This is a genomic window from Paraburkholderia guartelaensis, from assembly GCF_004353905.1.
Classification (GTDB): Bacteria; Pseudomonadota; Gammaproteobacteria; order Burkholderiales; family Burkholderiaceae; genus Paraburkholderia; species Paraburkholderia guartelaensis.
The window spans coordinates 1-56453 of the sequence record NZ_SMOD01000040.1 but is presented as its reverse complement, the minus strand read 5'-3'; the positions used below and the strand labels follow the sequence as shown (position 1 = coordinate 56453).

Genomic DNA, 56453 nt, shown 5'->3' with positions numbered 1-56453 from the left:
AAGAGGCCGATCTCCTTGAGATTGACGCCCTCCGAGCGCAGCCACGCCTGCACGAGATAGACGAGCGTGAAGAGCGGCAGCCCGGAGGTAAAGCCGAGGAACACGCAGATCAGCATGTGCGTATTCAGATACGCACGCCAGCCGGGGTGGGATTCGTGAGCGGTAAGAGCGGGTGCCTCGTGGGGCGGATTCTGCATGTCGTCGTTAGCGGCGGCGGTGTTGGGTGCGGTTTTGGGTGAACCGGTCGGGCAGAAAAACACGCGACGCCGCGCACGGCGTCATTTTTTTCTCACGCGATAGACCGCAAGACTACCACGCCAGTTCACACCCCAACGAACGGTCTGACCCCCATGGAGCACGGCGCGGTCGAGAATTTCGACGCCCACTTCGGGCGCGAGCGCCTCGAAGTCCTTCACCGTGAGAACACGCACGTTCGGCGTGTTATGCCACTGGTAGGGCAGCGACTTCGAAACCGGCATGCGTCCGCGCAGTACCGAAAGGCGGTGCGGCCAGTAGCCGAAGTTCGGAAACGAGACGATGCACTCCTTGCCCACGCGCGCGGTCTCGCGCAGGATGGCGGCCGTCTGGTGAATGGTCTGCAGCGTTTGCGAGAGGATCGCGAAGTCGAAGCTCGCGTCCTCGAACAGGCGCAGGCCGTCTTCCAGATTCTGCTGGATCACGTTGATGCCGTTCTTCACCGAAGCGAGCACGCCCGCGTCGTTGATCTCGATGCCGTAGCCCGTGCACTCCAGCTCTTCGGTGAGCAGCGAGAGCAGCGAGCCGTCGCCGCAGCCGAGGTCGAGCACCTTCGCGCGCGGTTCGATCCAGCGCGCGATGGTGCGAAAGTCGGGACGGGCGGAAAGACTGTCGAAAGCGCTCTGGTTCATGCGCCCACCTCAGCAGCAATACGTTCGTAGTAAGCTCGCACCACATTGTGATAGCGCGCGTCGTCGAGCAGGAAGGCGTCATGGCCGTGCGGCGCATCGATTTCCGCGTAGGTCACCTGGCGCTTGTGATCGAGCAGCGCCTTCACGAGTTCGCGCGAGCGCGCGGGCGCGAAACGCCAGTCGGTCGCGAAGCTCGCCACAAGGTATTTCGCCTTCGTGTGTGCGAGTGCCCGAGTGAGGTCGCCGTCATACGCCTTGGCGGGGTCGAAGTAATCGAGCGCGCGCGTGATCAGCAGGTAGGTGTTGGCGTCGAAGTAGTCGGCGAACTTGTCGCCCTGATAGCGCAGGTACGACTCCACTTCGAATTCCACGTCGAAGTTGAAGTTGTATGCGTTTTCGGCGCCTTCCGCACGGCGCAGCGCCCGGCCGAATTTCTCGGCCATGTCGTCGTCGGACAGATAGGTGATGTGGCCGATCATGCGCGCCACGCGCAGGCCGCGGCGCGGCTTCACGTTGTGGGCGTAGTAGTCGCCGCCATGGAAGTCGGGGTCCGAGAGAATGGCCGAGCGCGCGACTTCGTTGAACGCGATGTTTTGCGCCGAGAGCTTCGGCGTGGAGGCGACCACGATGCAGTGGCCGAGGCGATCCGGATAGCGCAGGCTCCATGCAAGCGCTTGCATGCCGCCGAGGCTGCCGCCCATCACCGCGGCGAACTTCTCGATGCCGAAGCGATCGGCCACGCGCGCCTGTGCGTCCACCCAGTCCTCGACGGTCACGACCGGAAACTTCGCGCCATAGGGCTGGCCGGTGGCCGGGTCGATGCTCATTGGGCCGGTCGAGCCGAAGCACGAGCCGAGATTGTTCACGCCGATCACGAAGAAGCGGTTGGTGTCGAGCGGCTTGCCCGGGCCGACCATGTTGTCCCACCAGCCCACATTTTTGGGGTCGTCTTCGTAGACGCCCGCCACGTGGTGCGACGCATTAAGCGCGTGACAGACGAGCACCGCGTTGCTGCGCGCGGCGTTGAGCGTGCCGTAGGTTTCGACCACGAGGTCGTACCCGGCCAGCGCCGTGCCGTTCTGCAGTTGCAGAGGCTCGTCGAAATGCAGTGTTTGAGGAGCGACGATGCCGATCGATTCCATTCGTTCCGCCTTGGTTTTTCGGGCGGCTAAACGGTGTCGGCGGGCGCGGAGTGCGAAAGGGTTGGCGCAGCTGACGACCTCTTTAGCCGCATTTATATCGAACTCCCGGGCCCAAGCCTTGAGAGTTCACGCGCCCGCAATCGAGTCAGCAAATCGGCGCGTGGGTATTGCAAAAGGAACGCAGAGTATATCGGAAAAAGTGCAAAGCGACGCGGCACACGGGAAGAGCGGCCGGGGCGGCGCGATGCCGCCCCGGCGCTTTTGCACCGTCCCTTCACGTGCCCGCGCACCGCGCGAGGCCGCGAAGCGTTATCACTTAACGGGTGCCGAAGGATGCGCGTTGCGCCAGCGCCGCAGCTGCAAGGCCGCGATGATCATCAGGAGGCCGTAGAGGACCGCATAGGCGGCGATCACCCAGATCAGCGAGAGCGCGCCCGCGCCGGGGAACATCGCGAAGAAAAAGCCCACCGTGGCCGAGAGCAGCCCCGAAATCCCGACCGCCCACGGATGCGCGATGGCGTGCCGGTACTGGATCGCATAGACGATCTCGAAGATGCCCGTGAAGAACGCCCATACGCCGATGATCATCACGAGGACGATGGCGGTCTCGCCGGGCCAGAAGAACGCCACGAGGCCGGCGATCACGCCGATCAGACCGATGATGACGTAGGTCCAGCGCCGCCTGCCGCCGCCGCGGGCGCCGTAGATGAGCGCGAACGCGCCGTCGACGATGGCGTAGGCACCCCAGACGATGGCGAGTGTGAGCACGGTGAGGCCGGGCAGCGAGAAGGCGAGCACGCCGAAGATGATGGCGGCGATGCCTCGCGCGATGAGCCAGCCCCAATGAGCGGAGAGGCCCGTCAGGATGGGCGGCAGGCCGAGCGGAGGAACGGGACGGTTCATGTGACGGTTCTCCTTGTAGCGACGCGGGCAGCCGCCACGGAAAGTCGCCCCGCGGCCGCGCTATTGAAGAATGATGCGGATCTGCTCGTCGGCGTGCTCGCTCGGTGAGCGAGTGAAACCGCTTTGCGCATAGCGATGCCAGCAACCGATCACATAGCGCACGACCAGATTCGCACGGACCGTTGGATCGTATCCCTTGGCGGCAGGCTTCGCGCTGACATGGTCAGACCCCGAAATTGCCTTCCGCTCGGCCTCCTGAGCGAGGTCGACGCGCAGGCACTGGCGCAGCGACGCCTCGACGCGATCGAGCATCTGGTTCACGCGCTCGGCGAGGCGTTCGTGCTCGCCCACAAGGGCTTCGCACGTCAGGACGCGGGTCATGCCGGCGTTGCGCGTGGAAAAGTTCACGAGCATCAGGGCGATTGCACGCGCCTGCAGGACGCCGCTCGGCTCTTTTTCGACGATCTGGTTGATGAGTCCGAAAAGCGTCTGCTCGATGAAATCGATCAGGCCCTCGTACATCTGGGCCTTGCTCGCGAAATGGCGGTACAGCGCGGCCTCGGAAACCCCAAGGCGCGCGGCCAGCGCCGCCGTGGTGATTTTTTCGCCGCGCGGCGCCTCCAGCATGCTGGCGAGCGTCTGGAGAATGTGGATACGGCGTTCGCCCGGTTTCGGGCGGGGGGCGCGGCGGGCCGCGCCCGGCGAATCTGCTGCTTCGACTGCTTCTCGCGTTTCTGTCGGCTGCATGGATATCGTCCCTGGCGTTGGCCTCTGGGTGTGCGCTCCCCCGTTTTACTTCGAGCGTCCCGACTGCAGGCCTAGTTTCAGGGATTTTAGCGAACGAATGCGACGATCAACATAGTGTGGCCTGCCAGTCGCCGGCAGATGCGCTGGCAAATGCCCGGTGATCCATACAGTGCGGATGCCGAGGCGCCGGTAGCGCTTGAGGTGGCTGCGCGTGTCTTCGATCAGGATCGCATCGGCGAGCGCCACGCCCGCCCGGCGCAGCGTGCCGCGCAGCATCGCGCGGTCCGGCTTGGCGCGCCAGTGGGTGCGCGAGCGCATGCCTTCGATGGCGATCACGCGTTCGAAGAGCCGCTCGATGCCGAGCGCCGCGAGCACCGCGTGCGCGTAGTCCTCGGGCCCGTTGGTGAGCACGATCTTGCGCCCGGGCAGGGCGGCGAGCGTGCGGGCGAGGCCGCGCTCGGCGTGCAGCATGCCGTGCAGGTCGTCGAAGGTGTGCACGACCTTGAGGAAGTCGTGCGGGTCGATCGGATGATGGCGCGTGAGACCGAGCAGCGTCGCGCCGTAGCGGTGCGTGTAGCTCGTGCGCAGGTGATTGGCTTCGTCGCGGCTCACGCCGAGCGCGTCGATGATGTACTGCGTCATGCCGGCATTTATGGCCGGGAAGATCGCGCGCGACGCGTTGTGCAGCGTGTTGTCGAGATCGAAAAGCCAGACGGGGGCGCCATAGCTCGGGCCGCGTGAGGTGGGGCCGCCCGCTATGTGGGCGACGCGGCGCGGCCGGCGCCGGGCACGCCTGGCATGAAGGCTGGAGTCGGTCATCGCGGACGTGAGACGCGGCGGCGGCATGGCGCCACCGCCGGGAGGCAGGGGCTTAGTGCGAGCGGATCATCGTGCCGAACGGCTGTTCGGTCAGGATTTCCAGCAGCACCGAATGCTCGATGCGGCCGTCGATGATGTGCACCGAGCGCACGCCGCTCTTGGCTGCGTCGAGCGCCGACGAGATCTTCGGCAGCATGCCGCCCGAGATCGTGCCGTCTTCGAAGAGGGCGTCGATCTCGCGAGCCGAGAGGTCGGTGAGCAGATTGCCCGCCTTGTCCATCACGCCGGGGATGTTCGTCATCATCACGAGCTTTTCGGCGTTGAGCACCACGGCGAGCTTGCCCGCCACGAGGTCGGCGTTGATGTTGTACGAGAGGCCGTCTTCGCCGAAGCCGATCGGCGAGATCACCGGAATGAACGCGTCGTCCTGGAGCGCCTTCACGACCGCCGGGTTGATCGCCTCGACTTCGCCCACCTGGCCGATGTCGATGTACTGACCCGGGTTGTCACGGTCCGGCATCATCAGCTTGCGGGCGTGGATCAGGCCGCCGTCCTTGCCGGTCAGGCCGACCGCGTGGCCGCCGAAGTGGTTGATGAGCGTGACGATGTCCTGCTGCACCTCGCCGCCGAGCACCCACTCGACGACTTCCATGGTTTCTTCATCCGTGACGCGCATGCCCTGGATGAACGTGCCTTGCTTGCCGATCTTCTTGAGCGCCGTATCGATCTGCGGGCCGCCGCCGTGCACGATGACCGGATTGATGCCCACGAGCTTGAGCAGGATGACGTCGCGCGCGAAGCCCTGCTTGAGCCGCTCTTCGGTCATGGCATTGCCGCCGTACTTGATGACGACGGTCTTGCCGTGGTACTGGCGAATGTAAGGCAGCGCTTCGGCCAGAATTTCGGCTTTCAGGGTGGGGGCAATCTGCGAAAGGTCGATGGGCTCGGACATGGCGGCGGAGACTGGACGAAAAACGGACGAAACTCGCGGACGAATATCCGCGGACGAAAAACGCGGCCGCAAAACGGTCGAAACAGGGCGGATTGTACAGGACTGGCGCGGTGCAGCAGGGAAAACGGCGGGGAAAACGACGCGCATCGGGCGCTTCGCGAGGCACACGCGCAACACGGGCGCGAGCGCATCGGCAGCGCTGCAAAACGGGGCGAAATCGGCAGAGGAAGGCGGGCGGGAAAAGCGAGGCGCAGGACGCGCGCGCGGGCTGTGGCATCATCTTCTTGTCGCCAACCCATGGCTTCGAGAGGAGTGCGCGCCATGACCGCCTCCGCCGTGCCCGCCACCGGCATGAAAAGCGCCCGCTGCCCGCGCTGCGGCAACAGCTTCGACTGCGGCAGGAACACCGAACCCTTCGATTGCTGGTGCAAGTCGCTGCCCGCCTTGCCGGCTAGCGAGCTGGACCCGCGCGGGCGCTGCCTTTGCCCCGAATGCCTCGCGGCAGCGGCGGCCCCGGCAGCGGGAGCCTCGCCGAAGGGCAGGAGCGCTATGCCCTGACTTGCCCGCTGAATTGCACTCCGTGCGCGAGCGCCGCGAGATCGGCGCTCACTTCGTCGAGCACGGGCTCCCACTGTTTGAACGTCTTTTGACGATACAGCCGGGTATTCGGATACCACGGGCTGTCCCGCCGATCCAGCAGCCAGACCCAATGCGGATTGACGTCCAGCAGCACCCACGCGGGCTTGCCGAGCGCACCTGCAAGATGTGCGCTCGACGTGCAAACGGAAATCACCAGATCGAGCGCGTCGACGAACGCGGCGGTGTCGTCGAAGGTCGTCCACTGCGCGCTGAAATCGGCCACCTCGAAGCCCGCTTCGCGCGCCGCGGCGATGTCCTGCTCCGCGCCGGGCTGCAGCGAGTAGAACGCCACGCCCTCGATGCCGCCGAAATGCCGGGCGTACCGCTCGAGCCCGACGCGACGAAACGGATTGCGCTTGTGCGTGAGGCTGCCCGTCCACACGAGCCCGACCTTCAGGCGCTGTTCGCCCGCAAGGCATTTGCGCCAGCGCGCCGCCGCCTCGGGATCGGGCTTGAGATAACCGATGGGGCCCGGGATCGTCGCTTCCTCAGTGCCGAAGATGAGCGGCAAGCTCAACAGCGAGACTTCGCAATCGTAGGGCGGCAGGTTTTCGATTGGGCCGCCCGCGCAGTACAGATCGCAATGGCTGCCCAGGCTGCGCGAGAGCAGGGCGCCCATCTGCGGAAACGCATTCCAGACGAGACGGCCGCCTTCGCGATGCACGCGCTCGGCGAGCATGGGCACGTAGCGGCAGAATTGCAGCACGTCGCCCATGCCCTGTTCGCCCCATACCAGCAATGTGCGGCCCGCGAGCGGCTCGCCTCGCCATTCGGGCTTCGGGAACACCGGGCGGCCCATGGCCAGCTCGCTCGACCCCTGCCAGCGCATCTCGTGTCCGGGCCAGCCCTCGGCATAGTTGCCCCGCAGAAGCTGCGTCATCGACAGGTTCAAGCGTAGCGATGCGTCGTTGGGCGCATACTGGCAGGCGGCGCGCGCCGCGCGTTCAACCTCGTCCCACTGCTGCGTTTCCTTGCAGGCCATCGCGTGGTTGTTCAGGGCGAGCGGACTTTGCGGCGCGAGTTCGAGTGCGCGACGGCTGGCGTGGAGTGGACGCGCCGCGTCGGTATCGGTTGGGAACACGCGGGCAAGGTTGATCCAGGCGTTGACGTTGTCAGGCTCTTCGGCGACCGTTTCTTCGAGCAGCGGCAGAATCTCGCGGTCTCCAAAATTGATCTGCATCAAAGCCGTAGCAAGATTGTTGCGCAGATTTGGAAACTTCCGCGCGATTGCCAGCGCATGGCGGTAAGGTTCTACCGCTTCGGCGTGACGGTTTGCAAACTGCAGCGCGAGGCCCGCTGCGAACCATGCGGCGGCCCGCTGTGGCGCGAGCCGGGCGATCGCTGCGCTCAGGCGCACGGGTTCTTGCGCCAGCGCGCTATCCTGTGCGCGAGCGGCGATGAGCATGAGCGCGTCGTCGTCGAGGCCGCTCAGCGCGGCGTGCGTGGCGGCCAGCAATTCGTGTGCGGACGCATCGGTCTTCCTGGCGGTCCCACCGGCCACCGCAGCGTCGACGAAATCGAGAAAGAGATTGCGCACGGTGTGGAATACGTCAGGGGGCGAGGTCTGCATTATTCCGTTTTGCTTGTCAGAAAGCGCCGAAGTAAAAGTGTTCGGCGAATGACATAGATTGAAGCAAACCCTTTCAAGATGATGAATCAGATAAGTCCTAACCGGTAAACTGACAGCATGCATCGCATAACCGTCAGTGCTCGCGTCAATCTCAGCCATCTGTTCTGGCTGCGCAGTCTCGCCATCATCGGCCAGCTCTGCACGATCGCGTTCGTGCAGCTCTTCATCGGCGTGCAGTTGCCGCTGCCCGCCATGCTGTTCGTGATCGCCATGGAAGTGGCGTTCAACGGCGTGACCTGGCTGCGCGTCACGCAGGATCGTCCCGAGTCGAATCTCGAATTGTTCGGCCAGCTCTGGGTCGATCTCGGCGCGCTTTCCGCGCTGCTCTTTCTTTCCGGCGGCACGACCAATCCGTTCGTCTCGCTCTATCTGCCCTCGCTCGCCATTGCAGCCGCCGTGCTGCCGTGGTATCTCACCGCCTGGCTCGCGGCCTTCGCGGTGGCCTGCTACGTGCTGCTCGGCTTCGACAACGTTCCGCTCAATCTCGACAATCCCGCCAACCTGTTCGACTACTATCGCGCGGGCATGTGGGTGAACTTCATGGTGAGCGTGTGCCTGATCGTGTGGTTCGTCGCGCGTATGTCGCGCGCGCTGCGCCAGCGCGACACCGCGCTCGGCGACGCGCAGCAGCGCCTGTTGCGCGACGAGCGCGCCGTGGCGCTGGGCGTGCAGGCCGCCACCGTGGCGCACGAGATCGGCACGCCGCTCTCGACCATCGCCATGCTCACCGAGGAATTGCGCGACGTCGCGCGTACGGACAAGGGCCTCTCGCCGTATGCCGCCGACCTCGAATTGCTCGACAAGCAGATCTCGCTTTGCACCTCGGCGCTCGCACGGCTGAGGAGCCGCGCTTCGTCCGCAGGCGCGCGTCAGCTTGTGAGTGAATGGCTCGGGCCTTTCGTCGAGCAATGGCGCTTGCGCCATCCGCACGTGAAGTTCGAACTCCTCGACAATGGACCGAACGACTTCGCCCTCGACGACACTGTCGCCGTTGGCCAGATCCTCACCATCCTGCTCGACAACGCCGCGCGTGCCAGCCGCGATTTCGTGACGCTGCGCGCCTATGCGGCCGCGCGAGCCGGGTACGTCGATTTCGAAGTTTGCGATGCGGGGCCCGGCATTCCCTCATCGCTGCGCGCCTCGCTGGGCGCCGCGCCCGTGGACAGCACCCAGGGCGGTCACGGCGTCGGGCTGTATCTGGCGTTTTCGTCGGCGGCGCGGCTTGGCGGTTCGATCGAGCTCAACGACGTCACGCCGCCCGGCAGCGCGTCGGGCGAAGTGAGCGGCGCGGATGACGAGACGTCGGCTGGCGCCGCAACCGGCAGCGGCACGCGCACGCGCCGTCCACGCGGCACCCGTGCGGTGCTGCGCTTGCCGGCGAAACAGGTCAAGGCGGGTCAGGCGAACCCCGCGGCGGCGCGCGAAGGCGCAGCGCCCGCGGGTTCGGAGATTGGATCAGGCGAGGGGCCGACCCGGTCCGACGCCGCGTAACAACACGGAGAATTAGGCATGAGCGATATGAGTTTTCTGGTCATCGACGACGACGAAGTGTTCTCCGACATCCTCACGCGCGGCCTCACGCGGCGCGGCTTCGAGGTGAAGCAGGCACACAATGCGGAAGAGGCGATTCGCTTCGCCAACCAGCAGAAGTTCTCGCAGATCACCGTGGACCTGCATCTCGGCAACGACTCAGGCCTGTCGCTCATCGCACCGCTGCGCGAACTGCAGCCGGACGCGCGCATGCTCGTGCTCACGGGCTACGCGAGCATCGCCACGGCGGTGCAGGCCGTGAAGGACGGCGCGGACAACTATCTGGCCAAGCCCGCCAACGTCGAGATGATTCTCTCGGCACTCCAAAGCGATGCGAGCGCCGTGCAGGCCGAAGAGGCCATCGAGCACCCGGCGCCGCTCTCGGTCGCGCGCCTCGAATGGGAGCACATCCAGCGCGTGCTGGCCGAGCACAACGGCAACATCTCTGCCACGGCTCGCGCGCTCAACATGCACCGGCGCACGCTGCAGCGCAAGCTCGCGAAGCGCCCGGTGCGCCAGTAAGCACAGCTACGGCGCGGCAAAAGAAAAGGGACCCCGCGGGGTCCCTTTTTCATGCGCCATGCGTTGCGTTTAGAGCACGTAACGCGACAGGTCTTCGTCCTGCGCCACTTCGCCGAGCGCGCGGTCGACATAGGCGGCGTCGATGGTCACGCTCTTGCCCGCATGATTGCCGGCGGCGAACGACACGTCTTCCAGCAGCTTTTCGATCACCGTGTAGAGACGGCGCGCTCCGATGTTCTCGGTCTTCTCGTTCACGGAGAAGGCGATTTCCGCGAGGCGGCGAATACCGTCTTCTGCGAAATCGAGCTGCACGTCTTCGGTGGCGAGCAGCGCCTGATACTGCTTCACGAGGCTCGCGTCGGTCGCGACCAGAATCGCTTCGAAGTCCTTCACGGAGAGCGAATCGAGTTCCACGCGAATCGGGAAGCGGCCCTGCAGTTCGGGAATCAGATCGCTCGGCTTTGAGAGATGGAACGCGCCGCTCGCGATGAACAGGACGTGATCGGTCTTCACCATCCCGTATTTCGTGTTGATGGTCGTGCCTTCCACGAGCGGCAGCAGATCGCGCTGCACGCCCTGACGCGAAACTTCGCCGCCGCTGCCTTCGTTGTTGCGCGAGGCGATCTTGTCGATTTCGTCGAGGAACACGATGCCGTTCTGCTCGACGTTCTGCACGGCCTTTTGCTTGACCTCTTCGTCGTTGAGCATCTTGCCGGCTTCTTCGTCGGTCAGCAGCTTGAGCGCTTCCTTGACCTTCACCTTGCGGCGCGTTTTCTTGCCACCGCCCAGATTGGCGAACATCGAGCGGATCTGCTCGGTCATGTCTTCCATGCCCGGGGGGCCCATGATGTCCATGCCCGCTTGCGGCTGCTCGACGTCCAGCTCGATTTCCTTGTCGTCGAGCTGGCCTTCGCGCAGGCGCTTGCGGAAGGTCTGACGCGTCGTGTTGTCGCCGCTTTCGGCGTGGCTCGCCGCATCGGACGAACCGAAGCCTACCGGGCGCGCCGTCGGCAGCAGGATGTCGAGGATGCGGTCTTCGGCCTGATCCGTGGCCTTGCTGCGCACCTTGCGCATTTCCGTTTCGCGCGTCTGCTTCACCGAGATTTCGATGAGGTCACGCACGATGCTGTCCACGTCGCGGCCCACGTAGCCCACTTCGGTGAACTTGGTCGCTTCGATCTTGATGAACGGCGCGTCTGCAAGCTTCGCGAGACGCCGCGCGATTTCGGTCTTGCCGACGCCCGTCGGCCCGATCATGAGGATGTTCTTCGGCGTGATTTCCTGGCGCAGCGGATCCGCGACCTGCTGGCGGCGCCAGCGGTTGCGCAGCGCGACGGCCACGGCCTTCTTCGCGTTCGCCTGGCCGATGATGTGCTTGTCGAGTTCCGAGACGATCTCGGCGGGGGTCATGGTGCTCATCCTGATTCCTTCTCGTCTGTACGGTCGGTTGGCGAGTTATTCGATGGTTTCGATCACGCGGTTGTGATTCGTGTAGATGCACATGTCGCCCGCGATCTCGAGCGACTTTTCGACGATCTCGCGCGGCGAGAGTTCGGTGTTCTCCATGAGCGCGCGGGCCGCGGCCTGCGCATACGCGCCGCCCGAACCGATCGCGCAGATGCCTTCTTCGGGGTCGAGCACGTCGCCGTTGCCGGTGATCACGAGCGTGGTGGTCGCGTCGGCGGCGATCAGCATGGCTTCGAGGCGGCGCAGCATGCGGTCGGTGCGCCAGTCCTTGGCGAGTTCGACGGCCGCGCGCGTGAGGTTGCCCTGATGTTTTTCGAGCTTGGCTTCGAAGCGGTCGAGCAGCGAGAACGCGTCGGCGGTGCCGCCGGCGAAGCCGACCATGACCTTGCCGCCGTAAATGCGCCGGACCTTCTTCGCGCCACCCTTCATGACGATGTTGCCGAGGGTGACCTGGCCGTCGCCGCCGAGCGCGACCTTGTCGCCGCGCCGCACGGATACGATCGTCGTGCCGTGAAATTGCTCCATGTGCGTTCCTTTTTACCGTTGATGCCGGGTTGGATGCGAAGGTGGTGTGCCTGCCGCTTTCGGGTGGGCGCCGCGGTGCTCGCGCGCCGTGCACGCTGCGGGCGCCGCCGCCCTGATTCCGGTTGCGTTGCGCGCGCCTTGGGGCGCGCCGCGAGCGCATATCCATTGGAGTTTAGGGCGGCGGTGGGCATATCAAGGGCCGCGGGCGCAGAAAACGGCGCGGCGGCACGGTGGCTAGACGCGCAACGGCGCGCGCAAAAGAAAAAAGCGCACGGTGCTCCGTGCGCTTCGACAGGGAAGGCAAGTCACTCGCCGCGCAAACAGGGCTTCGCGGCCAGAATAAAGCTCAGTCGCCGAACAGCTTCTGGCGCAGTTCGCGGCGCTCTTGCGCTTCGAGCGAGAGCGTGGCGGTCGGGCGCGCGAGCAGACGCGGGATGCCGATCGGCTCGCCCGTTTCTTCGCACCAGCCGTAGTCGCCGGAATCGATGCGCGCGAGCGATTGCTGCACCTTCTTGAGCAGCTTGCGTTCGCGGTCGCGCGTACGCAGCTCGAGCGCATGCTCTTCTTCGATCGTCGCGCGGTCGGCCGGATCGGGAACGATCACGGTTTCGCGCAGATTCTCGGTGGTCTGGCCCGCATTGCGGAGGATTTCCGCCTGCAGCTGTTCGAGCCGGTTCTTGAAGAAGGCGAGCTGATCCTCGTTCATGTAATCCTTGTCGCTCATCTTCAGGATTTCGGCTTCGGTCAAGAGTCGTTTCGTCGTCATCTGGCTTGCTTCTTCAATGAGTGAGGCAAAACTGGCACATCTTGCCTGCACTTTTGTGTTGCCCGCAGTGGCCGCGGTGGCCGTTACCAACCTTTACCACTTTGCCAGGCGCAGTTACCGCGCCGTTATATGCGCGCTGGCGGGCACGGACGATGAACTGTCGTGACGCCCGAAGCGCCGCTGCGGGGCCGAACTCCTCTGGAAACCGGTCATCAGATGCTCCTGAGGCATATATCGTACCGACTGCGCGCTGCGACGCGATGCGCTGCCGGCGGGGCGTCCCTCGGCTGAATTCCGGGGCACCTCTCTTCCAGTGGGGCCGTATTGTAACCGAACCGCAAACTCGCGCCGCAAGCGGGAAATCCCTGCTGTGGCCCGCCTGTCACCAGACCGTTTGCGCACCGGTCGATATCCAGAAAATATAACGCGCCAATCGTGAAAAAGCGATGGTCGGGTACGTTATTTGACGCACAGAACCGGAAGGAATTCTTTGCGCAGGCGGCAAACTTGGCGTCGCCGTGCGCAAACTCCAGACGAAAACGCCCGGCAGCGAGCCGGGCGTATCGGGAAAAGCGGGGAAGCCGGTCAGGCGAGGCAGGCGTCGAGCCCGTCGGTGATGAGGTCCTGCGGCAGCTCGATGCCGATGAACACCATCTTGCTGCCCTTCTTCTCGATCGGCAGCCACTTGGCGGCCAGGTCGCTGCCCATCATCTGGTGCACGCCCTGGAACACCACCTTGCGGTCCACGCCCTTCATGTAGAGCACGCCCTTGTAGCGCAGGAGGCGCTCGCCGTAGATCTGCAGGATGCCGCCGAGGAAGTCTTCGAGGCGGTTCGGATCGAACGGGCGGTCGCTGCGGTAGACGAACGATTTGATCTTGTCGTCGTGGTGCGCGTGATGGTGGTGGGCGTGATCGTGGCCTTCGTGGCTGCACTGGCCGTGATCGTGGTCGCAATCGGCGTGATCGTGGTCATGCGCGTGATCGCGATGCGCATGAGCGTGATCGTCTTCGGCGAGGAAGTCGGGGTCGATTTCGAGCTTGGCGTTCAGGTTGAAGCCGCGCAGGTCGAACACTTCCTTGATGTCGGCCTCGCCGAAATTCACCTGGCGGATCTGCGCCTTCGGGTTCATGTGCAGCACGCGATGACGCAGATCGGCGAGTTCCGTTTCGTCGACGAGGTCGGCCTTCGTGATGAAGAGGCGATCGGCGAAACCGACCTGGCGCTGCACGACTTCGTGCTCGTCGAGCTGATGGTTGCCGTGCTTGGCGTCCACGAGCGTGATGATCGCGTCGAGCAGGAATTCGTCGGCGATCTCGTTATCCATGAAGAACGTCTGCGCGACCGGGCCCGGATTGGCGAGGCCGGTGGTTTCGATCACCACGCGGTCGAAGTCCAGCTTGCCGTCGCGCTTTTGCTGCGCGAGGTCTCCGAGCACGCGCGCGAGGTCGCCGCGAATCGTGCAGCAGATGCAGCCGTTGCTCATCTGGATGATCTGCTCGGTGCTGTCCTGCACGAGGATTTCGTTGTCGATGTTCTCTTCGCCGAACTCGTTCTCGATCACGGCGATTTTCATGCCGTGCTTTTCGTTCAGGATGCGCTTGAGCAGCGTGGTTTTGCCGCTGCCGAGAAAGCCGGTCAGGATGGTGACGGGAATCATGCTGGTTGCCATGCTGTCTGCCTGGTAGGTGTTCGAGGGGTACGTTCAGGCGCGCCGCTTCGTGCTGTCGCTGCCTTCGAGTGTTACAACATAACTTCCTATTGAAACATATCTGCGCCGCGCCCGCATGCGGCGGCCGGGCGCGAGACCCAATCGGGGCGCGAACAGAGCGCCATCAAGGCGTTCCAGCGCGCCGCCGAAAAGTCTCAAGTAAGGCCGTCTCAGGCGATTTGCAACAGCAGGCCCTTCAGATATTCGCCTTCCGGGAATGCCGTGAGCAGCGGATGATCCACACCGGCGCCAAGGCGCTTGAGGATACGCGCGTCCACCTTCGCGTCGGCAGCGGCGCCCGCAACGATCTTCTGGAACAGCGCCGAATCGATCGCACCCGAGCACGAATACGTGAACAGCAGACCGCCCGGACGCAGCAGCTTGAAACCCGTGAGATTGATGTCCTTGTAGGCGCGCGCGGCGCGGTCCACGTGCTCGCGCGAGGCCGCGAACTTGGGCGGATCGAGCACCACGAGATCGAAGCGCTCGCCGTCGTCGTAGAGGCGGCGCAGCGTCTTGAAGGCGTCGGCGTCGAGCCAGGTCGCGAGCGCGGCGTCGAAGCCGTTCGCCTCGACGTTCTTCTGCGCCGTGGCGAGCGCTTCGCCGGAGGAATCGATCGACACCACGCGTTTCGCGCCGCCCTTCATGGCCGCGAGCGAGAAGCCGCCGGTGTAGCAGAAGCAGTTGAGCACCTCACGCTCGCGCGCGTACGTCTGCACGAGCGCGCGGTTGTCGCGTTGATCCACGTAGAAACCGGTCTTGTGGCCGTTGCGCACGTCCACGTGATAGCGCACGCCGTTCTCGCTCGTGATGATCGTGGCCGGCGGTTCGTCGCCGGCGAGCAGGCCCGTGATCTGTTCGAGCCCTTCCTTCTCGCGGATCGACACGTCCGAGCGCTCGTACACGTTCGGGCAGCCCGTGGCCGACGTGAGTGCGGCGACGATCGCCTCCTTCCACGCCTCGACGCCCGCCGCCATGAACTGGCACACGAGCTGGCCGCGGCCGCTTTGTGCAACATCCCCGCCATCTTCGATGTAGTAGTCGACGATCAGGCCAGGCAGCCCGTCGGCCTCGCCGAAGATGAGGCGCACCGCGCCCGTGCCGCTCACCATCGCGCGGCGGTCGGCCACGGCGCGCTGCACGCGCCGCTTGAAGAACGCGTGGTCGATCGGCTCGTTTTCGTCGAAGCTCCACACGCGCGCGCGGATCTGCGAATGCGGGCTGTAGGCGGCGCGCCCGAGAAAGCGGCCGTCGGCCGAGCGCACGATGACGGTGGCGCCCGGCGTGGGCTTGCCTTCCACGTGGTCGATCGCGTTCGCGTAGACCCACGGATGGCGGCGCAGCAGGGATTTTTCTTTGGACGGCTTGAGGGTGACGATATTCATGATGGCTTCAATGCTGGGTAACGGCACGGATATCGCGCAGCGTTGCGCGAGTGCCGCGGCGTATCAATCGCGCTTCTTGGCGCGTGGATGCGCAGTGTCGTAGACCTTCGCGAGATGCTGAAAGTCGAGCGACGTATAGACCTGGGTGGCCGAGATGCTCGCGTGGCCGAGCAGTTCCTGCACGGCGCGCAGGTCGCCGCTCGACTGCAGCAGATGGGTGGCGAACGAGTGCCGCAGCACGTGCGGGTGCACGTTCGCGGGAATCCCCGCCGCGATGGCGGCGCGCTTCACGCGCTCGCGCACCACGCCCGGCGCCATGCGGTTGCCGCGCACGGAGAGAAAGAGCGGGGCGTCGTCGTGCTTCACGAAGGCGCTGCGGGCGGCGAGCCAAGCGTCTAGCGCGTCGAGCGCCTTGCGCCCGACCGGCACCATGCGGTGACGATTGCCCTTGCCCAGTACCTCGACTTCGGCGGCTTCGCGCTTGAGCCAGCCCGCCGATTCGTAGCCGTCGCGCTTTACGTAACGCACGTCAAGTCCGACGAGTTCGGCGAGACGCAGCCCCGAGGAGTAGAACAGCTCGAGCATCGCGCGGTCGCGCAATGCCTCCGGGCCGCCTTCTTCCGAGCCGGCGACGGCAGGCGCTTCCATGAGATGCGTGGCGTCGTCGACGGAGAGTGCCTTTGGCAGTGTCTTGGCGCGCTTGGGCGCACGCACGGCGGCCACGGGATTCGCGTCCATTTCGATGCGCCCCGCGAGCCAGCGATAGAAGGCGCGCCAGGCCGACAGCCGGTGCGCGATCGAGCGCGCCGAGAGGCCGCCCGCATGCGCGCGCGCCACCGCGCCGCGCACTTGCGCGGCGGTGACCGTTTCGAGCGGCTTGCCGTTGGCGAGCTTCTTCAGCTCGTCGAGTTCATGCGTGTAGCCGCGCAGCGTGTGCTCCGAGAGCCGCCGCTCGTGTTCGAGCATCGCGAGATAGTCGGCGATCGGATCGGTTGGGTTCACGTTGGGCGGCTTCGGTGTGTTTCAGTGCGGCAGCAGGCGCGAGAGCGCCGCGCTCGCCAGTGCACCGATCTGCGTGAGAAAGTCGGTGGCCATGCCTTCGTGGAAGCGGCGCGGGTCGGGCGAGCCCATCACCAGCAGGCCGAAGGCTTCGCCCACAGGCGCGTCGTTCGAGGCCACGGCGGGAGCGCGCAGCGCGATGATCGCGACCGATTCGGCGGCGCCGTCGCTCGAGTCGAGCCACTGCGCGGCCTCGAAGCCGGTGTTCGCGCCGCAATACGGCGTGTCGAGACTATTCGCGAAGATACGCACTTCCTCGCCGGTATGGCGCGCGAAATCGGCCTGGCTGTAGGCTTCGGCCACGTCCCACACGCGCAGCGCCGCTTGCGGCATGTCGAACACGTCGCGCAGGTTCTGCGTGATCGAGCGCGGCAGCGCGTACGGATCGCGCTCGGCGATCATGCGCGTGGTCCAGCGATTGAACTTCGCGGCGATCGAATCGTTCTCGTGGCCGTAGCGCAGCAGCTCAGAAAGACGCCGCTCGAGATGCTTGTTCTTCTCGCGCAGCATTTCCATCTGGCGTTCCTGCAGCGAGACGGCAGCCTTGCCGTGCGGATTGCCTAGCTTGATCGTCGCGAGCAGTTCGGCGTGCTCAACGAAAAAATCGGGGTGGGCGAGCAGATAGTCGGCAACTTCGCGATCGTTCATGTTGTGGACGCGTTGTAGTTGTGAAGCGCGCACGTCGGCGCGCAGTCTGTCATGCGGTTGATTGCTTTTGAATATTCACGCGGCGCGACGTTCTCTCATTGCGCGCGCCGCCTGAGGCCGATAGTGCGCGCTAGTCGGCCAGCTCGATCTCGCCTTCGAACACCGTGGTGGCCGGGCCCGCCATGGTGAGCGCGGCGGATTCGTCGCGCGCGCCGTCCCAGGCGATGGTCAGCATGCCGCCATGGGTATGCACCTTCACGGGCGTGTCGAGCAGCCCGCGGCGAATGCCCGCCGCGACAGCCGCGCACGCGCCCGTGCCGCACGCGAGCGTTTCGCCCGCACCGCGCTCGAATACGCGCAGCTTCACTTCGTGGCGCGAGACGATCTGCATGAAACCCGCATTCACCTTGTTCGGGAAGCGTGCGTGCGTTTCGATGAGCGCGCCTTCGGCCTTCACCGGATACGCCTCGACGTCTTCCACGACCTGCACCGCATGCGGGTTGCCCATCGAGACGACCGACACCCAGCGCCGGGCGCCGTTCACGTCGAGCGGCCAAAGCGTGTCGTTGCCTTCGCGGCGGCCTTCCAGGCCGTTCGCGTTGAACGGCACGAGCGCCGGTTCGAACTCGGGGCGGTCCATGTCGACCACGACTTCACCGTTTTCCTGCACGACGAGCGTGATCGTGCCCTTCTGCACCTGCACGCGCACCCGGTTCGAATCGGTGAGCTTGCGGTCGCGCACGAATTTCACGAAGCAGCGCGCGCCGTTGCCACAGTGCTCGACCTCGCCGCCGTCGCAATTGAAGATGCGATAGCGGAAGTCGACGCCTTCCACGGTCGGCTTCTCGACCAGCAGCAGCTGGTCCGCGCCGATGCCGAAGTGGCGATCGGCGAGCGCGCGCACACGCTCGGGCGTGAGCGCGAGGTCCTGGCTGTAGCCGTCGAGCACGACGAAGTCGTTGCCCGCGCCGTGCATCTTGGTGAATTTGAGTTTCATGCCGTCATTGTAAGCGAGGCCCGGGCGAAAACCCGGGCCTCGATCGTGTGCGCAACGCTCAGTTATAGACGCTCGGCTCGCCAGGCGGCCGCGTCTTGAAGCGCTTGTGGACCCAGTAGTACTGCTCGGGAATGCGCGGAATCTGCTCTTCGAGGAAAGCGTTCATGCGGCGCGCGTCGAGATCATCGTCACCGGTTGGATAATTTTCCCAAGGTTTGAACACTTTCAGCCGATAACCCTTGTAATTGGGCAACACCTCGCCGATGAACGGTACCACCTGCGCATGACCCACCTTCGCCAGACGTCCCACCGCAGTGAGCGTGCATGCCGGCACGCCAAAGAAGGGCACGAACGTGGAATTGCGCATGCCGTAGTCCATGTCGGCGCCGAGCATCACGGGTTTCTTGTCGCGCAGCCAGCGCAGCACGGCGCGCGCGCTGTCCGCGCGGCTCACCATTTCCGCGCCGAAACGGCTGCGTCCCGCCTTGGCCGCGGCTTCGAATTCCGGGTTCGAGAACGGCTGGTAGAGCGAGCCACACGGCCGGTGCAGCGAGTAGTTCAGAAACATGGAGCCCGCCTCGATGCCCACGAAATGCAGGCCGAGGAAGAGCGTAGGCGGCAGGTTCGGATCGGTGAGATCGATCTCGCTGTCGAGCTCGACGATTTTCTCGAGCTTCTTCGCCGAGGCGAACCATTGCACGCTGCGCTCCATGTAGCTGCGAATGGCGTGACGGAAGTGCAGCCCCGCCACTTCCTCGCGCTTTTCGTCGCTCCACTCGGGGAAGCACAGGCGCAGATTCGTATGAACGACGCGTTTGCGCCGGCTCGGGATTTTGTAGAGCAGCCAGCCGAGGCCGTCGCCCAGACGCGCGACGAAGCCATAGGGCAGGATCGCGAACAGCTTGAGCAAGCCGATGGCGAAACGGGAGCCGAGTTTGCCTATCATGCGGCAACTCCGCGGCAGGGCTTGCGAACTGTGGAAGGGGCGATGAGCGGCACGCGGGGGAGACTCTGCGACAATTTAAGGAAGTCGCTATAATAAGGGCTTCGCCGAGTTAATAGACAACTTGCGGGGCGAAGCCGGTGGGCTGTGAACTACGCGTGATCGAACGCGAATCATGGCAGCCGGGCAGCAATTCCGCTAAAGCGTCGCCGCTTCAAAGCTCCCGAAGCTGGCTACGTGAACTCAACCGTCACCAGCTACAAGGAGCTAGACAAGTGGCAAACGACTATTTCTTCACCTCCGAATCCGTCTCCGAAGGCCATCCGGACAAGGTCGCCGACCAGATCTCGGACGCGATCCTCGACGCCATCCTCACGCAAGACAAGTACTCGCGCGTTGCAGCGGAAACGCTCTGCAACACGGGTCTCGTCGTGCTCGCCGGTGAAATCACCACGACGGCCAACGTCGACTACATCCAGGTCGCGCGCGACACCATCAAGCGCATCGGCTACGACAACACCGACTACGGCATCGACTACCGCGGCTGCGCGGTGCTCGTCGCTTACGACAAGCAGTCGCCGGACATCGCCCAGGGCGTGGACCGCGCGCACGACAACAACCTCGACCAGGGCGCCGGCGACCAGGGCCTGATGTTTGGTTACGCGTGCGACGAAACGCCCGAGCTGATGCCGCTGCCGATCCACCTTTCGCACCGCCTGGTCGAGCGCCAGTCGAACCTGCGCCGCGACGGCCGTCTGCCCTGGCTGCGTCCGGACGCGAAGTCGCAGGTCACGATCCGCTACGTCGACGGCAAGCCGCACGCGATCGACACCGTCGTGCTCTCGACGCAACACTCGCCGGACATCGACCTCGGCACGCTGCGCGAAGCCGTGATCGAAGAAGTCATCAAGCCGGTGCTGCCGACCGAGCTGATCAAGGGCGACATCAAGTTCCTCGTGAACCCGACCGGTCGCTTCGTGATCGGCGGCCCGCAGGGCGATTGCGGTCTCACGGGCCGCAAGATCATCGTCGATACGTACGGCGGCGCAGCCCCGCACGGCGGCGGTGCGTTCTCGGGCAAGGATCCGTCGAAGGTGGACCGCTCGGCCGCCTACGCCGGCCGTTATGTCGCGAAGAACATCGTGGCCGCCGGCCTCGCGTCGCGCTGCCTGATCCAGGTGTCGTACGCAATCGGCGTGGCTGAGCCGACCTCGGTCATGGTCAACACGTTCGGCACCGGCAAGGTTTCGGACGCGACCATCACGAAGCTCGTGCGCGAGCACTTCGACCTGCGTCCGAAGGGCATCATCCAGATGCTCGACCTGCTGCGCCCGATCTACGAAAAGACCGCCGCTTACGGCCACTTCGGCCGCGAAGAGCCGGAATTCTCGTGGGAAGCGACCGACAAGGCGCTCGTCTTGGCCGAAGCCGCTGGCACGGAGCCGGTGAGCGCAGCTGTCGCGTAAGCGTTCGCATAAGCCGGCCTCGCGCCGGCTTAAGTGAAGAAAGCGAAGAAAAACCCCGCAGGGCGAAAGCCCGTGCGGGGTTTTTTGTTTTCTGCGGATTGCGCGGTGTAGGCCGCGCGGGCCTTAACGCATCGCGAAGCCGAACCAGCCCGCGCTGCTCGTGGCCATACGGCGCGGCTTGCGCGTGCTGCGCGCCACATGAACCGTGGAGGGCGCGGCGAGCGTGCGCAGCGGCGCGTTCGGGCGATAGAGCAGCGTGCGCAGCGAGAAGTGGCGCACGCCCGAGCGCAAGCGCAGCACGGCGAAGAACGAATGGAACCAGGTGCGCATGCTGTCGACGGGCTTCGCTTCGCGCACTTGTTGCGAGAGCGCGCGGGTACGGGCGGCGTGGTGTCGCAGGGCGCGCACGAGGTGACGGCGGGCGGGTCGTGCCGCTTTCAGGGCTGTGTGGGCGGCGTGGGTCATGCGTTGCGTATTGAAAAGGGTATGCATGGCGGTTGAGCAATCGGTTCGAGGTGCGCCTTGCGCGACGCTTGGCGTCGAGCAGCAAACGTGCCTGTCTTCCAGGGCGTCACGATCTGGGTGGACGGGAGACGGGCCGCATGGCGCGGTGTAGGACGCGACGCGACGGATTCTTCTGTTGGAGCGCCTTGAGTGGCAAGGCGTTCACGGCGATCCGTCCGTGCGATGAGAATTCGGCGAAGTGATACAACATGCGCGACAGGCTACACGCGAATCATGACGGCAGAAAGTCCGTTAATACCCGGCCCTGCGCGTCTTTGATGCACACGATCCCGCCCTTTGTCTTCATCGCGGTGCGCGTGCGCCATTCGCGTGCGGTGCGATCTGCGGCGCGTATGGAGCCACCTCGTGTGACAGCGTGGTCCTTCCCGCCGTGCCGGCACGCTTTACAATCGATGAGTCGGCGCGCGCCGACGCCGCTGCCTTGTCGTTTAATGAAGCGACGAACGCAGGCTGCGGCCCTTGCTCGCATCGAGATCGCATAACGGAAGTCCCATGTCAGTCCAGTCAAAGAAAGAACAGGTCCAGGCGCTGCGCGAGCGCGGCTTCGTGGTCGTGCCGGGGCTCGTCTCGCCCGAGCGCTGCGAGGCGATCAAGCGGGTTGCGCAGGAGCAGTTGCAGGCGGCTGCCGCGCCGCTCGAATTCGAAGCCGATTTGCGCTACCCTGGCGCGCCCGATTCGAAGGACGCCCCTGGCGGCCACACGGTGCGGCGCCTGCTCGACGCCTACTCGCGCCACGCGCTGTATCGCGAATGGGCCACGTCGCCGGAAATCGCGGGATGGATGGAGCTGTATTTCGGCGAGGAGCCGGTCCTGTCGCGCGTGCATCACAACTGCATGATGACGAAGCACCCGCACTACGGCAGCCTCACGGGCTGGCACCGCGACGTGCGCTACTGGTCGTTTGAGCGCGACGACCTCGTTTCGGTCTGGCTCGCGCTCGGGCCGGAGAAGATGGAAAACGGCGGCCTGTGGTTCGTGCCGGGCTCGCACGACGCGCCGTTCACCTCGGATAAGTTTGACGCCGCAAAATTCTTCCGCGCCGACCTGCCCGAGAACAAGGTGTGGATCGACCGCGCCATCGCTCCGACGCTCGCCGCCGGCGATGTGGTCTTCTTCCACTGCAACACGCTGCATTCGGCGGGGCAGAACCAGAGCGATCAGGTGAAGTTTTCGCTCGTGTACACGTATCACGGCGCGAGCAACGTGCCGCTGCCGGGCACGCGCTCGGCGTCGAAGCCCGAGGTGAAGTTCTGAGCCGGCGCAGCAGTGCTGGCGCTTAGCGTCGGCGCCCCGACATCGCGAGCCCGGTGATGCCCGCGAGCGTCGCAGCGATGCCGCCCCCAATCAGGAGGATCGTGCGGTTGGTGGGCGCGCCGGTGAAGAGGCGCGACATGTCGTTCGCGAACGAATGGAGCGACTGGCCGCCGAAGTACAACAGGACGACGCCACAGGCGATGAGCGCGATCGAAATCGCTTTGGCCATGAACAACCTCTCGCAAAGGATGGACGCCGCAGTGTAGGCGAGTGGCCGCGGCGCGTCCAGGGTGCGGCTTTTCCACCGGCCCGACACGCGCTGCCACGCACGTTCTCATCGCCTTTCCCGCATAGTGGGCATCTGCACGGCTTGGGCGGATTGGCTAACATAGCTGCCTCACGCGAGCGGCGCGCTTAACGGCGCGTCGCGCCCATCCCTTCGCTCACTTCCCGTTTTCGCCGAGGATTCAGACCATGGCTTACGAAGCAGCCTCAGAACGCTATTCGGAGATGCAGTACCGCTTTTGCGGCAAGTCGGGGCTCAAGCTGCCCGCGCTGTCGCTCGGTCTGTGGCACAACTTCGGCGACACCACGCCGATCTCGACCCAACGCGACATCCTGCGCACCGCGTTCGATCTCGGCATCACGCACTTCGACCTCGCGAACAACTACGGCCCGCCGTACGGCAGCGCCGAAACGAACTTCGGCCGCATTTTCAAGGACGATTTCCGTCCGTACCGTGATGAACTGCTGATCTCCTCGAAGGCGGGTTGGGACATGTGGCCGGGCCCGTACGGCCAGGGCGGCGGCTCGCGCAAGTACGTGCTCGCGAGCCTCGACCAGAGCCTGCAGCGCATGGGCCTCGACTACGTCGACATCTTCTATTCGCACCGCTTCGACGTGGAAACGCCGCTCGAAGAAACGGCGGGCGCGCTGGCCACGGCCGTGCAGCAGGGCAAGGCGCTCTATGTCGGCATCTCGTCGTATTCGCCTGCGAAGACGCGCGAAATGGCGAAGCTCCTCGCCGAATACAAGGTGCCGCTGCTCATTCACCAGCCGTCGTACAACATGCTCAACCGCTGGGTCGAAGAAGAACTGCTCGACACGCTCGAGGACCTGGGCACGGGCAGCATTGCGTTCACGCCGCTCGCGCAGGGCGTGCTGACGAACAAGTACCTGAACGGCGTGCCCGAAGACGCGCGCGTGAACCGCCCTGGCGGCGGCTCGCTCAAGAGCGAGCACCTGAGCGCCCAGAACATCGAGCACGTGCGCAAGCTCAACGACCTCGCGCTGCGCCGCGGCCAGAGCCTCGCGCAGATGGCGATCGCCTGGACGCTGCGTGGCGGGCGCGTGACCTCGGCGCTGATCGGCGCGAGCCGCGCAGAGCAGGTGCGCGAGAACGTCGCCGCACTGAAGAATCTGGAGTTCTCGAAGGAAGAGCTCGCGGAGATCGACCGCTATGCGACCGAAGGCGGCGTGAACCTGTGGGAGAAGCCGTCGACCGATCAGCACATCTGAGCGGCATGCTTCTGCCTGCTTCCTGGCGCAAAAACCGCCTCCTCGCGAGGCGGTTTTTTTATGCGCGAACGATAGGGCTTACACAGGCCAAGACCGCACGGCGCGCCGTTCTTCGCTTTGTCATGTGGCCCTGCTAACGTCGCGGCAGCCTTTGCCGCGAGGAATCACCATGGAGTTCTTGAGCGCCGAAACTGAAGCGCTTTCCCCGTCCGCCACCCGCGCTGAACCCGCCAGGCGGCCAACCCTGCCACCCCAGCCCGCAACGGCGCCTCGCACCAACGCCGCGCTGATCGCATTCGCGTTCACGGCGCTCTGCTACGAACTCATCGGATTGCCGCTTTTGCTGGACGCGGCGGGCGGCCCGACGCTCGCCCTGCTGGCGACGCTCGCGCCCGTCGTGCTCGCCACGCCGATTCACTGGGGCCTCATTCACGAAGGCATACACGGACAACTGGCGCGCGACAGGCGCGTGAACGAATGGCTCGCCCGCGCGCTCTCGATCGGTCTGGCGATGCCGTTCGACGCCGTGCGTTTCGGACACCTGATGCATCACCGCTTCACGCGCGAGCCGTTCGACCGGCCCGATGTGCACGATACGCACGACGCGAGCGGCCCGCGCTGGCGTCGTCGCGTGGCGTACTACGGGCGGTTGATGGGTGGCCTCTACCTCGCCGAATTGCTGCTGCCGCTTCTGGCGTTTATGCCGACGCGGATCGCGCGCGCCATCATTGCGCGCGGCGTCGGCGCGCATGGCCACGAAGGTGTGCAGGTGCAGCGGCTCTTCGCAAACCACGCCACCGATCCCGTGAGGCGCCGCCGTGCTCGCCGCGACTGGCTTGCGTCGCTCGCACTCTATGCGGCTTCGTTCGTCCTGTACGGCAAGGCCTGGCCCGTGCTGCTCGCGGCGATGTACCTGCGCGGACTGTGGCTGTCGCTCGCCGATAACCTGCCGCACTACGGCGTCGCGCTCGACGAACCGGGCCGCGCGCGGGATTTTCGCGTGCCGCGCGCGCTGGGCGTGCTGCTGATGAATCACCATCTGCATCGCCAGCATCATCTGCATCCGACGCTGCCGTGGACGGCGCTGCCTGCGCTCGCGCACGCCGAAGAGGCCGCAGGCGCAACGGCGCGAACCGGCTATCTGGCCGCCGCGCTACGTCAGTTCAAAGGGTTGCAGCCGGGTGTCGATCCCGGCTGAGATGGTTGGGGCGAGCGAATGGCGCGCGTGCGCGCAAGCCGCGGCGTCTCGAGCCGCGAGGATGGTGCATCGTCGCTTCGTTACTTCGCGCACCGGCGCATATCGAGCCGCCGTGCGTACGAAGCGTGCGGCAAACGTCCGCTACATCAGCGCCGGTAGCGTCTCGACGAGTGCAACGGCCGCGAGCACGCCGATCAGCGCGCCGATCACGCGCAGCGTGTTGTGTCTGAATTCCGTCGCGCACGGCACCGCGCCAAGAAAGAGCGCGCCAGCGAGGGCCATCGGGATGATCATCACGAAATCGCCGATCGTGAAATAACCTTCCATGCTCGTCTCCTTATCGTATGGGCGACGATGGCTCGCAGTGGTTGTCATTCTCGTCGTCATGCGAATGGCATGACGCTGCGGCCCCGGGCCTGAAATCGAGTATAGGTGAGGGCGGCGAGCACGGCGGCACGCGTGTGCGCCGCCAGGCTCGCGGTGAAGCAGATGCCGCGCCGCAAAAGCCCGCCAGAGGCGGAGCTCCGCTGCGGTGCGATGCGTGTAGCCCGCAAATCGCGAGTTGTCTGAATATTACGGACGCCTTTCGATTGCGGTGGCGCACAGCACACAAGTGCGCTGCTGCGCACGTTGCATGCCGCGTGAGCGGCTTCGCGGGTTCAGGCCGCTCCGGCGCGCTCGCGCCCGCGCAACGTGAGCGCCAATGCGAGCCCCACGGCCAGCAGCACGATCACGAGGCCGGCCACGCCGCCCCAGCCTGCCCCGGCCCAGAAGTGGCCGCCGATCGAACCCATCACGCTCGACCCGAGGTAGTAGGCGAGCAGGTAAAGCGCAGCGGCCTGGCCCTTCGCTTCGCGCGCGAGGCGGCCAACCCAGCCGCTCGCCACCGCATGCCCAGCGAAGAAGCCGATGGTCAAGCAGGCGATGCCCGCCGCAATCGCCGTGAGCGGCGCGAACAGCGTGAGCACGACGCCCGTGAGCATCAACGCGAGACTGGCGATCAGCACGCGTCCGCGCCCGAACGTGTCGGCCATGCGGCCCGACCACGGCGAGGCGACTACGCCCGTCAGGTAGACGAGGAAGATCGCGCCGATGGCCGCCTGGCTCATGTGGTAGGGCGCCGCGATCAACCGGTAGCCGATGTAGTTGTAGAGCGTGACGAAGCTGCCCATCAGCACGAAGCCCATCGCGAACAGCATGGGCAGGCCGGGTCGCGCGAAATGGCGCAGCAGCGCAGCGCGGTGATGCTCGAAACCCAGGCCGCTCTTTGGCGCGAAGTGGCGCGAGGGCGGCAGCAGCGAGCGGAACGCGAACATCGAGGCGAGCCCGAGCACGCCGATCACGGCCACGGCCGCACGCCAGCCGAACAGATCGGTGGCGATGCCCGTGATCACGCGCCCCGCCATGCCGCCGATCGCCGTGCCGCCCACGTAGAGGCCCATCGAAAGGCCGAGGCCGTCCGGGTGCATTTCCTCGGCGAGCCAGGCCATGGCCACGGCGGGCACGCCGCCGAGCGCGATGCCGAGGAGCGTGCGCAGCACGAGCAGCTGATGCCAGTGCGGCACGAAGGCGGTGGCGAGCGTGAGCAGCGACGAGGCGCACAGCGACGCGGTCATCATGCCGCGCCGGCTCCAGCCTTCGGAGACGAAGCCTGCGATGAAGATTGCGATAGCGAGCGCGGCCGTGGTGAACGAGAGCGAGAGGCTGCTCTGCGCGGGGCTGACGCCGAACGTTTCGGAGAACGCGGGCAGGAGCGGCTGCACGCAGTAGAGAAGCGAAAAGGTGGCGTAGCCGGCGAACAGCAGCGCAAGGCTTGCGCGCCAGAATTCGGAGGTGCCGCGTTCGATGTACGGAACGGCGGAGGGCGCGGAAGTGCGCGGGGCGCCCGGTGATGCAGTCACGACAGGATCTCCAGCAATATGGCAAAGGCGCAACGATACGCCTGTTGGGCAAATGGCGTTGTCGAGCGCCGCAGGCCGGGTGCCTGGCGCGATCGCGTGGCTGCTTAGCCCGGAGCGCGCGAGGCGCCCGGTTGCACGCTGCGAGCGGCGCTCGGCGAAGCGCCTTGCGGCCCGCTGGCGGGCTGCGCTTTTTGCGCATCGTCCGGGTGGACCAGCGCCGCATCGCTCGGCAAGTCCCCCGCGTTCCAGCCGCCGCCGAGCGCCTTCACGAGCGCGACGCTCGCCGCCATGCGCCGGCGCGAGATGTCCACGGCCTGGCGCTCGTTGGAGAGCGCAGTGGTTTGCGCAACCACTACGTCGAGATAGGTGATCGCGCCGCTGAGATAGCGATTGTTGATGATGACGAGCGTGCGCTGCGCGGCATCCACCGCGCGGTCCTGGGCGGTTGCCTCCTGCTCCAGCACGCGCAGCGCCGCGAGGTTGTCCTCGACCTCGCCGAAGGCGTCGAGCACTGTCTGGCGATACTGCGCGACGTTCTCGTCGTACTGGGCGCGCGCTTCGTTGCGCACCGCCTCGCGGCCGCCGAAGTCGATCAGCGTGCCCGCGAGCGTCGGCCCGAGCGACCAGAAGCGCGCGGGCGCGACGAGCCACTGGCTGAAGTTGGTCGCTTCCAGCCCGGCCGTGACCGCGAGCATGAGGCTCGGGAAGAACGCCGCCGTCGCCACGCCAACCTGCGCGTTCGCGGCGGCCACGCGACGCTCGGCGGCCGCGATGTCGGGGCGCCGTTCGAGCAGCGTCGACGGCACGCCCGGCGGGCTCGCGATCGCGCGCACCACGTAGGCCTCCTTCGGCGCGGCAGCGAGCGTGAACGTGGAAGGCGACTGTCCGATCAGGATGGCGATGGCGTGCTCGAGCTGCGCGCGCTGCACGCCGAGATCGATCGCCTGCGCCTCGGTGGTCTGCAGTTGCGTTTGCGCCTGGCCCACATCGGCGTCGGTGGCGATGCCGCCCGCGTAACGGTTCTGCGTGAGTTCGAGCGATTCGCGGTAGACCTTGATCGTGTCGTCGAGCAGTTGGCGTTCGCGGTCGATGCCGCGCAGCTCGAAGTAGTCGGTCGCGAGTTCGGCCTGCATGGAGAGCAGCACGGCCTGCATGTCGGCGGCGCCCGCCTGCGCGCTCGCCTTGGCGGCCTCGACGTTGCGCGCGACGCGGCCCCAGATGTCGGGCTCCCATGTGGCGTCGATGCCCACGGAGTAGTCGTTGATCGTTTGACCGGCCTTCGACGTGTACAGGAGATTCTGCGAGGTGCGGTAGCGCGAAAAGTCGCCGCTCGCCGTCACGAGCGGGAAAAAGCTCGAGCGTTGCTGCGCGACGTTCGCGCGCGCCGCGCGAAAGTGCGCCTGCGCGGCCTGCACGTTCTGGTTCGCGCCTTCGACCTGGGCTTCGAGTGTGTCGAGCTTGGCGTCCTCGTAGATCGTCCACCACGCGCCGCGCGACGCGCTATCGTCGGGCTGCGCAATCGTCCAGCCCGTGCCTTCGAGTTCCTTGAACGTCGCGGCTACGGGCATGGTGGGGCGCACGTAGTCGGGGCCCACCTTGCAGCCGCCGAGCGCCGCAAGCACGGCTAGCGTGGCGCACGATAACAGTCGAATACGCGCGTGCTTCATCATTCGCCCTGCGCTTGTGCGTTGCTGCCCGCACCGCTCGCGCCATGCGCCGCACCGGCCTCGTGCTCGCCGTGCGGCTGCACGATGCGCACCGGCGTGCCGTCGACGATTGCGTCCTGCGGATTGACGATCACGCGCTCGTCGCCCGTGAGTCCCGACGCCACCGCGACGCGCGTGCCGAAGTCGGTGCCGAGCGTAACCTTCACGAGCTTCACGCGGTCTTGCGCATCGACGGTCGCCACCTTCACGCCGTCGGGGCGGAACAGGAAGGCGTTGCCGGGCAGCGTCATCGGCGTGCCCGAGCCGTCGAGCGCGAAGTGGACCTGAGCATAAGCGCCGGGCAGCAGTTCGCCGCTGCGGTTGTCCACATCGACTTCGACAAGCATGGTGCGCTGCTGCGCGTCGACCGCGCCCGCCGTGCGCGCGACGATGCCGGGAAAGTGCTTGCCCTGTTCTTCGTTGAGCGTGAGGTACGCATGCTGCTGCACGCGGATCTGCTGCGCGTAAGCCTGCGGCACGTTCGCGTACACGCGCAGACGGTCGGCCTGCGCAAGATGGAACAGCTCCTTTTGCGAGGTTCCGCCGTTGCCCGCGTCGATGAGCGCGCCCACGTCCACGTTGCGCGCCGTGACGATGCCGTCGAAGGGCGCCGTCACGCGTTCGTACGACTGCAGTTGCGAGAGCCGCGAGACGTTGAAGCGCGCGGAATCGAGCGTGGCCTTTTTCGCCAGCATGTCGCCGACTTTTTCGTCGGTGTCCTGTTTCGCCACCGAGCGCGTCTGCAGCATCTGTGTCCAGCGGTCGGCCGTGGTTTTGGCGAGCGCGTAGTTCGCTTCGGCGTTGGCGAGATCGGCGCGCGCGGCGCGCAACTGGTCGTCCACTTCGGGCGCGTCGATTTCGGCGAGCAGTTGACCCGCCTTTACGTGCGCGCCGATGTCGAAGTACCACTTGCGCAGATAACCGTTTGTGCGTGCGTAGATCGGCGTGTCGAGAAAGGCCTGCACGTTGCCGGGCAGCACGAGGTCGAGTGCGCGCGTCGAGCGCTGCGGCGTGACTACCTGCACGGAAAGTGTGCTCGCGCTTTTTGCCTCGCGTTCGAGCGCCGCGTGCGCGCTATGGCGCGACCAGATGCCCTGCGCCGCGAGGCCGAGCACGATGAGCGCGGCGAGCACGATGGGCCAGCGCCGCGATTTGTGAGGCGACGGCTCTTGCGGCGAAGGCGTTTGCGAATGATTCGTCATGACAGGATATTCATGATTTGGGCACCACGTTTTCACTGGCGCGCTGGCGGCGCTCGCCGAGCTTGCGGTAGATGAGCGAGAACACCACGGGTACGAAGATCAGCGTGGCGAGCGTACCCACCGCGAGGCCGCCGATCACGGCGCGCCCGAGCGGCGCATTCTGCTCGCCGCCTTCGCCAAGGCCAATGGCCATCGGCACCATGCCGATCACCATGGCGAGCGCGGTCATGAGCACCGGGCGAAAGCGCGTGTAGCCCGCTTCGATCGCGGCGCGCGCCGCGTCGCCATGCAGGCGCAACTGCTCGCGCGCGAAGCTGATGACGAGAATGGAGTTCGCCGTGGCGATGCCGATACACATGATCGCGCCCGTGAGCGCGGGAATGGAGAGCGTGGTGTGCGTGAGGAACAGCATCCAGACAATGCCCGCGAGCGCGCCCGGCAGCGCCGTGATGATGATGAACGGATCGAGCCACGACTGGAAGTTCACGACGATCAGCAGATACACGAGCACGATCGCGAAGATGAGGCCGCCGAACAGTCCGGAGAACGAATCGTTCATCGTCTGGACCTGGCCGCGCAGCTTGATGCTCGACGTCTTCGGCAATTCGCCGCGCGTCTGGTCGACGATTTTCGCGATGTCGTCGGAAACGGCGCCCAGATCGCGCCCGTCGGCGGTGCCGTAAATGTCGATGGTGGTCTGCGCGTTGTAGTGCGTGACCACCGCGTCGCCCGACACGCGCTGCATGCTCGCGAGCGAGCCGAGTATGTTGCTGCGCCCGTTCGCGGTGAGCGGAATGTTGGCGAGCGATTGCAGCGAATCGATCGTGTATTGCGGGGCTTCGGTCACGACGTTGTAGCTCACGCCGTTGATCGGATTGAGCCAGAACGTGGGCGTGGTCTGCTGGCTGCCCGAGAGCGTGATGAGCAGGTCGCTCGCCACGTCCTTCTGCGTGAAGCCCGCCTGCTGCGCGCGCGTGCGGTCCACGTCGATGAAGATGCGCGGCAGGTCCGCGGGCTGCTGGATGCGCGCGTCGACGAAACCGGGCACGCCGCGCAGCCGCGCGAGCAGCTTCGCCGCGAACGCGCGGTTGCCGGCCACGTCGCGGCCCACGATCTGCACGTCGATGGGGGAAGGCATGCCGAAGTTCAGCGTCTGGCTCACGATATCGGCGGGCAGGAAGGCGAACTGCACGCCCGGGAACTCGTCGTTGAGCGTGCGCCGCAGGAGGCGCACGTAGCCGGCAGTCGCGTGATGGTCCTCGTTCAGCGAGATCAGCACGTCGGCGTCGGACGTGCCGATGGTGCCCGTGTTGCTGTACGAGAGGTTGATGCCCGAGACCGGCAGGCCGATGTTGTCGATGATCGAATGCAGTTCGCCCGGCGGAATCAGCGTGCGCACGCGCTTGTCAATACGATCGACGAGCACGGCGGTTTCTTCCACACGCATGCCGGTTTTCGCGCGCACGTGCAGCGCGATAGTGCCCGCATCGACCTGCGGAAAGAAGTCGCGCCCAAGGAACGGCATGAGCAGCAACGACGCGCCACAGCAAGCGAGAAACGCCACGACGAACCACACCGGATGCTTCACGCGCGCTGCGAGAAACCCGCGATAGCGCTCGCGCAGCCCCTCGAAGCCGCGCTCGAACGCGAGGTGCACGCGCATGAACGGATTGCGCGTCGTGCCATGCGCGTGATGCAGGTCGGCGGGCTTGTGATGATGGCGCATCAGGTACTTCGCGAGCGTGGGCACGAGCGTACGCGAAAAGAAGTACGACGCCAGCATCGCGAACACCACGGCTTCCGCGAGCGGAATGAAGAGGTAATGCGCCACGCCCGTGAGGAGGAACATCGGCACGAACACGATGCAGATGGAGAGCGTGGAGACGAGCGTGGGAATCGCGATCTGATGCGCGCCGTCGAGAATCGCCTGTTCCAGCGTCTTGCCTTGCTCCAGTTGCTGGCTGATGTTCTCGATCGCGACCGTGGCGTCATCGACGAGAATACCGACCGCGAGTGCGAGCCCGCCCAGCGTCATGATGTTGATGGTCTCGCCGAGCGCTGCGAGCACGATGACCGAGGTGATCATCGAAAGCGGGATCGAGATTGCGATGATGAGCGTCGCGCGCCAGTTGCCGAGGAACAGCAGGATCATGAGCGCCGTGAGCGCCGCCGCGATCAGCGCTTCGCGTAGCACGCCCTGCACGGAGGCACGAACGAAGAGGGACTGGTCGGCGACCGGATCGATATTGAGCGACGGCGGCACGAGATTGCGCAGCGTCGGCATCATCTCCTTGATGCGATCGACGATCTCCAATGTGGAAGTGTTGCCGCTCTTGTTGATGGTGAGAAGCGAGGCGCGCTGGCCGTCCACGCGCACGATATTGGTTTGCGGCACGTAGCCGTCGCGCACGTGCGCCACGTCGCGAATGTAGATCGTGCCGCTGTCCGTGGTTTTCACGGGAATGTCGTTCAGGCCCGCTAAGCTATCGGGGCTTGCATTCATCGTCACCGAATATTCGGTTGCGCCGATTTTCGCCGTGCCCGAAGGCAGGATGAGGTTCTGCGCGCTGATCGCGTTCACCACGTCCATGGGCGATAGATTGTGCTGCTGCAGCGCGCGCTGGTTGATGTCGACCATGATCTGCCGCTGCTTGCCGCCATAGGGCAGCGGCGCGGAGGCGCCCGGCACGGTTGCGAGCTGCGTCTTCAGGAAGTTGTTGCCGTAGTCGAACAACTCCTGCTCGGTCAGCTGTGGCGAGGAAAGCGACAGGCGCAGGATCGGCACCGTCGAGGCGTTGTAGCGCAAGATGAACGGCGGCTGGATGCCGGGTGGCAGCGAGCGCAGCTGCGCCTGTGACAGCGCCGTGACTTCGGCGAGCGCTTCCTGGATATTGGCATGCGGCTGAAAGAAGATCTTCACGACCGCAATGCCGTTAAGCGACGTCGATTCGGTGTGCTCGATATCGTTCACCGCCACGGAAAGGCCGCGCTCGTAGTTGAGCACGATGCGCTTTTCCATCTCGTCGGCAGGCAGACCCGTGTAGGTCCAGATCACCGAGAGCACCGGAATGTCGATGTTCGGGAAGATGTCCGTGGGCGTGCGCAGGATCGTCAGCGGCCCGACAATCAAAAGCAGCAACGCGAGCACGACGAACGTGTACGGGCGCTTGAGCGCGAGTCGAACGATCCACATGGAACGGCGGGTTCCTTCGCTGGTGGCGGAGTGTGGCTCGCGCGGCTGGTCCGGCCGCGGTGGCGAGCGTTCAGGTTATCGGTATCGTGGCCGGCTATTCTGGCGCGCGTGAGGTCTTTGCCTGTGCCGCGCCGGGCCTTTGTGGTGCACGGTTTGGACAGGACTATAGCGCCAGTCACCATGCATCAGCGTACTTTTTCAGGGACAGCCCTAGCAAGGGCGCGAAGAATGGGGTTTACCATCTGTTACAGTCAGGTTTTCGTAAGTTGCGCTCGCGAAGCGGGGCAGGGCTATGGCGGCACGAGGCAGCGTTTGCGCGCCGCCGTTGATACACCCCCCTATTTTTTCGCTTTGCTCGGGCGCTCAAACAAGCAACAATGGGGATGCCAAGGGTCCGGCCGTGCTTAAGCGCGCGGCAAGAGCGGGTCGCCCGAGGCGGGTTTGGATGCGCGCGCAACCGATGGTGCGCATCGGTTTTTTTGTCAGCATGCCGACCGGACTTCCTTCGAGGGAGCTGGCGAAGGTAGCGAGGTAACGGGGAAACATCATGCAAATCGGTTCTATCGTCCGTACCGTTCATATCGCCGTGCCACAGGGCGCGCGCGGCATCGTGATGCGCATTCTCGGCGACATGGCGATGGTGACGTGGTATGCCGGGGAGCCTGGCTCGTCGGCGCAGCTCAACACTGAGCCCTTTTTTCTCGAAGATCTGATCGATACGGGCGAGCACGTCATGCCCGCCGGCGCGCAGATCCACTGAGCCTGGGCCTGTGACACGTTGACGAGGCGCGCTTGCGCCTTGTCGCAGGGTTGTGCGCGGCGTTTGTGTTCATCGTGTCTGCCGTGCCCGTCGTGAATACGGCGCGCTCGCCGACACTGCCCGCAAGAGGCACAATTGCGGGTATGAATTACGATCCTTCTCCTGTCCCGGGCGGCCCTTCCGGTCCCGGCGACCAGCAAGCCGCGCCCTATGCGCGCCTCACGCCTGAATGCGTGCTCGACGCTGTCGATGGCGTCCTGATGCCTGCCAACCTCCGCACGGATGGCCGCATGCTCGCGCTCAACAGTTACGAGAATCGCGTGTACCAGGTGGGCGTGGAAGACGGGCAGCCGCTCGTCGCCAAGTTCTATCGCCCCGGGCGCTGGAGTGACGAGGCGATACTCGAAGAGCACGCATTCGTCGCCGAACTCGCCGCGCGCGAGATTCCGGCCGTGCCTGCGCTCGCCTTCGAAGGGCGCACGCTGCACGAGTTCGACGGGTTTCGCTTCTCGTTGTTCGAGCGTCGCGGCGGCCGCGCGCCTGATCTGGACCGCAGCGACACGCTCGAATGGCTCGGCCGTTTTATCGGCCGCATTCACGCCGTAGGCGCGACGAGGCCATACGAGGCACGCCCCACGCTCGACATTCAGTCCTACGGCTACGAGCCGCGCACGTATCTGCTCGAACACGGCTTCGTGCCCGAGGACGTGCGCGAAGCGTGGCAGGCCGCAGTGACGCTTGCGCTCGAAGGCGTCGAGGCGGCCTTCGAGCGCGCGGGCGACGTGCGTTCGTTGCGCCTGCACGGTGACTGCCATCCGAGCAACGTGCTCTGGACCGACGCCGGCCCGCACTTCGTTGACTTCGACGACAGCCGCATGGGTCCCGCTATCCAGGATTTGTGGCTGCTTTTGCCCGGCGATCGCGCAGGCGCTTCGCGTGCGATGGCGGATCTGCTCGCCGGTTATGAGGACTTCTGCGAATTCGAGCCGCGCGAGTTGCATCTCGTCGAAGCGCTGCGCACGCTGCGTCTCATCCACTATTCGGCCTGGCTTGCGCGCCGCTGGCACGATCCCGCGTTTCCGGCCGCCTTCCCGTGGTTCAACACACAGCGCTACTGGGAAGAGCGCATTCTCGAACTGCGCGAGCAGATCGGCGCGATGCAGGAAGGACCGCTCTGGCCCGTTTGAGCCTCATGTGCCGGCTCACTGCGCTCTCGCCGGACTATCCGGCGCGGAGCCCTGCGCAGACGGCTTGACGATCAATTGCGCGCGCAGGTCGCGCGCCATCGTCTCGAACGCCGGGCGCATCTGCGCAAAATCGTCGGCGCTGCATACGTCGCTTGCGAAATGCGTTTGACCCGTCCGCGTGACGCGCAACACATTCGCCTGCGGATCGAGCGCGTACTGCGAACTGAAATCGATGAAACGGTTGTCGGCGTGCTGCGCCATGGGCACGTCGAGCACGCGCATGCCCGGCGGCAGCACGATGCGCGCGCGCTCGGTCATCACCACGTTGCGGCACACGAAGGGCTGCGTGCGCCGCGGTTCGCCGAGCCAGTAGCGCAGATTCGCGTCGAGCCCGCCCACGAAGCTCGTGAGCGTGGGCACGGGCGTGGTCATCTCAGGATCGACGAAGCCGTCGAAGGTGCCCGTGAGCGTGAGCACGAGCGGACCCGCCGTGGCTTCGAGCGGGCTGGACGCGAGCGTGGCGTTGCCGCGCAGGTTGGCGTTGCGCAGCTCCCATTGCAGGGACTCCTCGCGCTGCGCGGGCGTTTGCAGGCGCAGCACGCTGCGCGTCTGTTCGGCGGACCAGCCCTCCGCCTGCAAGCGGTAGATGAAGCGCGCCGAGCCGTCGGGCGCGACCGTGATGTCGAGATCGCTTTCGCGCGTGGTCGTGGCAGTCGGGGGCGTGCGGACCTGCGTGCCGTCGCCGGCGAGCACGGCCTCGCGGTCCATGTCCGTCGACGGTAAATAGCCGAACTCGATGTTGCTCGCCGTGGAATCCGCGAACATCTGCAGATCGGGCAGCCAGGTGATGACGTGATTGATCACGCCGAAGCCCGGCACGCTCGGCAGCGTGTAGACCGTGCCGCTGTTCACGAGCGCCGGCGTGCTGCGGATGCCCACGGCGCCGAGCAGCGCACCGTAGAGCGCGACGTGGTCCTTGCAGTCGCCGTAGCGGTTCGCGAGCACGTCGGTCACGCGGTGCGGCTCGATTTCGCCGCGTCCGATATTCATCGCCACGTAGCGGATGTTGCGGCGCACCCAGTCGTAGAGCGTTTGCGCCTTGGCGCGCGCGGTGTCGTCGTGCTGCGTGAGCGTCTGCGCAAGGCGCACGATGGCCGGGTCGCGCACGGTTGGATCCGCCGACGCCTCGCGATAGACCTTCGCGAAGGCCGCGTAGTCGGGGAAGGTGGACACCATCAGCCGGTCGCCGTAGCTCACGTAGGCGACCGAGCCATACTCGAGGCGCTGGAAGTTCGTCTTGTCGTAGCGGTACTCGTAGCGCGTGCGGCCGTTCAGCGTGGCGGGCGGCAGCACGATGAAGCCGCGTGCGTCGGCGTAGAGCGGCACTTTCGCGGGCAGGTCGTAGATCACGCGAAAGTTGTGCGTGGGCGCGAGGTCGGGCGGCGTGAAGTCGCTGAACCAGCCAGGCACGAGCGGCACGCGCTGGATCTTGCGCCACGTGAGATGCACGCGCGCGCCCGGCTCCACAGCCGGGAACACGATGACCTTGTCCTGCACGTCCTGGAACATCGGGGCGTCGAACGAGCGCACTTCCTGCACGTCGCGGATCTGCTCGGGGCGCACGTCGTGACGCCCGCCCTGGGCGTCCTCGGTCCACGCTTCGAGCACCTCCACGTGGGCCATCTCGCGGTTGAACCACACGTAATACTGGCCCGCGCGCGCAATGCCGGCCTCCGTGTTCACGCGCAGCGTGAGCGAATCGAGCTTGGTGTACGAGCCGTCCGCATTGACGGTGAAGGTCTGCGTTTCCGATTCGTTGGTGTAGGGCGCCTGCGCGGCGCTGCCGGCCGGATTCAGCGTGCCCGCCTCGAGGGGCACCGGTGTGAGCTGCGCCACGCCCGGGCGCAGGTCGGCGGCGAAGGTTCCCGTGGCGGGGCCGAGCACGGCTAGGCAAAGAGCGAGAGCGAGGCGCATGGGGGGCTCGGCAGGTGTCGGGTCGCGGATGAGCGCTACTTCTGCCACTTAAAAGTCATGCAAGGCGCTTGTCAAGCGGATGGCCCGCACACAGCCCGCTGGGAGCCCTGTATCGAGCATTGAGTCTAATGCTGGGCCGCGCAACGACATGCCCGCCTGCGGCGTTCCCCGTGGCGTCATACGGCGTCCGCGCCGATTTGCTGCGCACGCAACAATCGATGAAACGCGGCGGCGCGCGGGCCGTTGTATGGCATATGTATGTTTACCTCATATTGCCAAGGCGGCGCCTGGGGACTAAGGTTCGTGCAGCCGTCAAGCGGCAATTAAGTGTTCTATGCGTTTGCGCATACAAAGAGCACGAAAGACCACGCCTACCAACAGCCATTTTGGATGGGACCAGAGCGAGCGTTCACCCCACGCTCTCAACCTCTGGTCGATTCGGGAGATCCCATGAGCAGCGTTGCAGATTCGACGCGCGGTGCGCAAAGCGCACCTTTCTTTTCCAAAGAGGCGACCATCGCCCCGCCGGGCTTTTCGCGCTGGATGGTGCCGCCCGCGGCGCTGGCCGTGCATCTGTGTATCGGCCAGGCCTACGCGTTTTCCGTGTTCAACGCGCCGCTCACGAAGGTGATCGGCATTACGCAGTCCGCGCCCGATGACTGGTCGCTCACCACGCTCGGCTGGATTTTCTCGCTGGCCATCGTGTTTCTCGGGCTTTCCGCCGCGTTCGGCGGCAAGTGGCTCGAACGCGTCGGCCCGCGCCGCACGATGTTTACCGCTGCCTGCTGCTTCGGCGGCGGTTTCCTCGTTTCCGCGCTCGGCGTGTATCTGCACCAGATCGCGCTGCTCTATCTCGGCTATGGCGTGATCGGCGGTATCGGCCTCGGGCTCGGCTACGTCTCGCCGGTTTCGACGCTGATCCGCTGGTTCCCCGACCGCCGCGGCATGGCAACGGGCCTCGCGATCATGGGCTTCGGCGGCGGCGCAATGATCGCCGCACCGCTCTCTGTCATGCTGATGAAGCATTTCGCGAGCGACACGAGCGTGGGCGTCGCCCAGACCTTCGTGGTGCTCGGCGTGGCGTACTTCATCTCGATGACGATCGGCGCCATCACCATCCGCGTGCCCGCGCCGGACTGGAAGCCGGCGGGCTGGACGCCGCCGGTCGTGGCCAAGAAGCTCGTGTCGAACCAGCACGTGCACATTGACCAGGCACTCAAGACGCCGCAGTTCTACCTGATCTGGCTCGTGCTGTTCCTCAACGTGACGGCGGGCATCGGCATTCTGGGCCAGGCTTCGGTCATGATCCAGGAAAGCTTCAAGGACACCGTGAGCGCCGGCGCGGCGGCGGGCTTCGTCGGCCTGCTCTCGCTCTTCAACATGGGCGGACGTTTCGTGTGGGCTTCGGCCTCCGACTGGGTGGGCCGCAAGAACACCTACTTCATCTTCTTCGTGTTTGGCGCGGTGCTCTATTACGCCGTGCCGCAGTTCGCGCAGAGCGGCAACATCGTGTTCTTCGTGCTCGCGTTCTGCCTGATTCTCTCGATGTACGGCGGCGGCTTCTCGACCGTGCCCGCATATCTCGCGGACATGTTCGGCACGGCGTTCGTCGGCGGCATTCACGGCCGTCTGCTCACCGCGTGGGCCGCGGCAGGCGTGGCGGGCCCGGTGCTCGTGAACTACGTGCGTGCGTACCAGGTCGCGCACGGCGTGGCGAAGGCCGACGCGTACACGATGACCGTGCACATCATGGCTTCGCTGCTCGTGATCGGCTTCATCTGCAATCTGCTCGTGCGCCGCGTGGACGCGAAGCATCACATGAGCGAGACGCAACTCGCCGCCGGTAAATAAGGAGGAACGCGCAATGTCTATCCAAGCCGCCCCGAAATCGTCGAACAAGGCGCTGATGGCGATCTTCTGGCTCTACGTGCTGGTGCCGCTCGTGTGGGGCGTGACCAACACGCTCTCGCAGGCGATGAAGCTGTTCGGCTGATGCCGTGACGCTCGAGTGAAGCGAGGCGGCGCGAGCCGCCCGCCAGAAACCCCTTGCTGCGGGCCGCCGACGAAAGTCGCGGCCCGCAGTTTTTTGGGGGCGCGTAGTCCGGCGCTCGAAGCGGCATCGTCCGCGCACCTTCGCGGCGATCCCTCCCCGCACCGCAGTACGATGCGTTTTCCTATGCGGCTGCCGGAGACGGGCGATGGTGCGGCTCATGATGATCCTGCTGGGCGTGGAGTATCTGCGCGAGCGCTGGCGCGGCGTGATGGCGGCGGGCGTGGTGAGCGCGCTCGTGGGCGCGGCGCTCTTCGTCGACGCGCTGGACGGCGTGCTGTTCTTCCCGATCGCGCCGTTCGCGTGGCTGCTGCTGATCGAGGGACTGGCCACGCTCGCGGTGGCATGGACCGGCATGGGCGGCCAGCGCACGCTGCGCTACGTGAAGGGCTTCGGCTTTTGCATCACGGCGGCGCTCGTGCTTTCGGGCTACCGGCACGCGTCGTTCATTCTTTCGATGGTGTTCGCCACGCTCTTTCTCGCCGATGGGCTGCTGCAGATCGCCTCGGCCTGGGTCGTGCGCTATCGCACGTGGCGTCTCGCGGTGGCAGGCGGCGTGCTGCAGATCGCCATCGCCATCTTTCTGTACCAGCCTTATCCCACGCACTACAAGGGCACGGTGCCATACTGCCTCGGGCTCATTCTGATGTTCGCGGGGTGGAACCTGCTGCTGCTCGCCTTGCGTGCGCGTCGGCTCGCCGTGAATCCGGCCGCATCGCAGGGCGGCGCGGCGGCGCTCGTGGCGAGCGCGGTGGGCGCTGCGAATAAGGCATGGCGCCCAGGCTTGAACAGACCGTGTTCGACGGGCCGCCCGCGCCGCACGAGCGCGCGCTTACGGTACACGTGTGGACGCCGGTGGGCAGTTCGAGGGCCGAGGCGCGACGTCAGCCGCTCATCGACCGCTATATTGCCGCCGTCGATCGCGATGGCGTGATTTCCACGGGCCACGCTGCGCTCGAATCGCCCGAGCGCGTGTACATCAGCCTCTATCCCGCTGTGGAAATCGATCGTTCTCCCGATGAATTCACACGCACGCTGCGCGCGACGCGCGAAAACGACGTTCCGGGTCTGTTCCAGCCCGACTACGTGACGGAGTCGAAGGCGTGGTGCCCGTCCACGCGCCAGGTGCGCATTCGCAACTACGATCCGTTGCGGCTGGAGAGTTTCTGGCAGCGCTACCGTGAGGACACGACTTATAACCTCACGTACCGCAACTGTTCGAGCACGGTTTCGCACGCGCTGGAGGCGGCGCTGGAAGGCGCGACGCCGCGCGTGTGGGGGCATGGATGGATCGCGTTCGCGCGCATGCTCACGACGCCGGAGCTATGGGTGGCCGCGCAGGTGCGCAAACGCGGCCAGACGATGGCATGGACGCCGGGACTCACGCTCGACTATGCGCGCGCGTTGAGCATGCTGGCGGATCCGCGGCCTTCGGGATGGACGCGCATGTTCAGATCGCTGCGCGCGTCGATGCTAAGACGCGAACGCCGGAAAGAGCGGGAACGCCAGCACGAGACGGACCACGACGGGCGCTCGCCTCACGCGTGAAGGCAGCCCCGAAGCGGCCTCACACATCGCACGTCGATCCCGCGCCCGCCGCCTGTTCGCGCGCGGCTTTTGCGCCTTCCACCTGGAGAATGGTCGGCAGCGAGACGCCGTTCTTGGCCGCCGTGACCTCCGCGAGGATCGACACCGCGATTTCCGGCGGCGTGCGGCTGCCGATATAAATGCCCACCGGCCCATGCAGTCGCGCGAGTTCCGCTTCGCTCAGGTCGAACTCCTTGAGCCGCTCGCGCCGCGCCGCGTTGTTGCGCCGCGAGCCCAGCGCGCCCACGTAGAACGCGGGCGTCTTGAGCGCTTCCATCAGCGCGAGGTCGTCGAGCTTGGGGTCGTGCGTTAGCGCTATCACGGCGCAGCGTTCGTCGAGCTTCATGTCGAGCACCGTGTCGTCGGGCATGGTGCGCACGAGCGCCGTGCCGGGCACGTCCCAGGTGTCGGTGTATTCCTCGCGCGGGTCGCACACGGTCACCTGGTAATCGAGCCCCACGGCGATCTGGCAGAGATAGCGCGAGAGCTGCCCCGCGCCGATCACCAGCATGCGGTAGCGCGGCCCGTGGATCGTGAGCAGACGCACGTCGTCGAAGTCCACGCCATCCGTCGCTTTCGCGGGGCCGAGTGTGGCGCGGCCGGTCGCCATATCGAGTGTGCGCGCAACGAGTTCGCCGCGCTCGACGGTTTCGAGCAGTTCGCGGATGCCCGAGGCTTCGGAGAGCGGTTCGAGCACGAGCTGGATCGTGCCGCCGCATGGCAGTCCGAAACGATGCGCCTCTTCCGCCGTGATGCCGTACTTCACGGCTTCGGGCTTCACGATCGTCACGCCTTCGCGGTGCACGCGGTCGATCAGATCGTCCTCGATGCAGCCGCCCGACACGGAGCCGACCACGAGGCCGTCGCCGCGCACCACGAGCATCGCGCCCTCGGGGCGCGGCGACGAGCCCCACGTTTTCACCACTGTCACCAGCAGCACGCGGTGCCCTGCGTCGAGCCAGCGAACGCTGGATTTCAGGACTTCGAGATCCACGCTGTCCATGATCGTTTCCTCTTCGGTGTTTCCTCTGAGCCTTCGCTTTGCGGCTCGCCTTCTGTATCGCTCGCGGCAGATGCCGCCGCGTCGTCGGTATTTTCCTGCGCGCCGCCGTCCAGCTGTTCCCCGAAACGCTTGAAAAACTCGCCGGCGATCTTGCGCGCCGCGCCGTCCACGAGTCGCGAGCCGATCTGCGCGAGCTTGCCGCCCACCTGGGCGTTCGCCGTGTAAGTGAGCGTGGTCGACTCGTCGCCGGCAGATTCGAGCTTCACGTGCGCGTCGCCCTTACCGAAGCCCGCTGCGCCGCCCTGGCCCTCGAAGACGATCGTGTAGCTGTTCGGGGCGTCGATATCGGCGAGCTGCATGCGGCCCTTGAAGCGCGCCTTCACCGGCCCCACTGCGGCGGTCAGTGCGACCGCGTAGGCGTTCTCACCGTCGGCTTCGATGCTTTCGCAGCCCGGTATGCACGCCTTGAGGATAGCCGTGTCGTTGAGCGCTTCCCAGGCGCGCTGTTGCGGCACCGGCAGCGTGTGGCTTTCGGTCAGCTCCATCGTGTTTCTCCTTGTGCCGGGCGCGCCTGCGTGGTGTGCAATGCGCGTGCCGGTTTTGGCAGAAGAGTCGCCAGATGCGTCGCTGCACGAGGCGCGGGCCCGATCGGCGCGGCTTCGCACAGGCTGCGCGCGAACGCTTCGAGGCTGTCGAGATTGTGGACGGGGTAGTGCGCGTCGACGTGGGGCAGCATCGCCTGCACGCCGCGCGCCTTGGGCGCGAAATCGCGGTAACGCAAGAGCGGATTGAGCCAGATCACGCGATGCGCGAAGCGGTGCAGGCGCGCCATTTCCTCGCTGAGCAGGCCGCATTCATCGTGATCGAGCCCGTCGGTGACGATCAGCACCGTCGCGCGGCCGCCGAGCATGCGGCGCGCCCAGCGGCGGTTGAATTCCGCGAGCGTGGCGCCGATGCGCGTGCCGCCCGACCAGTCCGCGACCTGGGTGGCGAGCTGTGCGAGCGCGACGTCGGGGTCGCGTTCGCGCAGCGCGCGCGTGGCGTGCGTCAGGCGCGTGCCGAACAGGAACACCTGCAGGCGTTCGCGCGATTGCAGCAACGCGTGGCAGAAGTAGAGCACCGCGCGCGAGTAGCTGCTCATCGAGCCGGAAATGTCGAGCAGCAACACGAGCGGCAGCTTGCGTTCCACGGGCGCGCGATATTTCCACACGGTCCAGTCGCCGCCCGCGCGCACTGCATGGCGCGCGCTCGCGCGCAGGTCGGCGTGGGTGCCGCGCGACGATGCCTTCAGGCGTCGCGTGCGAACAGTGGCGAGCGGCAGGCGGCGCGCGCGTATCAGGTGGCGCAGCGTGCGCCATTCGTCGGCGGTGAGCGTGTCGAAGTCGCGCTGGCGCAGGCGTTCCTCGGCGCTGAACGTGGCGTGTGCGCGCAACTCGTGTTCTTCGTGCGAGGGCGGTGGCTTCGCGCCGGGGCGATGGGCAGGACGCGCTGCGAGCGCATCGGCGAGGCGGTTGTTGCGGCGCGGCGGCGGCACGCCGCCTTGGACCTTCGGCAGCAACAGCGCGCGCAGCTTGCCTTCGAAATCCGGATCGCGCCAGAAGAGGGCGAATGCGGCGTCGAAGATCTCGCGCTCGTCGGGCGCGCTCGTGAGGAGCGCGGCGAGCGCGGCATGCACGTCGTCGCGGCGGCCGAGGTCGATGTGGCGCAGCGCTTCGATCGCGTCGACGGCGCGCGAAGGCGACATCGGCAGGCCCGCGCCGCGCAGCACGCGCACGAAATGCACGACGTTGCGCGCGAACACGGGCGCGAGCGTGGGCATGGCGGCGGCGGAGGTGGCTTGGGTTCCGGGCGATGATGAGACGGAGGGCATCGTGCTCACTCCGCAAGCGCGAGCGTTTGCGCGATGCGTTGCGCGTCGAGCTGCGCGAGGTCGTCCTGATACTTCAGCAGCACGCCTAGCGTGTCCTGCACCGACTGCGGATCGAGTTCCGTCACGGCGAGCGCGCTGAGCGCGCGGCACCAGTCGATCGTTTCCGCGATGCCGGGCGCCTTGAAGAGGTCCATCGTGCGCAACTGGTGCACGAACGCCACGGCGCGCTGCTGCAATTCCGGGGCGGTTTCGGGCGCGCGCGCGGCCACGATCGCGAGTTCGCGCGCGCGGTCCGGGTAGCCGAGCCATTGATAGAGACAGCGCCGCTTGAGCGCGTCGTGCACTTCGCGCGTGCGGTTCGACGTGATCACGACGAGCGGTGGCGTGCTAGCGCGCACGGTGCCATATTCGGGAATCGATACCTGGAAGTCCGAAAGGAGTTCGAGCAGGAAGGCTTCGAACGGTTCGTCTGCGCGGTCGATTTCGTCGATCAGCAGCACGCGGCGCGCGCCCGGGTTGTGCGGGTCGGGCTGCAGCGCTTGAAGCAATGGGCGCTTGAGCAGAAATTCGTCGCGATAGAGCGTGTCGTTGTGTGGCTTCTCGCCGGCGGCTTCGGCCATACGCAGCGCCATGATCTGGCGCGGATAGTCCCACTCGTAAAGCGCGCTTGCCGTATCGAGCCCTTCGTAGCATTGCAGGCGCAAGACCGTCGTGCCGAGCATCGCCGCCGCGGCCTTCGCGAGTTCGGTCTTGCCCACGCCCGGCTCGCCTTCGAGAAACAGCGGGCGTTCCATGCGCAGCGCAAGAAAGAGCGCCGTGGCGAGTTCGCGGCTCGCGAAATAGCCGCGCGCTTCGAGTTGTGCGAGGGTGTCGTCGATCGAGGCGGATTGCATTCGGGATTCTGGCAACGCGAATCAAAGGCGGCGAGCGCTCCCATGTTCACCTGGAAGCGCTCGCCATCGGGACAAGCCTAGCCGTTGGCCTTCGCCACCGCGCGCGCCGCGAGCACCGGTATGAGGTGCGCGCGGTATGCCGCGCTCGCGTGCAGGTCGGTGTTGAGGTCGTCGGCGGGCATCTTCACCGCGCGTGCGGCTTCGGGCGCGAAGTTCGTCTTCAGTGCGCTTTCCAGCGCGCCCGCGCGAAATACCGAAGGCCCGGCGCCCGTGACCGCCACACGCACGTCACCACCGTACTTCGCGACGAACACGCCCGCGAGCGCAAAGTGCGAGGCCGGATTGCGAAACTTCTCGTAGGCCGCACGTTCGGGCACCTGGAATTCGACGGACACGATCAGCTCGTCGGGTTCCAGCGCCGTTTCGTACATGCCGAGGAAGAAGTCGTCCGCTGCGATGCGCCGCCGGTCCGTCACCACCGTCGCGTTCAGCGCGAGCACCGCCGCTGGATAGTCGGCGGCCGGATCGTCGTTCGCGAGCGAGCCGCCCAGTGTGCCGAGCGCGCGCACCTGGCGGTCGCCGATCATGCCCGCGAGGTCCGCGAGCGCCGGCAGCGTGTTGCGGATCTGCGCGTTTTCGGCGACGTCGGCATGGCACACGGCCGCGCCCACCTTCACCACCTTGCCGTCCACCTGCAAGGCTTTGAGCTCGGGAATGCGCGTGACGTCCACGAGCGTGGTGGGCTGGGCGAGCCGCAGCTTCATCGCCGCGAGCAGGCTCTGGCCGCCGCCGAGGAATTTGGCGTCGGCGTCGGCCGCGAGGGCTTTCACGGCACCTTGCGCGTCGCTTGCGCGCTGATAGTCGAATGCGTACATGGAGCGCCTCCGCTCAAGGTTGTGAAGGGGCCTGCGCGGCCTGGATCGCTTGCCATACACGATGCGGCGTGGCCGGCATCTGCAGGTCCTTCACGCCTAGCGGCGCGAGTGCGTCCAGAATCGCGTTGATCACAGCGGGCGGTGAGCCGATCGCGCCGGCTTCGCCGCAGCCCTTCACGCCAAGCGGATTGTGCGTACACGGCGTGCCTTTCGCGGTTTCCACCGTGAACGAAGGCACATCCGAAGCGTGCGGCATCGCGTAGTCCATGTACGAGCCCGAGAGCAACTGGCCGCTCTCGTTGTCGTACACGCACTGCTCGAGCATCGCCTGGCCGATGCCCTGGCCGAGACCGCCATGCACCTGGCCTTCGACGATCATCGGGTTGATGACGTTGCCGAAATCGTCCACCGCGGTGAAGCGTTCGATGCGCGTCTCGCCCGTCTCGGGATCGACTTCGACTTCGCAGAGATACGCGCCCGACGGATAGGTGAAGTTGGTCGGATCGTAGAACGCGCTTTCATCGAGGCCCGGTTCGAGCGTCTCCAGCGGATAGTTGTGCGGCACGTACGCGGCGAGCGAGATTTCCGCGAAGGTCTTCGTGCGGTCGGTGCCCGCCACGCGGAACACGCCGTCGGCGAACTCGATGTCCTCGACGCCCGCTTCGAGCATGTGCGCGGCGATCTTCTTTGCCTTCGCCTCGATCTTGTCGAGCGCCTTCATGATGGCGGAGCCGCCCACCGAGATCGAGCGCGAGCCATAGGTGCCCATGCCGAACGGAATGCGGCCCGTGTCGCCGTGCACGATCTCGACCTGTTCGATCGGCACGCCGAGGCGATCGGCCACGACTTGCGCGAAGGTCGTCTCGTGGCCCTGGCCGTGGCTGTGCGAGCCCGTGAACACGGTGACGGAACCGGTCGGGTTCACGCGCACCTCGCCGGCTTCGAAGAGGCCCGCACGCGCGCCGAGCGCACCCGCGATGTTCGACGGCGCGAGCCCGCACGCCTCGATGTAGCACGAGTAGCCGAGACCGCGCAGTTTCCCCTGCGCCTTCGATGCGTCGCGTCGCGTGGCGAAGCCCTTCACGTCGGCGAGTTCCAGTGCGCGCCCGAGACACGCTTCGTAGTCGCCCGTGTCGTAGGTGAGGCCAACGGGCGTGGCATACGGGAAGCTCGTGATGAAGTTGCGGCGGCGGATTTCGGCCGGGTCGATGTTCATTTCGCGCGCGGCCGTTTCCACCAGACGCTCGACGACGTAGGTCGCTTCCGGACGCCCCGCGCCGCGATACGCATCCACGGGCACCGTGTTCGTGAAGACGGCCTTCACCTCGGCGTAGATCGCGGGCGTGCTGTACTGGCCCGCGAGCAGCGTGGCGTAGAGGATGGTCGGCACGCTCGAGGCGAACGTCGAGAGATACGCACCCATGTTTGCCGTGGTGTGCACACGCATGGCGAGGAACTTGCCGTCCTTGTCGAGCGCGAGTTCGGCTTTGGTCACGTGGTCGCGGCCGTGTGCATCGGAAACGAAGGACTCCGATCGTTCGGCGGTCCACTTCACCGGACGGCGGATTTTCTTCGCGGCCCACGTGAGCGCGACATCTTCGGCATACAGAAAGATCTTCGAACCGAAGCCGCCGCCCACGTCGGGTGCGACGATGCGCAGCTTCGTTTCCGGCAGCCCGAGCACGAACGCGGCCATCAGCAGCCGCTCGACGTGCGGGTTCTGGTTCGCCACGTACACGGTGTAGCTGTCGTCGTGCTGCGAGTAGCTCGCGTTCACGGCGCGCGGCTCGATGGCGTTCGGTATCAACCGGTTGTTGACGATGTCGAGCGTCGTCACGTGCGCGGCCTGTGCGAAGGCGGCGTCGGTCGCGGCCTTGTCGCCGTGGCCCCACGTGTAGCACGTGTTATTGGGCACGCCGTCGTGCACGAGTGGCTGGCCTGGGTCGGCGGCGTGCGCCGTGTCGACGGCGGCAGGCAGCTCTTCGTAATCGACCTCGATCAGTTCAGCGGCATCCTTCGCGGCCTTGACCGAATCGGCGATCACGAGCGCGACCTGGTCGCCCACGTGGCGCGCTTTCTCGTGCGCGATCACAGGATGCGGCGGCTCGTTCATGGGCGAACCGTCGATGCTGTGGATGAGCCAGCCGCACGGCAGGCCGCCCACGTTTTCCGCCGCGAGGTCCGCGCCGGTGAAGACGGCCACAACACCGGGCGCTGCCTTCGCGGCGTTGATGTCGATGCTCTTGATGCGCGCATGGGCGTGCGGCGAGCGCACGAACACGGCGTAGGTCTGTGCGGGCAGCACGACGTCGTCGGTGTACTGGCCGACGCCGGTGAGGAAGCGGAAGTCTTCCTTGCGCTTGACGGGTGCGCCGATCATGCGATTGGGTTCGGGTGCGTTCATGGTGGCCTCCCGAGTCACGCGGTCGTCGCGGCAGCGGGGGCGCCCGCGCGCATTGCCTGCGCGCCCGCGACCACGGCCTTGACGATGTTGTGATAGCCCGTACAGCGGCAGAAGTTGCCGTCGAGTCCTTCGCGCACGTCGCTTTCCGTGAGGTCGGGCTTGGCGGCGGCGAGCGCGGTCGCGCACATCACCATGCCGGGCGTGCAGAAACCGCATTGCAGGCCGTGGCATTCGCGGAACGCGGCCTGCATGGGATGCAGCGTGCCATTTTTCGCGAGGCCTTCGATCGTCGTCACCTCCATGCCGTCGCACTGCACCGCGAGCTGGTTGCACGACTTGATCGCGCGACCGTTCAGGTGCACGGTGCAGGCCCCGCATTGCGCGGTGTCGCAGCCGACGTGCGTGCCGGTGAGACGCTGCTGTTCGCGCAGGAACTGGACGAGGAGCGTGTGAGGTTCGACCTCTGCGGTCACGGGCGCGCCGTTGACCGTGAGGCTAATACTGATCGCCATTGATTTGTCTCCAATGTCGACCGGAGCACGGCGCTGCGTGTGGCTCCGGTCCCATACCAGATGATGGGATAGAGACCTGCCTGGGCCCGCTTTTTCACACTGAATCGACCGCCATAACCGCCCGCAGTAAAACTCGCCCGTCTAACGCATTGCGCCTCTTTGCGCGCGCAACGCAGAGCACCACGCAAACGTCGCGGGGCGCTTCGGGCGGATCGAACCAATACGGGTGGAGCGGAATCTGGGTCCGGCTGGTGCCTTGCTGTTCAGTGAAGCCTGGGGGTGACGCCCGGACAGTAAAGCACAATTTGCCGAATTTCGCTGCGCGGGGTTTTACCCTCCAGAATGCTTGCAGCGTGCAAAAAAACGGCCCGCCTCGATGACTCGGGGCGGGCCGTTGCGTTGCAGTGCAGCGATCGGAGGCTGATCGCTGCGCCGCGAACTTCACGCGCGCATCAATCGTGATGCACGTGCTCGTGCGGTGCGTGCGCGAGACGCGAGTGGCGGCGCGAATAGCCGAAGTAGACGATGAGGCCGAACGCGGTCCAGACCAGGAACGCGACCCACGTGAGCGGCTGCAGATTGATCATGAGGAACAGGCAAGAGCCCACCGCGAGAATCGGCACCACGGGCACGCCCGGGCAGCGGAACGCGCGCGGCAGGTGCGGGTGCGTACGGCGCAGCACGAGCACGGCGATCGACACCATCGAGAAGGCGGCGAGCGTGCCGATGTTGATGAGCTCGGCGAGCACGTTCAGCGGCACGAGCGCGCCGATCAGACCGAAGAAAATGCCGACGAGCCAGGTCGTGAAGAACGGCGTGGCAAAGCGCGGATGCACCTTCGAGAGCTTCGCGGGCAGGAGACCGTCGCGCGACATCGCGAAGATGATGCGGGTCTGACCGTAGCTCATCACGAGGATCACGGTGAGCATGCCGAGCACGGCGCCCAGATCGATGAAGCCTGCGACCCAGTTTTCGCCTGCCACCTGCAGCGCGAACGAGACCGGGTGGCCGACGTGGGCGAAGCGCGGCGAGGGCACGATGCCGGTCACGACCGCCGCCACGGCGACATAGAGCACCGCACACACGGCGAGCGAGGCGATGATGCCGACGGGCAGATCGCGCTTGGGGTTCTTCACTTCCTCGGCAGCGGAAGACACCGAATCGAAGCCGATGAACGCGAAGAACATCACGGCCGCGGCGCCGAACACGCCGCGCCAGCCGTTGGGCATGAACGGATGCCAGTTCGCGGGGGTGACGTGGAACACGCCCACCGCGATCACGAGCAGCACCACGGTCACCTTGATCGCCACCATGATGTTGTTGATGCGCGTGGATTCGCGCACGCCGACGGAAAGCAGCGCCGTGATCGCCATCATCACGAGGAAGGCGGGCAGATTAAAGAGCGTGTGCACGCCGGGCACGGCGCCGGGCGCGGCCGAGAGCGCAGCGGGCAGTGTGAGGCCGAAGCCGGAAAGCAGCGACTGCAGGTAGCCCGACCAGCCCACCGAGACCGCGGAAGTGGCGAGCCCGTACTCGAGCATCAGGTCCCAGCCGATCACCCACGCGGCCAGCTCGCCGAGCGTGGCATACGAATAGGTGTAGATCGAGCCGGCCACGGGAATGGTCGAGGCGAACTCGGCGTAGGCGAGCGCGGCGAAGCAGCAGGCCACAGCCGCGATCAGGAACGAGACCATGAGCGCCGGGCCGGCCTGCACGGCGCCCGTGCCGGTCAGCACGAAAATGCCGGTGCCGATGATCGCGCCGATGCCGAGAAAGGTGAGGTCGAGTGCGCCGAGTGCTTTTTTCAGGCCTGCGCCCTGGGCGCTCGCCTGCAACATGTGCTCGACGTTCTTCTTGCGAAAGAGGGACATTTGGCGGGGAACTCCACGTAAAACGCGCGAAGGCGAGGAGCCGGCGCGGTGTTTGATCCACGCCCGCCTGCGCCGGCTTCGCGTGCCGGATGTCTTTGGGGGAAACCCTAAATTTTAGCGGAAGTTGCGCGCGAAACCGGTCGAGCAGGGTCGGAAACGCTCGTTTGACGCGGACGATTCCGCCGCAATCGGGGACCCGCGAGCGCGATCCTTGCCGGGACCCGCGCAAACGGCGAAATTCATTTCCGGATCAACGGGTTATGGCGAGAAGGCCGCCTTGATGCCGCAGGGGCGCCGCAACGTCAGGCGCTGACGGTGGGCGAGAGGTCGACGAGCCGGTTGCTCATCACATAGAAGGTCAGCTCGGCGTTGTTGGTGAGCTTCATCTTTTCTAGCAGGCGCGTGCGGTAGACGCTCACTGTCTTCACCGAAAGCGAGAGCGCGTGCGCGATGTCGGTGAGACGTTTGCCCGAGGCGAGCATGCACAGCGTCTGGTATTCGCGGTCGGAGAGCTTTTCGTGCGGCAGTTGCTCGCCGTCCACCAGCACGTAGTCGGCGAGCGCTTCGGCCATGGCCGGGCTCACGTACTTGCGGCCCGCGGCGACCTGCTGGATCGCGGAGATCATCTGCGCGGCATCCACCGTCTTCGAGAGATAACCGGCCGCGCCCGCCTTCAGGGCACGCACCGCGTATTGATCCTCGCGATACATCGAGAACATCAGCACCGGCACGCGCGGCGCCTTTTTCTTGGCGCGCTTGAGCACCTCCACGCCGTTCATGTCGGGCAGCGAGATGTCGAGCAGGACCACGTCGCACACATGCTTCGCGATCGCGGCGAGCGCCTCGGCGCCCGTTTGCGCCTCGATTACTTCAGTGGCAATGCCGCGGTCGAGCAGCAACTGGCGAACGCCCTGGCGCACGACGGCATGGTCATCGACGAGCAGGATGCGATGGGTCATGAGCGGGCGCCTTCTTTCATGAGGAGGGGCGAGGCGGAATGGGAGACGCCGAGCAGCGCGTCCCACGCGAAGCGCGCACGCACGGTCGTGCCGCGCTGGCCGGCTTCCTGCTGTGCGTCGTCGTGAGGCGTGTGCGCGATGCCGCCCTTGACGGCGCGCAGCGAGCCGCCGAAAGCGACGCAGCGCTCGCGCATGCCGGCGAGGCCGTAGTGGCCGGAGCGGCTCGTGCGCTTGTCTGCGTGGTCGTCGCCATGACCGTTCGACAGGTTGCGGCGCATGTGGCCCGCGACGCGCGCGAGGCCGATGCCGTCGTCGGCGATGGTGAGCGTGAGGTGGCGCGCCGTGCTTTCGAGCCGCACCTCGGCACACGTGGCCTGCGCGTGGCGCGCCACGTTGGCGAGCGCTTCCTGGGCCACGCGGAACACGGCGAGCGCGGCTTCGGCGGGCAGGCGGGCGAGGCGGGCGTCGCCGCTGGCGTCGGCTACGCGTGCGGCGAGGCCCGTGCGCGCCGCGAAGCTGTGGACCCACGACGAGAGCGCGGGTGCCAGGCCCGCGTCGAGGTGCGGCGCGTGCAGGCCGTCGAGCACCTGGCGCATCGCGCCGGTGGCGGCTTCGAGCGAGCGGGCGACGAGCGCGAGCGCCTCGGCGCATTGCGGCGGGGCGTTGGCGGGCAGCCAGGTGTGGACGTTGGCGAGCGCGAAGTGCGTGGCGGCGAGTTCCGCGCCGACGCTGTCGTGTAGATCGCGCGCAAGCCGGTGGCGTGCGGCTTCGTCGGCGTGAATGGACTGGGCGGCGCCGCCGTGGGGAAGCGCCCGGCTCGCGCGCCGGCCTGTGCCGCGCGCTGACGCGGCAATTTGCCGATGCGCGCGGTCGAGGTCTTCGAGCGCGGCCACCGTGGCCGCCTCGTCGGCGGCAGCGGACCATGCGAGGAAGGCGAGACCGTCGACGCCATGAGCGGCGCGCGGCGCATCGCCGGCTGGCGTGCGCGCGTTCGGCGCGGCGTGTCTCGACGTATCCATCATTCCCCCGTTCAGGAACCGGTTCCTGCTGTCAGACGTCCGTCGGGATTTGGCCTCCCCGACGTGACGGTGAACAGCACGGCGCAGCGTAACGAAATTTACAACCAGTAACAACCTGGCTGTGCCCCTGGACACGATTGAATGTGTCCATGCTGCGCCGCGATAATATCTTAAAAAAAGAAAAACTTCAGGCTGGACAAGGGTTAGCGGCCAAACTTCAGGTGTAGCATGAGGTCGCGGGCCTTTGTCATGTAGGAAAAATACTGACAGGAAAGGTATCGTGTTTGTGTGACAACTGTAACCGCGTCAACAACAAAATAGAGGGCCAAAATAAAACGCGCAGGCGAAAAAAACCGGAGCGCGAGGCTCCGGTTCTTCGTGTCGCGAGCGACCTGGCGCGGGCGCTTAACCGACGAACGCCTTTTCCACCACGTAGTGGCCCGGCTGGTTGTTGCTGCCTTCCGTGAGGCCGGCCTTCTCGAGCAGCTCGACGGTGTCGCGCAGCATGTGCGTGCTGCCGCAGAGCATGATGCGGTCGCGTTCGGGCGAGAACGGCGGCAGATCGAGGTCTTCGAACAGCTTCTTCGTGTCGATCAGCTCGGTGATACGGCCGCGGTTGTCGAACACTTCGCGCGTGACGGTCGGGTAGTACACCAGCTTCTCGCGCACGATCTCGCCGAGGTATTCATGCTCGCGCAGTTCTTCGGTGATGAAGTCCTTGTACGCGAGTTCGTCGACGAAACGGCAGGTGTGCGTGAGCACGATCTTGTCGAAGCGGTCGTAGATGTCCGGGTCTTTGATGATCGACATGAACGGTGCGAGGCCCGTGCCGGTCGAGAGCAGCCACAGCACCTTGCCGGGCAGCAGGTTGTCGGCCACCAGCGTGCCGACGGGCTTCTTGCCGATCAGCACCTTGTCGCCGATCTTCAGATGCTGCAGGCGCGACGTGAGCGGGCCGTCCGGCACCTTGATGCTCAGAAACTCCAGATGCTCTTCGTAGTTCGCGCTCGCGAGCGAGTACGCGCGCATCAGCGGCTTGCCGTCCACTTCGAGGCCGACCATGGTGAACTGGCCGTTATCGAAACGCAGGGCCTGGTCGCGCGTGCAGGTGAAGCTGAAAAGCGTGTCGGTCCAGTGATGGACGCTCAGAACGGTTTCTTCGGTGAATTTGCTCATGGTTCCTGAAGTGCGAAACAAGCGCCGCCTGACTGCGGCGATCCTGCCGGCCTGCTGTCCAGTACAGCGTAGCTTTGACGATTGCTCGGGACCGGCCCGCGAGGCTTTATGCCCCTGCAGGCAAGTCCCGGTTATGGGTTTGCCAGCTTGCCCCGCTGCGAACGAGGCGGAATCCGCCATTTTACCGCGCTCCGGCCGCAAGGACCTGGTTGCCCCTGCTTGAAGTGCCTGGCGCTGCAAGGGAGGGTGGCTCGCTGCGGCGGTGTGCTGGCGTCCGCACGCGGGCATAGCACGCTTTCGGCGGGGTCGGCTGGCGACGGCACAAGGGGGGGCGGATAAGCCTCGCCCGGCCTCGCGAGCCGGACTGGTTCTTGCCAGGACCCGCGAGAGCGGGTTCTCGTGCCGCTCGCAACGCGCGCCAGATGCTGATGGCCCGATCGGCGCGTGCGAATTTTCCGCTAAATGATACCGGAAGGTCTGACAGCACGCAGCATTGACCCTGCTGGCGGGGCTGTTTCGGCGCGGGTTTTAGGCGCCGATGCGTGCGTAATGGCGCCATTTTCGATGCTGCGACGGCGCTGCGACCGTGCGCCGCGGCGCGCGACGTGCATGATGACCGCGCGCTAGCGATCGGCCACGAGCTTCACGCCGAGACCGATCAGCGCAGCGCCGCAAAACGCGTCGATCGGGCGGCACACACGGCGGTAGCCGCGCTGGGTGCGGTCGTCGGCGAACAGGAAGGCGAGGCTGCAATGCCAGCCGAACGACATCGCGGCAACCGTGGCGAGCGCGACGCCATAGAACCACAGCGGCGGATGCGCCGGAAACACGGCCGCGAACACGCTGGTCCAGAACACGCACGACTTGGGGTTCGTGAGGCAGGTGACGAGCCCCGAGCGCCACGTGCGCACCCACGCGCGCCGGTCGGCGACAGGCGGCGGTGCGACCGCGGCCTGCGCCGCCGCGGCCAGTTCGCGCCGCACACCGGAGCGCAGCAGCTTGAGTCCGAACCAGACGAGATAGAGCGCGCCCGCCACGCGCACGCCGTTGTAGAGCCAGCCAATGTGCTGCAGCACGGCGGCGAAGCCGAGCATGGCGAGCGCCGCCCAGAGGGTCGAGCCGACGCCCACGCCCGCCGCCGAGGCGACGCCCAGGCCGCGACGGCCGGCAAGCGAAAGCTGCGTGACCATGAAGAAGTTCGGGCCGGGGCTGATGAGCGCAAACAGATAGACGACAACGATCTGCAGCAACGTGGCGAGGTAATGCATCTGAGGACACCTGACGAAACGCGCGGCGCGCGCGACGCGACATATTAGCGCGGGGTTGCGCGCGCCGGTGGCCGCGATCGGGGGAGTGTCGCGCGGATGCTTCGGTGGAACCGCGCGCCGCGCGCCGTTGCCTGGTGCGTCAGTCTTCGAGCCGCAGGCGCGCCATGTACGGCAGGTGATCGGAGAGCCAGGCGGTCTCCTGCGCGGGCTGGATCAGCTCGACGGGCTTCAGGCCCCGCACGAACATCTTGTCGAGCGCGAGCGCCGGCGAGAAGGCCGGAAAGGTGCGCGCCGGCTCGCCGAGCAGCGTCGCGACTTCCTGCAGCCCATGTTCCGCGAAGAGCGGCACGGAGTCGTTGCGCCAGTCGTTGAAGTCGCCCGCCAGCACGAGCGGCCCCTGCGGCGCTTCCTTCACGATCCAGTGCGCGATCCAGTTCATCTGCCGCAGCCGCGCGCTGCGCGTGAGCGCAAGGTGCGCGCACAGCAGCGTGACGGACTGCCCGGCGACGTTTGCGCGCGCAACGAGCAACCCGCGCCGCTCGAAGCGGTGCGCGGAGATGTCCCAGCGGCCGCCCAGATCGAGCGGATGCGGAGAGAGAATCGCATTGCCGTGCCGCCATGAGGGCTTGAACACGTTGGGCCCGAGGGCGATCTGCAATTCGAGCGCGGTGGCGATTTCGGTGGCCTGGCAATGCCAGACGTCGTCGAGCGGGTCGCCCAGCTGCGCGCCGAAGGCCGAGGCGAGCACCGGTTGCGGCAGGCGGCGGGCCATCGCCTCCTGGAGAAACCAGGCGTCGGCGTGGGTGGACTGCACCCAGCGCCGCATGGCCTCCCAGGCCTCGAAGCCCAGCGGCGAGCGGCCCTTGTGCAGATTCCAGCTCACGGCGACGAAGTCTTTGCTCAGTGAGGTGTCGATGAGCGGTTGTTCGGGATTTCGCATGCGTTTTTTCTAACGGATTGGGTCACGCCGGGTCGTGCATTGAATCGGTGCGGTCACTGTGCGGATGCGGACGGTGGCGCGAGCGTTGCGCGCACCCGGTACGCAAGCGAGGGGTTCTGGTCGACGATCTGCCAGGTCACCCACTGCCCATCGGGCGCGATCAGGCCCGGATGGCTCGCATTCACCTGGCGCGGCTGCGGCGGCAGCCGGCAGCCTTCGGGCGTAGTCGGCGCGGCGTCGTTCTCGAGCGTTTCCTGCGCGTCGACCGAAAGCACGACCAGGTTCGCGCGCACCTGCAGCGGCGATACGGTGATCGTGCGCGACAGATCGATGCTGCCTGCCGGCTGATCCTTGCAGCCCACGCTGTGCGAGACGACCTTGTGATGTGTCTCGGTGTGCGCCTGGCCGATCGAGGTCGTGCCATTGAACGCGTCGATTTGCTGGCCGTCGCGCATCACCTGCAGCTCCCACTGGACCGCGCCCTGCGTGACAGGAGCGGGCGCACCGGCGGTCCCGGCGGGTGCAGTCGGCGGCGGGGGTGGAGGCGTCACGGCGCGTGAGGTCGGCGGCGGGGGAGGCGGCGGTGGCGGGGGTTCCGCCGGTGCTTGCGTGCCCGGCAGGATGGGCGGTTCCGAAGGCGTCGCATAACCCGGCTGCGCCGCGGTTTGCGCCAGCGCGCACACGCTCGTTCCCGCGAGGGCGGCGGACAGCAGCAGGGCGAGGCAATGTTTCCACAACTTCATATAGGAGGCTCCGTGCACGGCGCCGTGCGAGGCGACAGTGTCGGCAACGCTACGGCGGGGCGGGTACGTTCTGACCATCGATCCTATACCGGGTTCGCAAACCCCCGACCCCCGCGGTTCATCAAAGA

General features: G+C 66.0%; 50 protein-coding genes and 1 pseudogene (1 of these 51 running past the window's edge). 12 read left to right on the top strand and 39 right to left on the bottom strand.

From position 1 onward, the window contains the following. From E1N52_RS34575 to argB, 7 genes are all read right to left on the bottom strand, one after another. Positions 1-197: the beginning of an AmpG family muropeptide MFS transporter gene (locus E1N52_RS34575; RefSeq protein ID WP_133188309.1), read on the bottom strand. Its footprint begins 1198 nt before the window's first position; only the first 197 of its 1395 coding nucleotides appear in the window; it begins with the start codon at positions 195-197; its stop codon lies beyond the left edge, outside the window. Between the two features lie 81 nt (positions 198-278). Further along, on the bottom strand, positions 279-887 hold the full coding sequence (gene metW, locus E1N52_RS34570) for a methionine biosynthesis protein MetW (protein WP_133188307.1): 609 nt from the start codon (positions 885-887) through the stop codon (positions 279-281). Further along, positions 884-2029 carry a homoserine O-succinyltransferase MetX gene (gene metX / locus E1N52_RS34565; RefSeq protein WP_133188305.1) on the bottom strand — a complete coding sequence of 382 codons (1146 nt, stop codon included), beginning with the start codon at positions 2027-2029 and terminating at the stop codon, positions 884-886. Before metX ends, metW begins: the two co-directional genes overlap by 4 nt. 312 nt (positions 2030-2341) lie before the next feature. After that, on the bottom strand, positions 2342-2932 hold the full coding sequence (locus E1N52_RS34560; RefSeq protein WP_133188303.1) for an HdeD family acid-resistance protein: 591 nt from the start codon (positions 2930-2932) through the stop codon (positions 2342-2344). Positions 2933-2992: 60 nt separating this feature from the next. Continuing rightward, positions 2993-3679: a nucleoid occlusion factor SlmA gene (gene slmA, locus E1N52_RS34555; RefSeq protein ID WP_133188301.1), complete on the bottom strand. Its 687-nt coding sequence runs from the start codon at positions 3677-3679 to the stop codon at positions 2993-2995. A gap of 45 nt (positions 3680-3724) precedes the next feature. Continuing rightward, a complete protein-coding gene (locus tag E1N52_RS34550) occupies positions 3725-4498 on the bottom strand; it encodes a pyrimidine 5'-nucleotidase (RefSeq protein WP_133188329.1) in 774 nt (257 codons plus the stop codon). A 52-nt stretch (positions 4499-4550) separates the two neighbouring features. Continuing rightward, positions 4551-5450: an acetylglutamate kinase gene (argB, locus tag E1N52_RS34545; protein WP_028203194.1), complete on the bottom strand. Its 900-nt coding sequence runs from the start codon at positions 5448-5450 to the stop codon at positions 4551-4553. Between the two features lie 321 nt (positions 5451-5771). On the opposite strand from argB, the gene E1N52_RS34540 reads away from it, so the two are divergent. Beyond that, entirely contained in the window at positions 5772-6008 is a 237-nt protein-coding gene (locus E1N52_RS34540) for a cysteine-rich CWC family protein (protein ID WP_133188299.1), read from the top strand. Here E1N52_RS34540 and E1N52_RS34535 read toward each other — a convergent pair. After that, on the bottom strand, positions 5998-7659 hold the full coding sequence (locus E1N52_RS34535; RefSeq protein WP_246089332.1) for a hypothetical protein: 1662 nt from the start codon (positions 7657-7659) through the stop codon (positions 5998-6000). The genes E1N52_RS34540 and E1N52_RS34535 overlap by 11 nt on opposite strands. 117 nt (positions 7660-7776) lie before the next feature. Here E1N52_RS34535 and E1N52_RS34530 point away from each other — a divergent pair, with 117 nt between their 5' ends. Continuing rightward, positions 7777-9210 (top strand): ATP-binding protein, encoded by a 1434-nt coding sequence (locus tag E1N52_RS34530; RefSeq protein WP_133188297.1) that lies wholly within the window; start codon positions 7777-7779, stop codon positions 9208-9210. A gap of 18 nt (positions 9211-9228) precedes the next feature. Then, positions 9229-9771, top strand: a complete 543-nt coding sequence (locus E1N52_RS34525; RefSeq protein WP_069264661.1) for a response regulator transcription factor — start codon at positions 9229-9231, stop codon at positions 9769-9771. A gap of 69 nt (positions 9772-9840) precedes the next feature. Here E1N52_RS34525 and hslU read toward each other — a convergent pair whose 3' ends face one another. From hslU to E1N52_RS34480, 9 genes are all read right to left on the bottom strand, one after another. Continuing rightward, complete coding sequence (gene hslU / locus E1N52_RS34520; protein WP_133188295.1) at positions 9841-11190, bottom strand: ATP-dependent protease ATPase subunit HslU; 1350 nt, start codon at positions 11188-11190, stop codon at positions 9841-9843. 36 nt (positions 11191-11226) lie between these two features. After that, entirely contained in the window at positions 11227-11763 is a 537-nt protein-coding gene (gene hslV, locus E1N52_RS34515) for an ATP-dependent protease subunit HslV (protein ID WP_133188293.1), read from the bottom strand. A 346-nt stretch (positions 11764-12109) separates the two neighbouring features. Next, the gene (dksA, locus tag E1N52_RS34510; RefSeq protein ID WP_028203189.1) at positions 12110-12529 is read right to left on the bottom strand and encodes an RNA polymerase-binding protein DksA; all 420 of its coding nucleotides are present in this window, start codon (positions 12527-12529) and stop codon (positions 12110-12112) included. Between the two features lie 585 nt (positions 12530-13114). Next, complete coding sequence (locus E1N52_RS34505) at positions 13115-14188, bottom strand: CobW family GTP-binding protein (RefSeq protein WP_484217454.1); 1074 nt, start codon at positions 14186-14188, stop codon at positions 13115-13117. A gap of 221 nt (positions 14189-14409) precedes the next feature. Continuing rightward, positions 14410-15624, bottom strand: coding sequence for a class I SAM-dependent rRNA methyltransferase (locus E1N52_RS34500; RefSeq protein WP_133188289.1), 1215 nt, complete (start codon positions 15622-15624; stop codon positions 14410-14412). Between the two features lie 63 nt (positions 15625-15687). Then, complete coding sequence (gene xerC / locus E1N52_RS34495) at positions 15688-16590, bottom strand: tyrosine recombinase XerC (RefSeq protein ID WP_246089334.1); 903 nt, start codon at positions 16588-16590, stop codon at positions 15688-15690. Positions 16591-16647: 57 nt separating this feature from the next. Next, positions 16648-17331 carry a DUF484 family protein gene (locus E1N52_RS34490; protein ID WP_133188285.1) on the bottom strand — a complete coding sequence of 228 codons (684 nt, stop codon included), beginning with the start codon at positions 17329-17331 and terminating at the stop codon, positions 16648-16650. Positions 17332-17461: 130 nt separating this feature from the next. Further along, positions 17462-18328 (bottom strand): diaminopimelate epimerase, encoded by an 867-nt coding sequence (gene dapF / locus E1N52_RS34485; protein ID WP_133188283.1) that lies wholly within the window; start codon positions 18326-18328, stop codon positions 17462-17464. A gap of 58 nt (positions 18329-18386) precedes the next feature. Beyond that, on the bottom strand, positions 18387-19274 hold the full coding sequence (locus E1N52_RS34480) for a lipid A biosynthesis lauroyl acyltransferase (protein WP_133188281.1): 888 nt from the start codon (positions 19272-19274) through the stop codon (positions 18387-18389). Between the two features lie 272 nt (positions 19275-19546). Here E1N52_RS34480 and metK point away from each other — a divergent pair, with 272 nt between their 5' ends. Continuing rightward, a complete protein-coding gene (gene metK, locus E1N52_RS34475; protein WP_133188279.1) occupies positions 19547-20737 on the top strand; it encodes a methionine adenosyltransferase in 1191 nt (396 codons plus the stop codon). A 123-nt stretch (positions 20738-20860) separates the two neighbouring features. On the opposite strand, the gene E1N52_RS34470 is transcribed toward metK, so the two are convergent. Further along, the gene (locus E1N52_RS34470; RefSeq protein WP_133188277.1) at positions 20861-21229 is read right to left on the bottom strand and encodes a hypothetical protein; all 369 of its coding nucleotides are present in this window, start codon (positions 21227-21229) and stop codon (positions 20861-20863) included. A 525-nt stretch (positions 21230-21754) separates the two neighbouring features. Between E1N52_RS34470 and E1N52_RS34465 the strand changes: the two genes are divergently transcribed. Continuing rightward, positions 21755-22516 (top strand): phytanoyl-CoA dioxygenase family protein, encoded by a 762-nt coding sequence (locus E1N52_RS34465; RefSeq protein WP_133188275.1) that lies wholly within the window; start codon positions 21755-21757, stop codon positions 22514-22516. Between the two features lie 22 nt (positions 22517-22538). Here the strand turns inward: E1N52_RS34465 and E1N52_RS34460 are convergent, their stop codons facing one another. Next, a complete protein-coding gene (locus E1N52_RS34460; RefSeq protein ID WP_069264683.1) occupies positions 22539-22745 on the bottom strand; it encodes a DUF3185 family protein in 207 nt (68 codons plus the stop codon). Positions 22746-22990: 245 nt separating this feature from the next. On the opposite strand from E1N52_RS34460, the gene mgrA reads away from it, so the two are divergent. Next, positions 22991-24034 carry an L-glyceraldehyde 3-phosphate reductase gene (gene mgrA / locus E1N52_RS34455; protein ID WP_133188273.1) on the top strand — a complete coding sequence of 348 codons (1044 nt, stop codon included), beginning with the start codon at positions 22991-22993 and terminating at the stop codon, positions 24032-24034. Between the two features lie 169 nt (positions 24035-24203). Next, positions 24204-25232, top strand: coding sequence for a fatty acid desaturase family protein (locus tag E1N52_RS34450; RefSeq protein WP_133188271.1), 1029 nt, complete (start codon positions 24204-24206; stop codon positions 25230-25232). Positions 25233-25373: 141 nt separating this feature from the next. Here E1N52_RS34450 and E1N52_RS34445 read toward each other — a convergent pair whose 3' ends face one another. From E1N52_RS34445 to E1N52_RS34430, 5 genes are all read right to left on the bottom strand, one after another. Beyond that, positions 25374-25559, bottom strand: a complete 186-nt coding sequence (locus E1N52_RS34445; RefSeq protein ID WP_028203177.1) for a hypothetical protein — start codon at positions 25557-25559, stop codon at positions 25374-25376. A 332-nt stretch (positions 25560-25891) separates the two neighbouring features. Beyond that, positions 25892-27133: an MFS transporter gene (locus tag E1N52_RS44285; protein WP_165979506.1), complete on the bottom strand. Its 1242-nt coding sequence runs from the start codon at positions 27131-27133 to the stop codon at positions 25892-25894. A 104-nt stretch (positions 27134-27237) separates the two neighbouring features. Continuing rightward, a complete protein-coding gene (locus E1N52_RS44280; protein WP_165979508.1) occupies positions 27238-28800 on the bottom strand; it encodes an efflux transporter outer membrane subunit in 1563 nt (520 codons plus the stop codon). Next, complete coding sequence (locus E1N52_RS34435) at positions 28800-30041, bottom strand: efflux RND transporter periplasmic adaptor subunit (RefSeq protein ID WP_133188269.1); 1242 nt, start codon at positions 30039-30041, stop codon at positions 28800-28802. The genes E1N52_RS44280 and E1N52_RS34435 overlap by 1 nt, the downstream gene beginning before the upstream one ends. A 10-nt stretch (positions 30042-30051) precedes the next feature. Further along, positions 30052-33234, bottom strand: coding sequence for an efflux RND transporter permease subunit (locus E1N52_RS34430; RefSeq protein ID WP_133188267.1), 3183 nt, complete (start codon positions 33232-33234; stop codon positions 30052-30054). 547 nt (positions 33235-33781) lie between these two features. Between E1N52_RS34430 and E1N52_RS34425 the strand changes: the two genes are divergently transcribed. Both E1N52_RS34425 and E1N52_RS34420 read left to right on the top strand, forming a co-directional pair. Further along, positions 33782-33994, top strand: a complete 213-nt coding sequence (locus tag E1N52_RS34425) for a hypothetical protein (RefSeq protein WP_133188265.1) — start codon at positions 33782-33784, stop codon at positions 33992-33994. A gap of 134 nt (positions 33995-34128) precedes the next feature. After that, positions 34129-35181, top strand: a complete 1053-nt coding sequence (locus E1N52_RS34420; protein ID WP_425468184.1) for a serine/threonine protein kinase — start codon at positions 34129-34131, stop codon at positions 35179-35181. A 15-nt stretch (positions 35182-35196) separates the two neighbouring features. Here the strand turns inward: E1N52_RS34420 and E1N52_RS34415 are convergent, their stop codons facing one another. Then, a complete protein-coding gene (locus E1N52_RS34415) occupies positions 35197-37155 on the bottom strand; it encodes a DUF3857 domain-containing transglutaminase family protein (protein WP_133188261.1) in 1959 nt (652 codons plus the stop codon). A gap of 450 nt (positions 37156-37605) precedes the next feature. Between E1N52_RS34415 and E1N52_RS34410 the strand changes: the two genes are divergently transcribed. The 3 genes and pseudogenes from E1N52_RS34410 (at position 37606) to E1N52_RS34400 (ending at position 40753) form a co-directional block, all read left to right on the top strand. Beyond that, positions 37606-39006 (top strand): L-lactate MFS transporter, encoded by a 1401-nt coding sequence (locus E1N52_RS34410; RefSeq protein ID WP_133188259.1) that lies wholly within the window; start codon positions 37606-37608, stop codon positions 39004-39006. Between the two features lie 13 nt (positions 39007-39019). Beyond that, the gene (locus E1N52_RS34405; RefSeq protein WP_133188257.1) at positions 39020-39148 is read left to right on the top strand and encodes an MFS transporter small subunit; all 129 of its coding nucleotides are present in this window, start codon (positions 39020-39022) and stop codon (positions 39146-39148) included. 205 nt (positions 39149-39353) lie between these two features. Further along, a pseudogene (locus tag E1N52_RS34400) lies at positions 39354-40753 on the top strand (HdeD family acid-resistance protein). A gap of 19 nt (positions 40754-40772) precedes the next feature. Here the strand turns inward: E1N52_RS34400 and E1N52_RS34395 are convergent. The 14 genes from E1N52_RS34395 to E1N52_RS34330 form a co-directional block, all read right to left on the bottom strand. Further along, the gene (locus tag E1N52_RS34395; protein WP_133188255.1) at positions 40773-41795 is read right to left on the bottom strand and encodes an XdhC family protein; all 1023 of its coding nucleotides are present in this window, start codon (positions 41793-41795) and stop codon (positions 40773-40775) included. Then, complete coding sequence (locus E1N52_RS34390) at positions 41768-42340, bottom strand: SRPBCC family protein (protein WP_133188253.1); 573 nt, start codon at positions 42338-42340, stop codon at positions 41768-41770. The genes E1N52_RS34395 and E1N52_RS34390 overlap by 28 nt, the downstream gene beginning before the upstream one ends. Then, the gene (locus E1N52_RS34385) at positions 42331-43614 is read right to left on the bottom strand and encodes a vWA domain-containing protein (RefSeq protein ID WP_133188323.1); all 1284 of its coding nucleotides are present in this window, start codon (positions 43612-43614) and stop codon (positions 42331-42333) included. Before E1N52_RS34385 ends, E1N52_RS34390 begins: the two co-directional genes overlap by 10 nt. A gap of 56 nt (positions 43615-43670) precedes the next feature. Continuing rightward, the gene (locus E1N52_RS34380) at positions 43671-44558 is read right to left on the bottom strand and encodes an AAA family ATPase (protein ID WP_133188251.1); all 888 of its coding nucleotides are present in this window, start codon (positions 44556-44558) and stop codon (positions 43671-43673) included. A 77-nt stretch (positions 44559-44635) separates the two neighbouring features. Beyond that, a complete protein-coding gene (locus E1N52_RS34375; protein WP_133188249.1) occupies positions 44636-45433 on the bottom strand; it encodes an FAD binding domain-containing protein in 798 nt (265 codons plus the stop codon). Between the two features lie 13 nt (positions 45434-45446). After that, positions 45447-47837, bottom strand: a complete 2391-nt coding sequence (locus E1N52_RS34370; protein WP_133188247.1) for a xanthine dehydrogenase family protein molybdopterin-binding subunit — start codon at positions 47835-47837, stop codon at positions 45447-45449. A gap of 14 nt (positions 47838-47851) precedes the next feature. Beyond that, on the bottom strand, positions 47852-48349 hold the full coding sequence (locus E1N52_RS34365) for a (2Fe-2S)-binding protein (protein ID WP_133188245.1): 498 nt from the start codon (positions 48347-48349) through the stop codon (positions 47852-47854). A 452-nt stretch (positions 48350-48801) separates the two neighbouring features. After that, positions 48802-50220, bottom strand: coding sequence for a branched-chain amino acid transporter BcaP (gene bcaP, locus E1N52_RS34360; RefSeq protein ID WP_133188243.1), 1419 nt, complete (start codon positions 50218-50220; stop codon positions 48802-48804). A gap of 302 nt (positions 50221-50522) precedes the next feature. Beyond that, positions 50523-51179, bottom strand: coding sequence for a response regulator transcription factor RqpR (gene rqpR, locus E1N52_RS34355; RefSeq protein WP_133188241.1), 657 nt, complete (start codon positions 51177-51179; stop codon positions 50523-50525). Beyond that, positions 51176-52201: a sensor histidine kinase gene (locus E1N52_RS34350; protein ID WP_246089331.1), complete on the bottom strand. Its 1026-nt coding sequence runs from the start codon at positions 52199-52201 to the stop codon at positions 51176-51178. The genes rqpR and E1N52_RS34350 overlap by 4 nt, the downstream gene beginning before the upstream one ends. Before the next feature lie 402 nt (positions 52202-52603). After that, on the bottom strand, positions 52604-53374 hold the full coding sequence (locus E1N52_RS34345; protein ID WP_042265508.1) for a ferredoxin--NADP reductase: 771 nt from the start codon (positions 53372-53374) through the stop codon (positions 52604-52606). Between the two features lie 623 nt (positions 53375-53997). Then, on the bottom strand, positions 53998-54642 hold the full coding sequence (locus E1N52_RS34340; protein ID WP_133188238.1) for a LysE family translocator: 645 nt from the start codon (positions 54640-54642) through the stop codon (positions 53998-54000). A gap of 139 nt (positions 54643-54781) precedes the next feature. Further along, the gene (locus E1N52_RS34335) at positions 54782-55582 is read right to left on the bottom strand and encodes an endonuclease/exonuclease/phosphatase family protein (protein ID WP_042265511.1); all 801 of its coding nucleotides are present in this window, start codon (positions 55580-55582) and stop codon (positions 54782-54784) included. 53 nt (positions 55583-55635) lie between these two features. Beyond that, positions 55636-56133: a hypothetical protein gene (locus E1N52_RS34330; RefSeq protein WP_425468183.1), complete on the bottom strand. Its 498-nt coding sequence runs from the start codon at positions 56131-56133 to the stop codon at positions 55636-55638. Between the last annotated feature and the right edge of the window lie 320 nt (positions 56134-56453).

What these genes read in the sequence shown, in the direction of transcription:
- hslU (WP_133188295.1), bottom strand. Translation starts at nt 11,190, where the DNA reads ATGAGCACCATGACCCCCGCCGAGATCGTCTCGGAACTCGACAAGCAC.
- hslV (WP_133188293.1), bottom strand. Translation starts at nt 11,763, where the DNA reads ATGGAGCAATTTCACGGCACGACGATCGTATCCGTGCGGCGCGGCGAC.
- E1N52_RS34390 (WP_133188253.1), bottom strand. Translation starts at nt 42,340, where the DNA reads ATGGAGCTGACCGAAAGCCACACGCTGCCGGTGCCGCAACAGCGCGCC.
- E1N52_RS34560 (WP_133188303.1), bottom strand. Translation starts at nt 2,932, where the DNA reads ATGAACCGTCCCGTTCCTCCGCTCGGCCTGCCGCCCATCCTGACGGGC.
- E1N52_RS34425 (WP_133188265.1), top strand. Translation starts at nt 33,782, where the DNA reads ATGCAAATCGGTTCTATCGTCCGTACCGTTCATATCGCCGTGCCACAG.
- E1N52_RS34500 (WP_133188289.1), bottom strand. Translation starts at nt 15,624, where the DNA reads ATGAATATCGTCACCCTCAAGCCGTCCAAAGAAAAATCCCTGCTGCGC.
- E1N52_RS34370 (WP_133188247.1), bottom strand. Translation starts at nt 47,837, where the DNA reads ATGAACGCACCCGAACCCAATCGCATGATCGGCGCACCCGTCAAGCGC.
- argB (WP_028203194.1), bottom strand. Translation starts at nt 5,450, where the DNA reads ATGTCCGAGCCCATCGACCTTTCGCAGATTGCCCCCACCCTGAAAGCC.
- metW (WP_133188307.1), bottom strand. Translation starts at nt 887, where the DNA reads ATGAACCAGAGCGCTTTCGACAGTCTTTCCGCCCGTCCCGACTTTCGC.
- E1N52_RS34385 (WP_133188323.1), bottom strand. Translation starts at nt 43,614, where the DNA reads ATGCCCACGCTCGCGCCCGTGTTCGCGCGCAACGTCGTGCATTTCGTG.
- E1N52_RS34435 (WP_133188269.1), bottom strand. Translation starts at nt 30,041, where the DNA reads ATGACGAATCATTCGCAAACGCCTTCGCCGCAAGAGCCGTCGCCTCAC.
- E1N52_RS34445 (WP_028203177.1), bottom strand. Translation starts at nt 25,559, where the DNA reads ATGGAAGGTTATTTCACGATCGGCGATTTCGTGATGATCATCCCGATG.
- E1N52_RS34465 (WP_133188275.1), top strand. Translation starts at nt 21,755, where the DNA reads ATGTCAGTCCAGTCAAAGAAAGAACAGGTCCAGGCGCTGCGCGAGCGC.
- xerC (WP_246089334.1), bottom strand. Translation starts at nt 16,590, where the DNA reads ATGCTCGAACACGAGCGGCGGCTCTCGGAGCACACGCTGCGCGGCTAC.
- E1N52_RS34405 (WP_133188257.1), top strand. Translation starts at nt 39,020, where the DNA reads ATGTCTATCCAAGCCGCCCCGAAATCGTCGAACAAGGCGCTGATGGCG.
- rqpR (WP_133188241.1), bottom strand. Translation starts at nt 51,179, where the DNA reads ATGACCCATCGCATCCTGCTCGTCGATGACCATGCCGTCGTGCGCCAG.
- E1N52_RS34460 (WP_069264683.1), bottom strand. Translation starts at nt 22,745, where the DNA reads ATGGCCAAAGCGATTTCGATCGCGCTCATCGCCTGTGGCGTCGTCCTG.
- E1N52_RS34490 (WP_133188285.1), bottom strand. Translation starts at nt 17,331, where the DNA reads ATGAACGATCGCGAAGTTGCCGACTATCTGCTCGCCCACCCCGATTTT.
- E1N52_RS34470 (WP_133188277.1), bottom strand. Translation starts at nt 21,229, where the DNA reads ATGCATACCCTTTTCAATACGCAACGCATGACCCACGCCGCCCACACA.
- E1N52_RS34505 (WP_484217454.1), bottom strand. Translation starts at nt 14,188, where the DNA reads ATGATTCCCGTCACCATCCTGACCGGCTTTCTCGGCAGCGGCAAAACC.
- E1N52_RS34350 (WP_246089331.1), bottom strand. Translation starts at nt 52,201, where the DNA reads ATGATGGATACGTCGAGACACGCCGCGCCGAACGCGCGCACGCCAGCC.
- slmA (WP_133188301.1), bottom strand. Translation starts at nt 3,679, where the DNA reads ATGCAGCCGACAGAAACGCGAGAAGCAGTCGAAGCAGCAGATTCGCCG.
- E1N52_RS34345 (WP_042265508.1), bottom strand. Translation starts at nt 53,374, where the DNA reads ATGAGCAAATTCACCGAAGAAACCGTTCTGAGCGTCCATCACTGGACC.
- bcaP (WP_133188243.1), bottom strand. Translation starts at nt 50,220, where the DNA reads ATGTCCCTCTTTCGCAAGAAGAACGTCGAGCACATGTTGCAGGCGAGC.
- mgrA (WP_133188273.1), top strand. Translation starts at nt 22,991, where the DNA reads ATGGCTTACGAAGCAGCCTCAGAACGCTATTCGGAGATGCAGTACCGC.
- E1N52_RS34340 (WP_133188238.1), bottom strand. Translation starts at nt 54,642, where the DNA reads ATGCATTACCTCGCCACGTTGCTGCAGATCGTTGTCGTCTATCTGTTT.
- E1N52_RS34375 (WP_133188249.1), bottom strand. Translation starts at nt 45,433, where the DNA reads ATGTACGCATTCGACTATCAGCGCGCAAGCGACGCGCAAGGTGCCGTG.
- dapF (WP_133188283.1), bottom strand. Translation starts at nt 18,328, where the DNA reads ATGAAACTCAAATTCACCAAGATGCACGGCGCGGGCAACGACTTCGTC.
- E1N52_RS34430 (WP_133188267.1), bottom strand. Translation starts at nt 33,234, where the DNA reads ATGTGGATCGTTCGACTCGCGCTCAAGCGCCCGTACACGTTCGTCGTG.
- E1N52_RS34480 (WP_133188281.1), bottom strand. Translation starts at nt 19,274, where the DNA reads ATGATAGGCAAACTCGGCTCCCGTTTCGCCATCGGCTTGCTCAAGCTG.
- E1N52_RS34380 (WP_133188251.1), bottom strand. Translation starts at nt 44,558, where the DNA reads ATGCAATCCGCCTCGATCGACGACACCCTCGCACAACTCGAAGCGCGC.
- E1N52_RS34415 (WP_133188261.1), bottom strand. Translation starts at nt 37,155, where the DNA reads ATGCGCCTCGCTCTCGCTCTTTGCCTAGCCGTGCTCGGCCCCGCCACG.
- E1N52_RS34410 (WP_133188259.1), top strand. Translation starts at nt 37,606, where the DNA reads ATGAGCAGCGTTGCAGATTCGACGCGCGGTGCGCAAAGCGCACCTTTC.
- E1N52_RS34530 (WP_133188297.1), top strand. Translation starts at nt 7,777, where the DNA reads ATGCATCGCATAACCGTCAGTGCTCGCGTCAATCTCAGCCATCTGTTC.
- E1N52_RS34525 (WP_069264661.1), top strand. Translation starts at nt 9,229, where the DNA reads ATGAGCGATATGAGTTTTCTGGTCATCGACGACGACGAAGTGTTCTCC.
- E1N52_RS34535 (WP_246089332.1), bottom strand. Translation starts at nt 7,659, where the DNA reads ATGCAGACCTCGCCCCCTGACGTATTCCACACCGTGCGCAATCTCTTT.
- E1N52_RS34550 (WP_133188329.1), bottom strand. Translation starts at nt 4,498, where the DNA reads ATGACCGACTCCAGCCTTCATGCCAGGCGTGCCCGGCGCCGGCCGCGC.
- E1N52_RS34540 (WP_133188299.1), top strand. Translation starts at nt 5,772, where the DNA reads ATGACCGCCTCCGCCGTGCCCGCCACCGGCATGAAAAGCGCCCGCTGC.
- E1N52_RS44280 (WP_165979508.1), bottom strand. Translation starts at nt 28,800, where the DNA reads ATGAAGCACGCGCGTATTCGACTGTTATCGTGCGCCACGCTAGCCGTG.
- E1N52_RS34365 (WP_133188245.1), bottom strand. Translation starts at nt 48,349, where the DNA reads ATGGCGATCAGTATTAGCCTCACGGTCAACGGCGCGCCCGTGACCGCA.
- dksA (WP_028203189.1), bottom strand. Translation starts at nt 12,529, where the DNA reads ATGACGACGAAACGACTCTTGACCGAAGCCGAAATCCTGAAGATGAGC.
- E1N52_RS34335 (WP_042265511.1), bottom strand. Translation starts at nt 55,582, where the DNA reads ATGCGAAATCCCGAACAACCGCTCATCGACACCTCACTGAGCAAAGAC.
- metX (WP_133188305.1), bottom strand. Translation starts at nt 2,029, where the DNA reads ATGGAATCGATCGGCATCGTCGCTCCTCAAACACTGCATTTCGACGAG.
- E1N52_RS34395 (WP_133188255.1), bottom strand. Translation starts at nt 41,795, where the DNA reads ATGGACAGCGTGGATCTCGAAGTCCTGAAATCCAGCGTTCGCTGGCTC.
- E1N52_RS34450 (WP_133188271.1), top strand. Translation starts at nt 24,204, where the DNA reads ATGGAGTTCTTGAGCGCCGAAACTGAAGCGCTTTCCCCGTCCGCCACC.